This is a genomic window from Chloroflexota bacterium (genome assembly GCA_034717495.1).
Classification (GTDB): Bacteria; Chloroflexota; Anaerolineae; order JAAEKA01; family JAAEKA01; genus JAYELL01.
This window is the reverse complement of record JAYELL010000025.1, coordinates 1-57,671: the sequence shown is the minus strand read 5'-3', so window position 1 is coordinate 57,671 and position 57,671 is coordinate 1. Positions and strand designations below refer to the sequence as shown.

Genomic DNA, 57,671 nt, shown 5'->3' with positions numbered 1-57,671 from the left:
TTACCGAAACCGCGCTTTTTCTTCCCCAACAAGAGTACGCCAGGGTTTCCTTCCTGCAGAAGTAAACAGAGGGTCGCTTCCTGCATGAGCCTAGAACACGTCCACGAGTTCGGCGCCCATTCCGAATCTCAGCCGAGCGATCAAAAGAGAAACGAAAAAAAAGCCGATGGTCACCAGCACGATCCAATCCAGAGGCTGCATCTTCACGTCTTGCCACACGGTGCGGGGGCGTCCACTGCCCACACCGCGGGCTGCCAGCGCCATTCCCAGGGTATCGCTGGTACGTAATATGCTGATAATGAGGGCTGTCAACACCGGGATCATGCCCCGAAAACGCCCAATCAGGTCCCCGCGATCTACCTGCCAGCCGCGTGCAGCCTGAGCGGCCTGGATCTGGGTGATGGTTGCGGAGAAGGAGGGAATGAATCGTAGAGCGGTTGCCAGTGTCAGTGCCCACTCGAAAGGCAGCCCGAGTCGACGCAACCCGGCCACCAGGTCATTTTGACGGGTCGTAAAGAGGATGAGATAAAAGAGAAACGAGGTGCCCACGATGCGCATGGCTGTGGTGACACCCATCAGGATACCTGTTCTGGTTGCGGTGAGTGGGCCTATGGAAAACAGCGCAGGGTCGCCAGTTCTGGCGAAAAAGGGCCACAGCAGCACGACGACGACGATCAGCCTGAGCAATTGTCGCCACGCCCGAACGATGTCATGGAAAGGCACATGCGAGCTCAGCAACATCAATTGAACGATCACCAGCAGCCCTGCCAACAACCACACATTGTTGATCACGACGAATAGCACCGAACCAAAGAGCAGAATAGCGATCTTGGTGCGAGGATCCAGGCGATGAAGCCAGCCTTCCGGATGCGTGTATAGGTCAAAGAGCATAATGATTGACAACAGGGGTTAACCCTGGACAAGAGCCTCTGAATAGGATCGCCGTTGCTGCATAAACTGATCCACCGTCAGAATCGGGTGGGGAAACCCCAGGGGAGCGAGTTGCCTGGAAAGACGCGTGATGGGTGGTGGACGAAGGCCGTAGCGAGCCAACTCCCCCGTCCTGGCCAGGACCGAAGCCACCGATCCATCCATCACAACCTCTCCTCGATTGAGAACAACCAGCCGCTCGGCGACCTCAGCCACGATGCTTAAATCGTGGCTTATTAACACGATGGTATAACCGTCCTCATGGAGCGACTGCAGATGCTGTTTCAATACGCCTGTATAGCGGCCGTCAAGACCGACAAAGGGCTCGTCCAACACCCAGATAGATGGCTGCATGACCCATACGGAGGCTGTCGTAACCAGCTTGCGCATGCCATAGTTGAGGATCGCCGGGGGTGTTTCAGCGACTGCTTCCAGGCCAAAGTCCGAAAGTGCCTGGTCGACCCGTGATTCCAGAGCATCGCCCGAAAAGCCCAGGTTGCTGGCGCCGAACGCTATCTCCTCCCGTACCGTCGCAGCAAAGATCTGGTGATCGGGATTCTGAAACACATAGCCCACATCCCTGGCAAGATCACCGACATGCCTCCCCTCGGTGGGCAAGCCATTGACGCTGACCGTTCCCGATTGGGGACGAAGCAGGCCATTCAAGTGGCGCGCAAGGGTACTCTTTCCACTGCCATTAGGCCCCACGATTGCCACAAACTGTCCAGCCGGCACTTGAAGCGCGACTCCGTCAAGTGCACGAGGGCCGTCTTCGTAACTGAATACGAGCTCGCGAATGTCTATTGCACCGGACCGAAGCTCGGGCGAGGCATCGGCCTTTTCCCCACAATCGACGGCTGGCATGGTCACCGGCCCTGTGTCAGATGACTGCTGCGGCAGCCGATCAAAAGCAGCCTGGGCGGTAAGAAAGTCCACCTGCTCACCGGCCTGCCTCAGTCGATCTGCCAGCTCGGCAATCTGCGGAACGGCAATCCCCAGTTCCTTCAGAGAGGCTACGTCTCGAAAGATGACGTGGGGCGTACCATCCATGGCGATCTTGCCATCAGCCAGAACGACAACGCGATCGGCCCAGCGAGCAACAAATTCAGCGTTTTTTTCCAAGGCCACCTGCGTCATGCCGGTCAGTTCTGCCAGCAGCCTGGCAACCTGACGACGCCCCTGAGGGTCCAATCCGGCCATGGGCTCGTCCAGTACCAGGACGGAGGGTTCCATGGCCAGTACGGCAGCAATGGCTAGACGTTTCTTTTCGCCTCCAGACAGTTGCCATGGTGGCCGGTCCTCCAAACCGGTCAGCCCGGTACGGTCAAGGATCCATGCCACCCTCTCTCTAATTTCGACAGGTGCCAGGGCCAGGCCCTCCAGACCAAAGGCAACTTCCTGGTCCACAGCCATAGTGAACAACTGCCGTTCCGGTTCCTGGAAAATCAGTCCCACGTGGGTGCTCAATTCAGCGGCCGACATCAGGCGAGCATCCAGCCCGTCGATAGAAACAGAACCTTGCAGTTTTCCGCCTGTCATGGCAGGGGCCAGGCCGGTCAGAATGAGCGCCAGGGTGGTCTTGCCAGCGCCGATAGCGCTCATCACAGCTATACGCTGGCCCTTGGGAACAGAAAGGGACAGCCCCCGCAAAAGATTGGAGGGGGGTGTGTCGGATGAATAGGAGGGATAGGCGAAGCTTACGTCGTCCAGAACGATGGCGGACATCAAGGCCGTTTATTCCTGCGGTGGGTCGGTATAACGAGACAGAGGAGGATAGGCCCGCCGAACAAAGAAAGAAAGGGGAATGGCGATGATGCCGCCTATTACATTCTGAAGCAGATTGAAGGGTAATTCAGTAACTGCCTGAGGTGGACCCCCCCAGATCAAAAAGAAATACTCGCCCAGAAAATAAACACCCGCCATAACTACGGTGCCACCAATCAAACCGATGATCATCCGTTGAAACAAAGAGCCAAGAGTCCGCCTCACCAGCCATCCGGCCACCAGGCCCTGTAAGCCATGGGCAAGAAAGGTCAGGGGAGCAAAACTGGGATAACCCGCCGAGAGATCGGCAATGGCGCCGCCAACGCCGCCTGCTACGAAGCCAATCCATGGACCAAAAGTGAATGCCGCGAAATAGACGGCGGTATCGGAAAAATTGAAGAACCCTTGTCCGATCGGCACGATCAGGAAACGGGTTACAACGGCTACCAAGGCAATCATCAGCGCCGCCAACGCAATATCGCGAGGAGAAGCGCGATCGGACATATCTACTCGTTCACTCCTTGTCCACGGATCGTTCAATGTATTTCAAGGCAACAATACACCAAGCAGGCCAATCCTCCGCAACCATACCTGCGATTTCATTATACTCTCAGCAGTTCACCCTGTCCAACAGAGAGACTCATGTTTGCTGCCTCAGTCGATACAGCCGGGAATCAAAAACCGGGCGAATGGGTTCCCTGGAACGCACGCGCCCGGTTCAAACAGGGGGTGTGTGATGAATTCAGTCGCCGATTGGCAGGCGAGCCATCAACATTGGCTCTGGGACCGCGCCCTCGATGTGCGTGTCCTCATTGACGATGGTTCGAGGTACACCCATCACATTGTATTTGTTTGACAGGTGGGGGAATTCGGTCGCTTCCACCATATCTGCAGTCACCTTCGGGCTGGCAAAAGCCAGTTGATGCGCCAGCACTACCGCCCGGGGGCAATAGGGGCAGGTCGGCGTCACAAATACCTGGAGGTGCAATGGCTCTTCCAGAGTTGCCAACTTGTCCAGGGTTGCCTGGCTTAACTCGACGTCGCCACCGCCCACCAACTTGATGGCCTCCAGAAGACTCACAAACTCATAGCCGCTGGGAATGCCGAAGAAGCGAATGCCGAAGTCGATGTCGCCATCCTCACCAGTCCCCAACGCCAAGACCGCCGGTATCTTGTCCACGCCATATTGATCGGCCAATTCCTTGTCCTCGACGAAGTCGTAGACCTCGACGGTGATCAGTGAAGAGAGTCCCGCCAGTTCCTCCAGAATCTCCCGTGTCTCCCGGCAGTAGGAACACTCAAACTCCTGGGTAAACATGACCAGTTTTATCGGTTGGCTCAGCGCCTCATCAAATTGCTCTTTGACGGCAGCGGCGTCTTGTTCTGTTAACAATGCCATTGTTCACTCCTATTTCCTGTATTCCTGCATAATGCAATAATCGGTGTTCTTTTTTGTTTCAACCTGGGCAGCCAGACTCTTGTCTGCCCTCGGCACTTCTTGGATGCATGAGCTACCGCCTGGGTTACGGATCGGTCAACGGAGAAAGCAAACCGCGCTGGATGCAGGCCTCAATCGGTCTACATCCAGCGCGGAAGGCTGGCTTCTAACTCAATTGGATCAGCGATTTAACGGCGCTAGATCAAATTGCGTAACGAAGCGAGTTCCTCTTCGATTTCTTCCATGTGCAGTTCAAGACGGCGGATCGCCTCCTTGAGTGCCTTGACCTGAGACTTCAGGCTTTCGACATCTGCTGCTACCGGAGAAGCGCTTGTTTCCTTACTCACGGGTGCCTCCAAAATGCAAACTTTTCAGAACAGGATTGACCTGTTCCGCTGCGAGATTATATCTCTTTGGCAAAGTAAAGGCAAAATGTGTAGAAAAGAAAGAGGGGCGGCGGTCCGTCCCAAACCACCGCCCCGCAAGGAGGAAGGAAGGAGCATCATTCGTCTTACCGAACGACTTAACCATATTCTAGTGCGCCAACCTTAATGAAGCATTAAGGCAAGGTTAGTACTTTCTAACTACCCGAATTCCGCTCCATCGTCGCTGAAACCCGATCTAGCGTCGCCGGGGGGCTGTTGACAGCAAATATTGAAGTATGATATACGTTTAGAATACGTAGTAGCCGCTTGATCAGTGTCTTGACCTACAAGCCCAATTCCCCTTGCGAAGAAGAGGATTTCTACCATACGTTCCTCCTGGGCATCGAGCGTGAATCCAGCAGGCAAGGGTATGATGGGTTGCCCTAAACCCGGTACCGAGCTCAAAACCGACGGAAAATCCATACCAATGAAAGAACAACAAACAGACATTCTGATTGTAGGCGCCGGTTTGGGCGGTGTGGGCGCAGCGCTGGCTGCCCTGCGCCTGGGTAAAAAAGTCATCATGACCGAAGAAACCGATTGGATGGGCGGCCAATTGACGGCCCAGGCCGTACCGCCGGATGAACATCCCTGGATCGAGACCACCGGCTGCACGGCCAGCTATCGCCAACTCCGGTACAAGATTCGTAATTATTACCGGCGAAACTACCCGCTCACACCTGCGGCCCGCGCCGATGTGAATCTCAATCCGGGCCTGGGCGGCGTCAGCCCCTTGTGTCACGAACCACGCGTAGCTCTGGCCGCGCTGGAGGAGATGCTGGCCCCCTACCGCTCTGGCCGGCAAATAGAGGTGCTCTTGCGCCATCGACCCATTTTTGCCGAGACCGACGGTGACCGGATGTTGTCCGTTACCCTGTTGAACAAAGAGAACGGTCAGAAAACCGTCATCCACGCCCCCTACATCCTCGACGCCACCGCGATGCAAACCAGTCACGAATCCAAGGCATCGCGCACTGCTGCCTGCAATCTGCCCTCTGCCACCAGGCGACGCGAGGCCTCAATGTGAGGATACATGACCGCGTCTTGCTCCAGAAAGGGTACCTCCTGGCGAATCAGATCGTAAGCCACCAGGGTACCGCGTCCCAATGTTGCATCAGGCAACGCCTCGCGTCGAAAATCGATACCCTGGGCGGCTGCCATCAGTTCGATGGCCAACATGGTCTCTACGTTGCGAAGCACCCGTCGCGCCTGGCGGGCCGCAATCGGCCCATTGCTGACGTGGTCCTCCCAGTTGGCACTGGTAGGGATCGTATCAGCGCTGGCAGGATGGGAAAGCGATTTGTTCTCCGAAGCCAGAGCAGCTGCTGTGTATTGGACCAACATGAAGCCGCTGTTCAACCCTCCTTCGGCTGTCAGAAAATCGGGAAGAACGTGTCGATTGCTGGCCCCGTCGGTCAATCGACACAATCGCCGCTCCGACATATTGCCCAACTCCGTCAGCGCGAGGGCCAGATAGTCGAAGGCAATAGCGAGGGGCTCGCCATGGAAATTGCCTCCGCTTATGACATCCACTTGACCGCTCTGCTCGTCGACGAAGATCAGTGGGTTGTCCGTGGCGGCGTTGAGTTCGATCTCTACCACCCAGCGCGCGTATTTGATTGCATCGTGACACGCGCCGTGCACCTGGGGGATACACCGTAAGGTATAGGCATCCTGCGGCTCCCGGGAAACGTTCGCTTGCGGTCCCGCCACGTCCACGGCGACATCGCGTACAAAGGTCGATCCCCCCAACAGGCGCCGCAGATGAGCCGCACACTCCCCGGCTCTGGGATGGGGACGCACAGCCTGAAGCCGCGGATCATACGCGGTCGCTGTGCCGTGCAAGGCCTCCAGGCTCAGGCAGCCTGCGATGTCGGCGATGCTGGCGGCGTTCTCCGCCTCAACTACTGCCAGGGACCCCAGAGCGGCCATCAAGGTTGTACCATTGGTCAATGCAAGTCCCTCCTTGGGCTGCAAGGATACTGGTGCCAACCCGGTAACCGCCAGGGCAGTTGCCCCGGGCATGATCTCTCCCTGATACTCCGCTTCCCCTAATCCTATCATCACCAGGGCCATGTGGGCCAGGGGCGCCAGGTCTCCGCTGGCTCCCAGAGAACCTTGTCGGGGGATCACTGGGTGAACCCCTTGCTCCAACATGCGCAGCAAAAGATCGATCAGATCCTGCCGGCAACCGGAATAGCCTTTTGCCAGGGTATTGGCGCGAATCAGCATCATGGCCCGCACCTCTTGCCGTTCCAGAGGATCCCCGACTCCGACCGCATGGCTCATCACGATGTTGCGCTGAAGCTGTGCTGCTTGCTCGGGATCGATGAACCGGTCACAGAATGCGCCAAATCCGGTGGTAATCCCATAGACCACCTGACGGCGCTGCACGAAATCCTCCACGGCCTCTCGGGATCGAGCCACTCTCTTTCGCGCATCTGCCGTCAGATCAAGCTTGACCGTGTTTGGTGGCGCTGCTGCCACTGCCACGACATCTTCTATCGTCAAGTGTTGGCCATCCAATAGGTATGTCACCATTGACAAGTCTCCTCGAATTAGTGGGGAATGGCAAACCAGTGGTTCAGCGAATCAGTTTAGCCACAGACCTGCCTTTTCCCAAGGACCGCCACTGTTGCGGTTGGTTGGATTATACCATGAAGTCGACCAGGTCCCTCTAATTTCCTCTAGGAAGCTGGAAGTACAAAGCAGCAATTCTCAATATGACGAATCTGGGGGCTGGAGTCTAGCCTGTGCGTAGCCCCCATTCTTTGGGTCAGGCGGTTTGTCAGCTGAGTTTGTGCAAGATCAACCCGGCTAACCCAGAAAAGTGGGGACTTCGTACAGCCTCGACTCCCCTGCATATTGAGAATTGCTGAGTACTTTTGAGTACATAAAAGGAGGGAACTTGCCGTGCACGTCACCGTGGGCTACAATGTTTGCAACTCAGCACAAGTTGTTCAGTTACCCTTTTCGCTTTATTAGTAGAGGAGAGCTCCTGTGGAAATCCTCAAGGAACGCATTCGGCGCGACGGCGTCAATTTGGGGAACGGCATCCTGAAAGTTGACAGCTTCATCAACCACCAGGTGGATCCCACCCTGATGTTGGCTGTGGGTGGAGCGCTTGCAGCCCGCTTTGCTCACCTTCAACCCAACAAGGTGTTCACCGCGGAGATTAGCGGCATTGCGCCTGCGCTAACCACAGCCCTGGCCCTGGGAGTACCGGTCGTCTACGCGCGCAAGACAAAACCGATCACCATGCACCCCAATGCCATAGTCGAAACCGCACCCAGCCACACCAAAGGCCGGGAGGTAACATTAACCGTCTCGCCAGAGTTCCTCGGACCTGGAGACCGTGTGCTGGTGATCGACGACTTCCTGGCTACCGGTAAAACCATCGAAGCTATGGCTCGCCTGGTTTTAACCGCTGGTGCAACCATGGTTGGAATCGGCGCTGTCATCGAAAAGTCCTTCGAAAGCGGCAGGAACGACCTTGGCCACTGGCAAGTGCCCATCGAATCCCTGGCCATTATCAGCAATATGGACAACGGCAGGATCGTTTTTCAGGATTAAGATTGCACGAGTCCCCAAGAGCTCTGGAGTAAATGGCAGTTCTATCATGCCCCACGACACCATTATCGTGCTCGATTTCGGCTCTCAATACGCCCAGCTGATCGCCCGGCGGGTGCGAGAGCAGAACGTCTTTTCAGAACTGGTTTATTGGGATGAACCCGCTGAAGAGGTGTTGGCTAACAGGACCATCAAGGGTTTCATTCTCAGCGGTGGCCCGGCCAGTGTCTACGAGCCTGGCGCGCCAGCCCTGCCCTCCTATGTTCTCGAGTCGGGCCTGCCGGTTTTGGGCATCTGTTACGGCATGCAACTTCTGGCTCACAACCTGGGTGGCCGCGTGGCTCCGGCTGCCGCCCGTGAGTACGGGCCGGCCGATATAGAGTTGCTGCAGCCGGACAATGCGCTGTTTGCCAGGATTGGCGAGCGGACCGAGCGGGAGGGCAGTTCGACTGCAACCGCACAATCCCATGCCCCGGTCGCCAATCCCATGTCTGTCTGGATGAGCCACGGCGATCGACTCGAGGCCTTGCCGCCGGGCTGGCAGGTCCTGGCTACCTCGCAAAATTCACCCTGCGCAGCCATAGGAGACCAGGAAAGCAGCTGTTACGGCTTGCAATTCCATCCTGAAGTAACCCACACGCCCCAAGGATCCGAGATGTTGCGCGCCTTCGCGGTGGATATCTGTGGCGCCATCCCCGATTGGACTGCCAGCAATTTCATCGAGGAAAGCGTGCTGTGTATTCGCGAACGGGTTGGAGGGCAGCATGTGATCTGTGGTCTATCGGGCGGGGTCGACTCGTCGGTGGTGGCGGCCCTGCTTCATGAAGCGATCGGCGATCAATTGACATGCTTTTTCGTGGACCATGGGTTGCTGCGCCTTGGCGAAGCGCAGCAAGTGATCGACACATTCGAACGAAACATGCAGATGCAATTAGTCGCGGTCAATGCCATTGAGGCCTTTCTCGCGGACCTGGCCGAAGTCAGCGATCCTGAGCAGAAGCGGCGCCAGATTGGCCATCGTTTTATCCGTGTTTTTGAGGAAGAAGCAGCCCGTATTGCGTTAGATTGGTCCAGGGACGGCAAACACTCCGGAGAGACTATCGGATTCCTGGCCCAGGGCACGCTGTACCCCGATGTGATCGAGAGCGCCAGCGGCGGCAAAGAACGGGCCGCACGTACCATCAAGACCCATCACAACGTAGGGGGATTGCCAGAGGATATGGCTTTCACCCTGATCGAGCCTCTTCGGCTCCTGTTCAAGGACGAGGTTCGTGCAGTCGGCGAAGCCCTGGGCCTACCGGAGGAGATTGTCTGGCGACACCCATTCCCTGGTCCGGGATTGGCCATACGTATCCTGGGAGAAGTCACCTGGGAACGGCTGGAGACCCTGCGCCAGGCCGACGCCATTCTGCTGGAAGAACTGCGGGAGGCTGGCTTATATAGAAAGACTGCCCAGGTTTTTGCCGTCTTGTTGCCGGTCAAGAGCGTAGGCGTCATGGGAGACAATCGCACTTACGCTGATGTGGTAGCCCTTCGGGCGGTGACAACAGATGATTTCATGACCGCCGATTGGGCGCGGCTTCCTCATGCCCTGCTCGCTCGCATCAGCAACCGCATCGTCAATGAGGTAGCAGGGATAAACCGGGTGGTATACGACATCACCAGCAAGCCGCCTGGAACTATCGAGTGGGAGTGATGCGCAATCTACTGCTGCTCCTTCTCGTGATCCTTGTGGCCGTGGCTGTTTTGCTGGGCCCCAGTGCCCTCGCGTATTACAACAGCCAGGGACCACTGCCCGGGGGGATTTCACTGGCAGGTCTCGATCCCTCGGGCCAGGACCTGGAGGAGATCGCCGGCAATTTGCACGAGACCTTCATGCAGCCGGTTGCCGTCTATTACGATGGTGAACGCATTATCCTCTATCCAGAGGACATCGGCTTCCAACCAGACGTCAACGCGATGATCGCCGAAGCGGTGCCCTTTGGAGAGGGATTGGGATTCTGGCGTCCATTTCCCAGCCAGTTGATGGACCACCCTCCCGACCCACTCGATATCCCGTTGAAATACACGTTGGACGAAGAGAAGCTGGGTGCCTGGTTCTACGAGGTGGCTCAGGATTTCGACCAGGAGCCGCGTCCTCCCTCCGGGGTGGCCCTGGTGCCGGGCACCCCATATACATCCACCTTCATGTTCCAGGCAGGGAAACCGGGTTTGGAACTGGAACCGAACCTGTCGATGCCAGGTCTATTGGACGCGCTGGAGGATCCAGTGCAGCGTGAGGCACATCTCGTATTGGTGGAGATTCCGCCACCACCGCCCACTATCAAGGAGCTGGAGCGCCTTCTGGCCAATCGCGCCGATCAGTTCCCCGGTCTGGTGAGTATCTTCGTGCGCCAGGTGGGGGGAGATGAGGAGGTCAGCGTCGATCCCGATATTGCCTTCGCCGGCATGAGTACCATGAAGGTACCGATCATGGCGGAACTCTACCGCAGCGTGCTGGGAAAGGGGCCTGGCGTGGAGACCACCAAGCTACTGACCAGCACCATGGGCCTGAGCGGCAATTTTACAGCCAATCTGCTGTTGCGATTGATCGGGGGGGGCAATATCGGTGATGAATGGAGTGGCGCGGATCGGGTCACCGCTACCCTGCGTAACCTGGGTCTGGAGAACAGTTTCATGGCCACACCCTACGACAAAGACTCCTTGCCCAAAACTTACTCTACTCCTGCCAATAGCCGCACCGATGTTTCCACGGCGCCCGACAAACACATGCAGACTACGGCCAAAGACAGTGCCTTGTTGCTCGAGTGGCTTGTTCAGTGTAGTGAAGGTGGGGGGACTTTGCTGGCAATCTATCCAGATCAATTGACTGCGGACGAGTGCAGCCAGATGCTGGAATTCATGGACTTGAACAAAAAGGACATTCTACTGGAAACAGGTCTTCCACCCGATGTAAGGATGGTCCACAAGCACGGTTTTGTAGAGGACAGCCACAGTGATGCAGCCATCGTCTGGAGTCCGGCAGGTCCTTATGTCGTCGCCGTCTTTATCCACAAATTCGGTTGGGTCGAGTGGGACCTGAGCAGCAGCATCATGGCTGACGTCAGCAAAGCTGCCTGGGACTACTTCACGCTGGTGGCAAATGGGGGCGAGCCACCCAAAGTGGAAAGCTCTCCCGAAGAGGAAACAGTTGAGCCTGTCGAGTTTCCTGCTGCACCTGAAACAAGCTGACCTGACCTCACTGACGTATCCAGGATCTGTCTCGCAAACCGTACGTTTATCCGGGCGGGGGCGAGGTGCAACACTGTTGAAAATACAAACCGCACCCGAGAGTCGACTCTCGGGTGCGGTTGATTCGATTTTGTCCCGTTGACGCACCGGGGGTCAGTTCATAGCTCTAAGAGGGGAACCACCCTGACAGAGTCTTCGAACAACGGTAGTTCTGGGTCTTCCACGGATCTGTTGAGCAGTCAAGTGCCCAGGTCGTATCGCTGTCTGCCGGTTGGCAATTGCCCCAGATGGTGATCTTTGGCTCCATCTGAATGGAACCCTGATTGGGTGAATCCCATGCACCGTCTGAAACATAACACTGCGATTGGTGTGAGCCGCTCTGAATGCAGGGTGTATAGTCACCAAATTGCGTCTGCACGCTTGGCGCCGACGCTGGTGGATAGGGACAGGAGGAGGATGGCGGAGGAGGTGTTGGGCCCTTGATCAGCTCCCAGTTTATCGTGATATAGGCGTTCCCGGTGTACTCCCGGAAATCCACCTGAACGTGGTGGGTTCCCTGGGTCATGGTAACGTCGATCATCTGGTTTTTGCCGGACTGACCTTTACCTCGCGTGTCCAGATAGACCGCGTTGTCGATCATCAGCAAAACCTCATCGTCAGCCAATGCCGAGAAACGATAGACGCCGCTGTAGAAGTAGGCATCGGAAGTGCCCCGCATCGTCCAGTTGTCGGCCGGCATGTTGGGCCCAGGTACCCCTGCACCCCAATTCAGGTTCAGGTAGGGAATAACCTGGGTGAAGACCGGATTGCCTGCCCAGTCCAGATTGGGGTAGTAGTCGGCGCGCCACTGGTTTCCGCTCTGGGCCCCCACGTCCGTAGTTGCCAGGGGGATCACCGCCAGGAGCGCCACGATTATCAGTATCAGAAAGAAGCGTTTCATCATTCAGGCTCCTTGTTTAACCATAGTTGAGTTAGTCATCGAAAGCTCCCAGCTTACTCGCCGGCCGGTTCCAGGACATCGACGTCCGCGTCAGGAATTCCGGCGATCGTCAATTGGCCTGTGACCGGGGTCTCCGGATCGATTCGCCCGACGAAGATGGCGTACAGGCCCTCAGGGGGTTGTTCGAGCACCACGTAGGGATTGAGGTTTTCCCCGGCAACTGCGTCGTCGTTGCAGACCACAGCGCCGCCAGGCTGGACCAAAACCAGGGTCGCATCCTGATTACCCTCGAAGTACACGGCAAAAGGATCGGTACCCGACCAGTCAAAGACGTAGTCAGGGATTTCCCCGATATGTCCGTTACAGATCGCACCTTCGATGTCGAACTCAAAGGCAGCAACATCGCCCTCGGCGGTGATATCCACCTGCTTCGGCTCGCTGCCAGAGGTCAGCTTCTCGATGTCGCCTTGCCGGGCTTCGATCATGGCCAGCAACTCTTCCGCAGCCTTGCGCCCTTCAGGCGTCTGCAAAACCTCGGGGATGGCTTCACGGCTGACCAGCCCGTCCAGGGTGAAGGTTCCGATGTTCACATCGGGTCGCGTCGTAATCACCAACACACCGGGAATCAACTGATTCTCGTGGTAACTACCGACCCAGATGTTATAGATACCCTTCTCAGGATTCGCCATCTCGACGACCGGATCCAGAAGCAGGGCATTGGCATCGTCATTGCAGACGAAGCTGCCGTCCGGCTTCTGAATGATCAAGGTCGGGTCATGATCGCTGTAGAAGAAGACCTCGATGAAGTCGGTTTCACCTTCCCAATCAACGCTGACAATTGGATCCTTATGCACGAAGCCGGTGCAGCCATCCACATAGGTGCTGGCATCCAGCTCACCGCCACCGTTGACACTGACGAAGAAGGGATCCAGCGGGAAGCCTGCTTCCAGATCAAGTATCAGGAATGCACGCTTCGCGCCTTCGATCTGCTCGTGGTAGTCCCCTTGTCTGCTGAGCGGCAGGCCGGCCGAGCCGTAAAGCTCCGCGTCATAGTCAACCGCCCGCAAGTTATCCCCGTCTGTTTCGAAGGTGATCACATCGGGATCGTTAAGGGCACGATCATCTATGGCAAGCAATGTGAGAGTCACTGTGCCATCGTCGTTAGCCTGCCAGGTGCCCGTCTCAACAATCGGTGGCTCATCATTGAGGTAATCGATGATCAGCGTAGCGCTGCCATCATCCATCAAATCGAGCTCAACCACGCGGCCCCGGCTGTCGGCCGACGGCAGCAGGGCGTGATAGGTGTCCACTACCTCCGGTGTTGGCTCTGCCACGGGAACTGCTGGTGCAATCACTTCAGTATCAGGTGCAACTTCCGCTGTCTCGCCTGAAGCCCGATAGATTGCAACCCGCGTGCCATCCTGGTCTAGCAGAGTCAGCTCGATTCCCTCGATCTGGTAGCTGGCAGCTCGCTCCAGGGCAGCCAGATAGCCTGCTTCCGTTTCCATCACATCCTGCGGCTCCGCACACATCTTGCGTGTGGTGGCCGCCGGACCGATCTCGATGCTATCATCCTTGGTGCGGTAGCGTGCTGTATAATTGTTGCAACCGGCAAACCCGGTCATGTTTCCATCTTCACCGAATTCGGCCGTGATCAACTCGGTTGTCAGGCTGGACAACAGGGCATTGCCGGTGTTGAAGGAGATCAATTGCCAGGGGGTGCCTGTCAGAGACAGGGGCTGATCAGCCGCGAAGGTGAGAACGACGTCACCGTCGGTGTTGGAAATTTCCAACTGTTCACCATCGACCGCATAGGTCGCCGAACTGGCCAGTGCATCCAGGAAATCCTTCTCCTGGGTCATGATGAGCCCAGGACAAGCCCTCATGGTGACCCCTCCGAGTTCAACAGTCAGGTTGCTCCCATCAAGAACGTAAGTTCCGAAATAGCGGTTGCATCCGGTGTCCCCGGCAACTTGACCTTCCAGGAATTCAGCGGTAACGCGCGTATTTGGCAAGACGGACACCGTCTCTCCATCAACGTTGGCGTAGGATTGAAGCACCCAAAGGGTGCCTTCATGGCTGCCAGCGGACTCGCCGGTGCCAACGGCGGCATCGACAGGTGTTTTCTCGACCATCTCCACCAGGGTGAACTTCAGGCTGGAGGCATCGGCCGGTGGGTTCTCCACCTGCTGGACGTTGACCAACAGTTGGTATTCGTAGCCTTCCTCGTAGTCGAAGCCCTCGATCTGATCATAGAAATACTGGTAGTCGTCTTCAGGATTCTGTTTGACGAGCATGCACTTCTGGGGCGATGCGCCCACACAATCAACCAGGGTTGGTCCGACGTACAGGACGATAGTCTCGCCACTGCTCTGAGCAGCGGCCGCTTCATGTTCGACGATTGTTTCGGCACTTGCGGTGGCACAGGCAGCCAACACACTTACCACCAACAAGGTGGCTATGAGAATTGGCAGACCTGGCTTCTTGAACATATTCATAAGATACCGCATCCTCCTTTCTGGAATGGGGTGTTCTTTTGAAGAACGTGCAGAGATTCTAACATCAAAGGTCATTATCACCAAACCAGGAGAAGCATGACACAGCTCTGCCATGCGGTCTCTTCGGTGATTTCTGATGTTGTCCGGGTACAGGGTTCATCTCAGTTTCAGACGCAACATACTCTATGCTTGTTCCCTGTTCATCGAGTGGTCAGCTTAGCGTTGCCAGGCCGTATGCCATTCGACAGGTAAAACGCTTTGCATCAGTTCTGGCAATATGTTATAGTGGGGCTCACATGACGCACGCCGGCGAAACATCCCCCTCTAATTTCAGAACACACCTGGCTGTGGAATGGCGCGCCCTGGCCTTCTTGATGGGTTGTGCAGCCTTGGCGGTCCCGTTGCTGTTTCCAGGTCGCATTCCCGGTGCTGTCCTCGTTGCCGCGCTGGCGGGGCTTGCGACGCTGTTTGCCTGGCGGGCCTTGAGCAGCGGCACCCTGGTACCGAGAACCCCTGTCGACTGGCCCAATCTACTTTTTCTGCTCCTGTTGCCGCTGGGAGTCTGGGCCAGCGCCGATCCAATGACCAGTTGGCCAGCGGTGTACAAGATCATCGCCGGGTGGGCAATCTTGTACGGCCTGGCTGGGTTGGCCGGCAGCGCCTGGATGCGGTATCTGCCGGGGGTGTTCCTGACAGGTTCGCTTGTCCTGGCCTTGCTCATGGTGGCAGGCACACGCTGGTTTCCCGGGAAAGGGCTTCTGCCATCAATCCTCTATGACTTCCTGCCCACCAGGTTTCTGCCATGGCAATCGGAAGGGACCCATCCCAACCTGACCGGGGGCGCTATGGTAATTCTGTTGCCGCCGGCAGTCGCACTGGCAGCATGGTCCAGGACTCGTTGGCTGCGCATCCTTGCCATCATCGCCGTGATTCTGGTGGCATTGGTCTTGATGCTTACCCAGTCAAGAGGCGCCTGGGTTGCTGCGGTTGTGGCACTGTTGCTGATGCCGTTGCTGCGATACCGGCGCTGGTGGATGGTCGTGGTCATCGCCGGTATCGTCGGAGGTGTGATCCTTCTGCTAACCAGGCCTGGATGGCTGGTCTCCAACCTCTTCGAACCTGTACAGACAACAGGCACGTCGCTTGATACCTTGCCCAGCCGCATTGAACTGTGGATCCGATCCCTGGCGATTGTCAGGGACTTCGGCCTTTCGGGCGTGGGACCTGGTATGTTCGAACGGGTCGTCATGGTACTTTATCCTCCTTTCTTCAACGAGTTCACCGGGGAGTTCATTCACGCCCACAACATCTTCCTGTTGACAGCTGCTGAACTGGGGATTCCGGGATTGATCGCACAACTTGCCATGTTTCTGGCTCTGGCGGCCGGTCTTGTTGTTGCATCAAAAAGCTGGCAGAGTCGGGAGCAAAAGGACTCAGCGACCGCTGATCTGACCGCGCTGGCCATTGGTTTGTTTGGCAGTCTGATCGCCTATGCCAGCCATGGACTGACCGATGCACCCCTGGTGGCCCAGCGGGGGTATGCCTTGAGCTTCGCCGTGTTTGGCGCAGCAGCAGCAGTCTCGACCCACCTGCTCACGCGACCTTGTTTGGACGAGAGCAGTGGGGCATCAACATCATCATCCGGCGACAGCGATTCTCGTGAAGACCCAGAGCAAACCTCCTAACCTTTTCATCTATCTGTTGATTCTGCTGACCCTTGGGGCATTTCTGCTTCGACTGCTGGCACTGGGAAGCAAATCGCTGGTTCCCGACGAGGGTAGCAGCTACTTCTTCTCTCAACTTCCCCTCCAGAGGCTCATCTGGCAACTCTGCGACCCTCATCCTCCCGGGTACTACCTCATGCTGCGCGCAGTGACAACGCTGGGCACCAGTGAATGGTGGCTTCGTTTCCCGTCAGCGCTGTTGGGAGCGCTTGCCGTGCCCTTGACCTGGACGCTGGCGAGAGAAGTTATCCCAGCTTCACTGGATAGCCGGTGGAGAGAGTGGGCGGCTATCGCCACTGCCGCCCTGATTGCCGTGGCTCCCCTTCACGTGTGGTACAGTCAAGAGGCTCGTCCATACGCGCTTCTGACTACGCTGGCCCTGGGCATGGTGCTGGCCGGATTACGCTGGTGGAAACACCCGAGATTGGTCAGCGCCTTCATTTACCTGATCCTTGGATGGTCAGCGCTTTTCGTGGAGTATGGGGCCCTGGTCATTTGGGGTGGCCTGAACCTGATTCTCGCCAGCGGTTGGCCCTGGAGAGAACAGGAGAAGAACCAACCACACAACAGGGGGTTGCGGTGGGCGCTGTTGCAGGCAGCATTGTTGCTGCCCTTCGTGGGCTGGTGGCTGATCTCACCTCAACGGCAGGTTCTGAGAAGGTTCTCCTACCAGGCCGATTTTCTGGCGGTCCGGGCACAGGCACTGGGGGTATCTTTGACGCCGGAGCTGGCCCGACCATTACTTTCCTTCACCTTGCTGGCAGCTATCTGCCTGGCGTTTGTCCTGGCTTTCATCCTGGCGAGGTATCCTCGGTCCCGCGATGGGTTGCGAAGTCTACCGGCCGGGGTCATCCTGCTTGTTCTGTTCGCAGGGTTGGCAATCCTGGGCGTGCTGCCAGCGCTCTTCACTATCAAGAGGCATCTCGTCATCCTGCTTCCCTTCGCGGCGGTGGCCGCCGCGTGGGTAATCGTACGTGACAGGCCGTCATTCAGCCAACACCGAAACAGGTGGGGAATTCTCGCGACAGGCCTGTTTGCTATATTATTGACGCTAAGCCTGATGACTATTCTGACGGCGCCCAAACCTCCCTGGAACCAGGTTGCTGCCGCGCTGGCGAGAGAAACCCGGCCGGATGATTCGCTCTGGGTCGACGAATTGGATGCACCGGTATTCAACTATTACTGGCAACAGGCTCTGAGTTGGCATCCTCTCTTCGCCAACAACCTGGAAGCCCTCAATCAGATTCCCGCAGGCCAACGGGCCTGGGTCGTCGGTACGGTCTCCCCCTATCGGGACCTGAACGCAACCCTGCCGGCAGAGTTCGCCGCTTCCCGGAAGATAGCCGCTGAGTTACAGTGGCCCGGTATCGCCGGTCGAGCCTATGACCATACCACAACTCGCCAGCCTGTTTCGGAACCAACCCAGGCGCACCGATGGGGGCTTTCTCTTCCCTCCCCTATCGACACCAGTTGTACCATCGAAGGGGAACAAGCACCCTGATCCGGTTCCTTTGTGCTAGCGCCCACCCTGTGCTAAAATTCGGGTCGCCAGTGGGTCAAAACAGTTCCAGCATATCAGGAGATACCACTCTGAACTCATCTGAACTCGCACGAAAGATCATCGAATTGGCTGAAGAAAAGCAGGCATCGGCCATCACGTTGCTCGACCTGCGTGAGATTTCGGTGCTGGCCGACTACTTTGTGATCTGTACGTCGGATAGTACCCGCCAGACCAAAGCGATACTCGATTCGATCGCATCGGATCTCAAAAAAGAGGATATTCTTCCTCTCAGGCCACCGGAAGGCAAGCCCGATGCCGGCTGGACGCTACTCGATTACGGGGACGTCGTCGTACACGTCTTTAACGAATCCACCCGTCAATTCTATGACCTCGAGCAGCTCTGGAAGGACGCACAGGTGGTCTTGAAGATCCAGTAGGGCCTGATCAGGCCGGGAATCAGGTATCACTCATAGATCCAGGGATCGATGGCTCGCTCGAAACTCACCAGTTCATTCTCGCCGAACCATAATGCCAGTTCCTGCGCTGCGGTCTCAGCACCATCAGATCCGTGAACGAGATTGAATCCGATATCCATGCCGAAATCTGCCCGAATGGTGCCCGGCTCAGCCTGACCCGGCGAGGTCGTTCCCAGAGTCTTGCGGGTCACCGCGATAGCGTTGCTGCCCTCCAGAGCCATCACGACCACAGGACCCGAAGTAATGAACTGGATCAGGCCGGCAAAAAAGGGCTTGCCCTCATGCACGGCATAATGTGTGTGCGCCAACTCATTGCTGACCTGCAACAGCTTCATACCGGCAATTCGCAGGCCGCGTCTTTCCAATCGCGTGATAATTTCACCGATCAAGCCTCGCTGTACACCATCAGGTTTGATGATCACCAGGGTTCGTTCCACGTTTTTCTCCTTAAATCTCTGAATGTTATGGGTTGTGAAGTCCATTTTAACATGAGGTCACCCACGCAGCCAAGATCAGCAAGTGGTTGTAGATGGCAGGATCACCGCAGCCCATGGACATGGCGCACCTGCATCACTACCTCATGATGCTCCCGGTCAGGCCATGGGCACGGCCCCAGGGGATCACTGATTTCCTGGGACCCGTCACTCAACAGACGCAACGTATTGAGCACGGCATGGGCCAACACTTCCAGATGATAGCCACCTTCCAGAGAAAAAACAATCCGTCCATTGTTTAACTCATCTGCCATCTCGATCAAGCGGCCCACCAGATCGGCATAGCCTGTCAGGGTAAGTTGCATGCTCGCCAACGGATCATTCCAGTGTGCATCATAGCCGGCGGAGACCAGGATCAAATCGGGTCGAAACCGATGAGCCAGGGGCAACAATATCTGCGCGAACGCACTTTGATACCCCTCGTCGCCCACGCCGGCGGAGAAGGGAACATTCACCGTCGCGCCAGTGCCCTGCCCGAGGCCGGTCTGGTTCCAGTCTCCTGAGCCGGGATAATAGGGATACTGGTGGGTGCTGAAGAACATCACGCTGCCATCCTGGTAGAAGGCATCCTGGGTGCCGTTCCCATGGTGAACGTCGAAGTCCACGATCAAGACTCGCTCCACGCCATGCTCTTCCTGTGCGGCCCGAGCAGCCACAGCCACATTGTTGTACAAACAGAAACCCATGGCGTGATCGGGGGTAGCGTGATGACCCGGAGGACGCACCAGGGCAAATCCATTGCGAGCTGTGCCGCTGAGCACCGCGTTGACCAGATTGCATAGGCCGCCGCAAGCTAACCTGGCGGCCTCTTCAGAATCGGATCCAACGTAGGTGTCCGGGTCCAGGTGGGTGCCCCGTTCTGCAGCCTGTCTTACCCGGGAAAGATGGCGTTTCGTGTGGATTCTCAGCAAGCGCTCGTCGCTCACAGGTGTAGAGGGTATCTCCAACATATTCTGCAAAACACCATCTTGTTGCAGCAGATCCCAGGTTCCCCGCAGGCGCTCCCGGTTTTCAGGATGCCCCGTCATATGATGCCGCAGGTTGAAGGGGTCATAACAATAGGCTGCCGGCAGATTACCTTGCTCTTGCACCATCGCATCTTGCCTTTCAGATTGGCCTTGCTCGCTCATCTTTTCCCTCGGTTCAGTGTGGACAAGTCTCTTTCGCACCAGATAATGATCTTCTTAGCATAAAGGCTGGGTGAGTTCAGACTCACCCAGCCTTTTGCATCCTATCACGCCCGAATGGCGTCGTTAGGTCATTGGTTCAACCTCTCTCTTGCTGGTGCGAATGGCCAAAACAATAGACACCAGCAGAGCGATGACAACCAAAGCACTGCCAAGACTGAAGCCCTCCTGCGCCACCACGATGGGTGCAATGATCAAGCTAACCAGGTTGATCACCTTGATCATCGGGTTAAGCGCGGGACCTGCGGTGTCTTTCAGCGGGTCACCAACCGTGTCGCCGACCACGCTGGCCTTGTGCCGCTCCGAGCCCTTGCCCAGATCGTTGGCTGGATCGGTAGGCTCGTCCTCGATAAGTTTTTTGGCATTATCCCAGGCGCCGCCAGCATCGGACATAAAGACCGCCAGCAACTGACCGGAAAGGATCACACCTGCCAGGAAGCCACCAAGGGCCTCCACGTTGAGCGCCAGACCGACCAGGATTGGCGTGCCGACCGCCAGCCAGGCCAACGGGGCAAGTTCTTTCTGGGCAGCCAAAGTGGTAATGGCAACTGGCCGCTCATAGTCCGGCTTGACCGTGCCTTCCAAAATCCCGGGGATCTGGAATTGACGGCGAACTTCCTGCACGATCTGGCTGGCTGCCCGGGTGACTGCCTTGATCGAAAGGGAGGAGAAGAGCCATGGTACTGAACCACCGATCAGCAACCCGACGAAGACCTTTGGATCGGAAACGCGAATCCCATGAAGAAGGGCCGTCGGATCGATCCGGCCGACATCGGTGATGAAGGCGCCGAACAGCGCAACGGCTGCGATGACTGCGGAACCAATCGCGATTCCCTTGGTGATCGCTTTGGTCGTGTTGCCAACCGCATCGAGATCTGCCATGATCTGGCGGGCATCATCCTCAAGGCCGGCCATTTCGCCGATGCCATTGGCGTTGTCGGCAATGGGACCGAAGGAGTCCATTGCGACGTTGTTGCCTGTCAGTGTCAGCATGCCGATGCCCGTCAAAGCCACACCATAGAGCACAAATACGAACTGCTCAGCCGGATTCTGGCCAACGCCCGAGTAGAGGATGATGGAAGCAGCGATCGCCGCTGCGATAGTCAGAGTAGCCCACACCGTAGCTTCCATTCCCAGGCTGAGGCCAGAAAGAATCGTGGTAGCTGAACCGGTGTCGGTAGAATTATAGACCTCCTGCACAGGGGCGCCATGGGTCCCGGTAAAGTATTCAGTGACACGGTCAATGGCAATTGCCAAAGCAACACCGACAGCGGTTGCCAGGAAAGGCCGCCACCAACCGCCAGGCACTGTGTCCAAATACAGGAAGGCGATGATGCCGAACAGGACAACTGATATGGCCGCAGAGGTGAGAAATCCCTTGAAGATTGCTCCCATGGCGTCGCCCGGTTTTCCCGGTTCCGTTCGCACCATATAAGTGCCAACAATGGATGCCAAAACCCCGACGCCTCGAACCAATAGTGGATAGATCATCCAGGCATTATGGCCGGTGAGGGCTCGCAAAGCCAGGCCCAGAATCAGGGCGGAAACAATGGTTACTTCGTAGCTCTCGAAGATATCAGCCGCCATACCAGCGCAGTCGCCAACGTTGTCGCCAACCAGGTCAGCGATGACGGCAGCGTTGCGAGGATCATCTTCGGGCAGATCTTGCTCAACCTTGCCCACCAGGTCGGCGCCGACATCAGCAGCCTTGGTATAGATACCACCACCTACACGCATGAAGAGAGCGATCAGTGTACCGCCAAAACCGAAACCCAGCAGAACGTCGGGTGAGGCAACACCAAAGATGATGAAGATCAAGGTACCTCCGAGCAGGCCAAGGCCATCGGTCAACATGCCTGTGATGGTGCCTGCGCGGTATCCGACCTTGAGAGCGCCGGCGAAGCCAACACGCGCAGCCTGGGCCACGCGCACATTCGCCTGAACAGCCATGCGCATACCGATCTGTCCCACCGTCAAACTAAACAACGCACCCATGACAAAGGCACCGGCGCGCCCAAAGCCAACAATCAGACGAATCTGGTCATCTGACATTGCCTTGAACCGCTCCATAGCTTCGTGGCTGGGCGGGACAATGTAGACACTGAGGAACAGCGCAATAGTGAGTAAAGCGATAAAGGGAATGATCGATCGCAGCTGGCGGCTGAGATAAGCATCCGCACCAGTGCGGATCGCATTCCAGACCTCCATCATTTCGGCTGTGCCCTTGGGTTCTGCCAGTACCTGCCTGCGCAGGAACAAAGCATAGAGGAGCCCAATAATGGCGATGCCGAACACGACCCAGACGGCGATGAGCTCAAACTGAGTTAGGCCCATTTGATACATAGGACTTGCTTCATACCTCCCTGAAAGAGATTATAGCGTCCAGCTCATTTGGCTGGATACGCCGGCGAATCCTGCTATTGCCATCACCAGTCGATAAAGGTAATTGGCAAAACAGGAAAATGGACAGTTGTTAAACAAAAAGAAGCCGCTGCTTTGGGACGCAAGTCAGAGGCTCCTTGAGGCGTAGTGAATAACGCTATGAAATAAACCAGAATCGACATCACTCATGAGCCATGAGCGCCACCTGGTGACGCCCGAACAGCTTGCGGATTATAGCGCAAGACCCACACAGGAGTCAAACGAGGGAACGACTAATTGACATCTCCGAAAATCACAGGCATAATAGCCGTGTTCTTCCGATTATCCCCATTGTCATCACGAACTATGTGCTGACTTCCAGCGGAATGACTCATTACTTCACGTTCGCAGATGGGGCTGCGTCGAAGATACAATTCTGTCCGCATTCGGTTCAGCGAACTACAACATTGCCTCGCCCATGAGTAAGACTGGCGTCAAACGCACTGGGGATCACCGGGACACCCTCGGCACGCCCATCCTGGTGACAAACGAAAATGACCTGCACTCCTTTATGGCTGTTGCCAGGCGTGCGCCCATCTTGAGCGTGGACACCGAATCCAACAGCTTGTACGCTTATTACCATCAAATCTGCCTTATCCAGGTCTCTTTCCCAGGTGCGGACTATCTGATAGACCCACTGGCGGTCGATATACTGCCACTGAATGAGCTGTTCAGCTCTCCTCAGTACCAAAAGATATTTCATGCCGCCGAAAACGACATCCTGGGATTGAAGCGAGACTTCGATTTCGAGTTCGCCAATATCTTTGATACCATGATGGCAGCGCGAATCCTGGGATGGCCTCGAGCAAGCCTGGCAGCAATCCTGCAAGAGCGCTACGGCATCAAGACCAACAAGCGGTTGCAGCGCGCCAATTGGGGTCGCCGCCCGATTCCGGCAGACCTTCTGGCCTATGCCCAGTTGGATACCCATTACTTATTATCCCTTCGCAATGAGCAGGAACAGGAACTTCGGGCAATAGGTCGTTGGGAGGAGGCTCTGGAAACCTTTGAGCGCCTACCTGGCCTGGAATGGTCCGAAAAACCCTTCAACCCCGATGCCTTCTGGAAGATCAATGGCGCAAGAGAGCTTTCTCATCGAGAGCGAGCGATTTTGAAAGAGGTATTCCTCTACCGCGAACAGCGGGCGCAGCAGCTGGATCGTCCCCCATTCAAAGTGCTGAACCAACGGGTTCTGCTGACTATTAGCCAGAATCAACCCGCCAACATGAATCAGCTTCGGGATACGCATGGCCTCAGTGCGCAGCAGCTGCGAAGGCACGGCAAGGGTATCGTGCAAGCGGTAGAGCGAGGCCAAAGGGCCCCTTTTCCGGAGCAACCTCGTCGCCGCACAAACAACAAAGATCGCCCAACTCCTGAAGCGTTGAGCCGTTACGAGGCGTTGCGGGGCTGGCGCAAGAAACGGGCCCAACAACGAGGGGTGGATTCCGATATCGTTTTTACCAACGATACGCTCATGACAATCGCACGCCTCTGCCCCGCGACGATGGATGAGTTGGCAAATTCCGAAATCCTGGGCCCGTGGAAGCTCCAGGAATATGGCGCTGAAATTCTTGACATCATCGCCTCTGCGTAATCGAAGACAAAGATTCGTTTCTGGAAGGGTACTCATGCAACTTACTTTTTGGGGCGCAGCCCGAACAGTCACCGGCTCCATGCACTTGCTGGAGGTCAACGGCCAGCGTATTCTTCTCGATTGCGGCCTGTTCCAGGGTCGACGAAGTCTTACCTACGAAAGAAACTTGAACTTTCCCTTCGAACCAGAATCTATTGATGCCGTCATCCTTTCTCATGCCCACATTGACCATTCAGGCAATCTGCCAAATCTGATCAAGTTAGGCTACACAGGCCCGGTCTGGTGCACCTCTGCAACGCGGGACCTCTGCGCATCTATGCTCCTGGATAGTGGCTACATCCAGGAAAAGGACATCGAGTATGTGAACCGCAAACGCGCCCGAAAAGGCGAACCGCCCGTCGAGCCGCTCTATACGCGCCAGGACGCCTTAAATTCCCTGAAAAGTTTTTTTTCACTCGGTTATGAGCGCCAGTTTCCTGTCGTTCCAGGAGTGACTGCCCATTTTCTCGACGCCGGACACATACTGGGATCCGCCATCACGGTACTCGATATCACCGAAAACGGAACCACGCGACGGCTGGTCTTTTCCGGTGACTTAGGACGGCCAAAGTCTATTATCCTGAGAGAACCTCAGATCATCAACGAAGCCGACTTCCTGATCATGGAATCGACCTATGGCAATCGTCAGCATGAGAGTAAGAGTGAGGCAATGGCCATTCTCAGGCGGGTGATCTCAAAGACCTACAAACGGCGGGGCAAGGTCATTGTGCCTGCATTTGCCGTGGGGCGCACACAACAATTGGTTTTTGCCCTCCACCTGCTTTCCGATACCCAGAAGATTCCAAAAATCGATATCTACGTGGATAGCCCTCTGGCAGTCAATGTCACCGAGACCTTCCGGCTCCATCCCGAATATTACAACCCGAAGATCCAGGAGTTTATGCTGAACGATCGCCATCGGGACCCGTTCGGTTTTGAGCAATTAACCTATGTACGCCATGTGGGAGACTCGAAAAAACTCAACTTCCTGCGCGATTCAGCCGTTATCATCAGTGCCTCTGGCATGTGTGAAGCAGGTCGGATTCTCCACCATCTGAAAAACAACATAGAGGATGCGGATAACACCATACTTTTCTCCGGTTTCCAGGCAGAGCATACCCTGGGGCGCCGTATCCTTGACGGCCATCCGCGAGTGCGTATCTTCGGCGAGGAATACGATGTCCGCGCCAAAGTGGAGAAGATCGATGGGTACAGCGCCCATGCCGATAGCGATGAACTGATAGCGTGGGTGAGTAACATAGACAAGGATCGGCTTCAGAATATCTTCCTGGTTCACGGCGAGCAAGATGCTGGCTATGCCCTGAGCGGCATGCTCTATAAAGAGGGTTATCGCGACATCGAGTTTCCTGAACGCGGCCAGAGTTTCGAACTGTAACACGCCTCGATCCCAGTGAATCTATGATAGTTTGCAAACATAAAAGTTTATAAACTATCTTAAGTTTGACAACTTAGCAAAACCTGGTATAATTGAGGGCAGCATCAATTGGAAACCATTAGTTAAGACAAACAAGGAGCTGTCAAAATGGCACACGAACTTCCCGCGCTTCCCTATGCTTTCGATGCCCTGGAGCCTTACATCGACGCCAGGACCATGGAGATTCACCACGACAAGCATCACGCCGGCTATACCAACAAGTTGAATGCCGCTATCGAGGGCAGCAAATTCGAGAATCTGCCCGTCCCCTCGTTGCTGGCGCAGCTGGACGACCTTCCCGAGGATATCCGCACCGCAGTGCGCAACAACGGCGGTGGGTATGTGAACCATAGCCTCTTCTGGGAAATTATGGGCCCCAATGCTGGTGGCGCTCCCAGTGGCCAATTGGCTGCTGCCATCGATGACGCCTTCGGCAGTTTCGCCGAATTCCAGGCCAGGTTCAGTGCTGCTGCTGGCACCCGCTTTGGTAGCGGTTGGGCCTGGCTGGTTGTCAAGCCCGATGGTAGCCTGGACGCATACAGCACGCCCAACCAGGATAGCCCCTTCATGCAGGGAGACATCCCTATTCTGGGCATCGATGTATGGGAACATGCTTACTACCTGAACTACCAGAATCGCCGTCCTGATTACGTGAGCTCCTGGTGGAACGTCGTCAACTGGGACGCGGTTACAGGGAAATACGCCGCTGCTCGCGGGTAAGAGCAAGAGCCATGGTTTTGCCTGTCAGGCGCGATTCCTGACCACAAAATAGAAATCCAAAACGACGAGAGTGTCAATGGGACACTCTCGTTTTTCATGCACAGCTTCGTTTTTTGACGAATCACCAAAATTCACTCTTGCCTGCCATTCCTCTCTGTGCTATACTGGGGTTGAGCCACTACCAATCGCTGATTCCACCATACCCCAGTGGCTCCATATCCCAATCGATCAGCAACGTCCGCCACATCGCACTGTAGCCCGTGGGTCCATTGACCGTGGATTGCGTGGCGGATTGTTGATGCCTCAACCCGATTGCGGGCGGTTTTTCAAACGAGCGCGTCCTTTTTACCCTGCTTGCGTCTATTTGGATAGCAAGTTGGTTAACATATTCGGTTAACATTAGTTATTGAACTGGTTTTTCATAGGGATGATGGCAGCGTACCATGAACAAGCCCCTTGGTAAACGACAGACAAAAAAGCGACAGCGCAAAGAGATGCTGTATAGTGTGGCGATGGATCTTTTCCGTCGTCAAGGCTTTGAGGAAACACGGGTAGAGGATATCACCCAGGCAGCCGGCGTGGCCAAAGGCACATTCTTCAACTATTTCCCCTCGAAGGAAGATGTCCTGCTTTACATCGGGGAACGACATATGTCGCGACTGGGCGCGGCCCTGGCTAATGGCTCAGGAGCCTCGCTTTCACAGGAACGCAGCATGGTAGCTGCGCTCAAGTTCCTCATGCGGGCATTGGCCGACAGCCTGGAAGAGGACAAGGACCTGGTCAAATTGGCTGTTAACAAGGCGATGAAGATTGCGCATTTGGCGCCCTCAACAGGAAGTGGACGCTTCAGCTTTCAGGGCCTGGTAGCCATCCTCATCAGCCGGGGACAACGCACCGGTGAATTCCATCCAGCGATCGACCCGGAATTGGTCGCTCAAATGCTGGAGGGCTTGTATTACCAACAACTTGTGCTCTGGTGCCAGGAGGATTTCAACTTTGAGCTGGGTGACCGCCTGGAGCAGGTAATCGACCTTCTGTTAATAGGCATCGGCAGCAGCAACGGTAGCTCAGTGGCTATCGCAGCATAAGTCAAATTCCCTTGACGGCAAAATAGCCCCGAGTGCTCAGTCAGGCACTTGGGGCTATTGGTTTTCCAGGTCCCGGGTTGATCCCGTTGCCTACTGGACCGGAGGTGGCAGGGGTGTTGGCAGAGCCAACGGTGTCGAAAGATTGAATAGATCGCCTGGAAGGATATAGTCGCCGCCACCTGTGACCAGGGGGAATTGCCCGTTCCAGCCCAGGATCGCCTGCCAGTTTATCACCTCCCCAGTCAGGCTTTCGGCAATGAGACGATTGGCTTCCGCCTGGGCCTGGGCTTTGATAAGCGTGGCCCCGGCATCGGCCTCAGCCTTGACCTTGATCGACTCGGCTTCACCCTGGGCAATACCGATTCGCTCCAGCTTTTGGCGTTCTGCCTCACCCTGGGCTTGGGTGATGGTTCGATCCTTCTCGAACTCGGCCTGTTTGGCCAGGTTCTCCTTGGTTACAATGTTCTCAGCCTCGATCTGCTTCAGTTCGACCGCGTTCTTATATTCGTCTGTGAACTGAATGGACCGTAGGCCGAAAAACACAAGCTCGATGCCCTCCGCGGCGAAATTTCCCTTCAGCCGCTCGCCGATGGCCTCTTCTGCACGCTCGACATTGCCAGAGTACAGGTCCCTTGCGGGGTATTGTTTGAGAATGTTGCGGACTCGGACGCGGCTGTCAGCCTTGATCACCTTCTCAACCAGCTCGGATTCGGTACCCAGGTTCCGGATGATCTGGGCAGCCTGATTCGGGTCAATGCGGAAGCGCACCGTGTACCTGGCGAGGATCTGCTGTCCGTCAGAAGTGGCCGTGTCAACCTCATAATCGGTGTAGTCGGCTCTTGACGAACTCGGATCTTCACTGGTTTCGTAGATGATCTCCTGGGTACGGTAGGTGACCGTATCCTGGATAAAGGGGAGTTTCCAGTTCAACCCGGGCTTGAAGACATCCACAACCTCACCGAATTGTTTGACCACTGCCACCGATCCTGCTTCCACCTGAGTGAAAGAGTCCAAAATCGCAGCCAGGCCAAAGACAAGCACCGCCACGAGGATGCCGGCGATAATGGCCGCTCCCAGGTTCATGTTCCCATTTCGGCTGCCAACTACCGCTATGAGAACGGCCAACAGACCTCCCAACAGAACAGCAGCCGTGATTACCGTTATTAACGAACCCATGATTACCTTTCCCTTTCGATTAGCTTAGCTCTGCAGCAGGCCTGGTGCCAACCGCATCATTACCCATATGATACCACACTTGCGCATCCCATTCTAGACAGCACGCTGGCATGGCGCTGACAACCTCCTGTCAGTAAATCCATGCAACGAAAAAAGAACGCCGCCTTTCGACGACGTCTCTTTTCCAGTTAGGTTTCGAACCTGCCTGCCGGACCCGCATCAATCAGGGATGATGATCTCCTGGCCTCGCTGGATCAAGTCAGGATTAGTGATCTGGTTGGCCGCCATCAGATCCTGCAATGTGACGCCATATTGAATAGCGATGGCGTACAAGGATTCTCCGGGCAGCACCACGTGGAGGTTCAAGGCAGATCGCGGGATTGCTGTCGGCACAACACCCGGGATCTCCAGGTTCTGTCCACGGAAGATCGTGAAATTAGGACCGCCAATGTCGTTGGCGGATGCAACATCTCGCCAATCCACGGCGAACTGCTCGGCGATGCTACTCAATGTGTCTCCGGAAGCCACAGTGTAGACGAAGACCTCAGCCCCCGCACCGGCCTGCCCTGAGGAATCGCCTGAGTTACCCAACCCGGGCACAATCAGAACCTGGCCGCTGTGAATTGTGTGATCTGCTAAGTTGTTGAGTCGGCGAATGGTCTCGATATCTGTGTCCTGGGCCAGGGCAATGGAGAAAAGCGTATCCCCTCCCTGCACCAGATACTCGAATGTTGGCCCACTATCGATGATAGTACCAACCGCGCCCACGGGCGTATTGGTTGGCAGAGGGATGGGGGTGTTGACCACCGGCGTGATCTCGGATTCGAGACCTGTCACAGGCTCAACCACCGGCTGACTGCCGTCGACGGACACTGTTGTTACGACCGTTTCCGGCAACGGTGTTCCTTTTTCGACGATCGGTGTATTGGTCGTTTCCGGCAGAGGGGAAACCGTCCATCCTTCCTCCTCCACCTCCGGTCGATCCCGCTGGCACGCCGCAAGCAATGAAGCGATGATGAGAAGCAGCGCGAGGATGACGGCCAAACGGCGCATGTTACAGTTCATAAGTGTACTCCTGCCCCGACAGGTAAACGGTGACATTCTTCCAATGTTATGTCTCGATATTACCACAACTGGCGCGCGCCGTCAAGCAAAAACAAGGCGTTTTCACAACAATGCCAAAATTCATCAATGCCAACGATCAGCATCCATGTTCCGATGATCGAACATTGGCGACCAAAGAGGCAATGATAATCCGACCTTGTGTACGTCAGCCAGGAGGTAAACCTGGTGTCGTTTTAGAAGGGGATCTCTTCTTCGTCTATGGTGGGCGCCTCCTGATCACCGGCCATTTGACCGGGAACCTGGCCTACCATGTCACGCCCGCCGAGGAACCGGACGTTTCGGGCCGTCAGTTCCAGGCTTGCGCGCGCCTCGCCATCCTGCGAGGTCCAGGCAGAAGCCTCGATGTCGCCCTCGACAAGCACCAGCCGGCCCTTGGACAGATACTGGTTGCACAGTTCGGCCAGCTTGCGCCAGGCGGTCACCCGGAACCACGTGGTCTTTTCCTGTTGCTCACCGTCCTGTCCGGTCCATCGGCGGTTGGTAGCAACGGTGAAGCTGCAAACGGCTGCGCCGCTGGGCGTGTACCTCAATTCGGGATCGCGCCCCAAGTGTCCTACGATCGTTGTTTTGCTGTATACCACAGGTGCCTCCTTGTCCCAAGCAATGCCGGGAAATACAGAATATCAGGGAATCGCCAGTGTGGCGGAATGACCGAAATGCAACAGGTTACCGGGGAAGCGTAGCAGGTGGGCAGTGAAGAGTTGCGGAAACCGCCCAAAGAGGGGATCCGCAACGGCCTTTTTCGTGCGTGTCTTCCCAGGTTTTCGTGCGTGAATGGTGCAGACCGCTGCGACTGTATCGTTGCCAGAAGTATAGCGCAGGATGCGGTTTCTGTCAAATCAAAAGAACGTATGTTCCGTGGTTGGACCACCAGCCTGTAGCTGTCCTATACTTACGCTGTCAATTCGGACAGCTCCAGCCAGCGCTCCATGGCACGGTCCAGTTTGGCATCGATTTCCTGCAAACGCTCAGCCAGTGTCTGCAGGCGAGCGTAATCGTCGCCACTGGCATTGATCTGGGACTGGAGCGTTTCTTTTTCCCCTTCCATTTCCTCGATACTGACCTCGAGCGCTTCCAACTCTCGTTCTTCTTTCCAGCTCAGTTTTTGAGGTCGGGGTGCGCCAGTGTGCGCCCTTGCATCTCTTGTCGTAGATACTGATCCGGACGCACGGCCGTGGGCCCTTTCCTGGGTTTGCCGGATATTTTCTTCTCGCATCTGGCGGTAGAGGCTGAAGGGGGTCGGGTAGCGCCCGCTGACCCTCCCGCCTGCTTCGAAGTTGACCAGATAGTCCACTGTTCGATCCAGGAAGTAGCGGTCATGGCTTGCGACGATCAGACAACCCTTGAAGTGATCCAGGAATTCCTCCAAAACGGTCAAGGTCTGGATGTCAAGATCATTGCTCGGCTCGTCCAGCAACAGGACATTTGGTTGGTGAATCAGTGTTCGAAGCAGGTATAGCCGGCGCCGTTCCCCACCACTCAGAGCAGCGATTCTTGCCCACTGCTGTGGCCTGGGAAAGAGAAACCACTCCAGCATTTGCGCTGCCTCCACCCGCTGTCCGTTGTCCGTGAGGATAAGCGACGCCTGTTCCTGGACAAAGTCGATGACACGCATGGATTCGTCCAGGTCTAGATTGCGCTGGTCGTAGTAGCCCAGCTGGACTGTCTTTCCCCAATCCAGCTCACCGCTGTCCGGTTTGCGAGTACCGGCCAGAATGTCCAGGAAGGTGCTCTTTCCAGCGCCGTTGGGCCCGATGATCCCGATCCGGTCGCCCGGTTCCAACTCAAAGTCCAGTCCGTTGATCACAGTGTGGTCGCCATAGGATTTTTTCAGACCTCGGGCCGAAAGCACCTTTTTCCCCAGACGTCGGCTGGCGAGAATCATTGACACTCGTCCCTGCCCGCCATCATGATGTATTTTCTGGAGCTCATCCAGCCGTTGTTTGCGGGCCTTCTGCTTGCCGCTGCGGGCCATGGGACTGCGGTGCAACCACGCCAATTCCTGCCTTAACAATCGTCGCCGGTTTTCTTCGCTCTCCGCCAGGCGACGGTGCCGGGCCTCTCGCTGTTCCAGGTAGCGGGTATAGTTGCCTGGATAGCTGATCAACTGACGGCGGTCCAGTTCCACGATGCGATTGACGATCCGGTCCAGAAAATAACGATCGTGGGTCACCATGAGCAGGGCACTGTTCAGGGAGAGAAGATGTTGTTCCAACCAATCGATGGTATCGGCATCGATGTGGTTTGTCGGCTCGTCCAGGATCAACAGGTCGCCCGGGTCAAGCAATGCGCGCGCCAGGGCCACACGCTTGTGCTGGCCACCGCTTAGCGTTCCAATTTGGCTGGAAAAACTACCTACGCCCAGACGGGTCAGGATAGCCTTGGCGTCCGCTTCAGCCTTCCATCCATCGGAGCGGTCCATCTCCGCATTCACGGCAAGCAGCCTCCGGTGCAGTTCTGGATCCTCAGGCCTCTCCTCCAGCGCCAGGTTCATTGCCTGAAAATCGCGGAGCAATCTCATACGGGGCGCGTCACTCTGGAAGAGCGACTCCAGGATGCCAAGGTTGTCGTCAAGCCTGGGTTCCTGAGGCAAGTAGCGAATGCGAACGCCGCCCCACGCGGTGACGGTTCCCCTATCCGGCGACTCCAGTCCGGCGATGATGCGTAGCAGAGTTGTCTTTCCGCTGCCGTTGACACCGATCAAGCCGATACGATCCCCCCGGTTGATCAGCAGGTTGATGTTATCCAGCAACAGGCGTTCGCTGTATTGATGACGGATATTTTCCAGGGTAATCAGGTTCATGATGAGATCAACGCTCGCCGGCAATGGGCGATGTGAGCATAACATGACTGATGGGGGAGGGCAAATGGCCGTGTCACGTTTGTGTCACCGTAGAATCGTCACTCCCGCGTCTGCGGCGGGAGTGACGATTTGGATTGGTTGGAATCTTGGAAGAACATCTGTGTTGCAGTATACTTGAGTCCACGAAGATGCAACAGTTTGCCAAAAGGATTCAATATTGTGACCGAAAATACCTACCTGCCTTCCGGCGATCAGTCAGATCCCCAACCACCGCCTCAGAAGCGCGGCTCGGTTTTGCCCTGGGTTTTGCTGGCCCTGGTGCTGATTCCTGCACTGGCGTGCGGTTTTTTCACTGTTGCCACCGTGGGCAGCGCGAACCAGGCTTCCAATCTTCTACAGGACCTGCTGAATGGCGGCGAACTGGTAGTTCGCTCCGATCGCACGGGGGAAGTGATCATGCAGATTCAGGACCTGGGACGCCTGGAAACGGCCAGTTACACGGTCGAGAAAGTCATCGAGGGCGGGGTTGGTCAGGAAAACACACTGCTTGATCTGCTTCTTGGGGATCGGCTTCTTCTGATCGCCCACGGACAGGTTATCGCCGGTGTGGACCTGGCCGAACTGACTGCCCAGGACATAAGAATCAGTGACGACCGTCTGGAAATCACCGTGCAGTTGCCAGCCAGCCGTATCCTGACTCATCGCCTGGACAACGAAAAAAGCTACGTTTACGATCGACAACAGGGCTTTTTGACCAAAGGTGATCCCCATTTGGAGACAGAAGTGAGGCGGGTTGCTGAACGACGCCTTCTGGAGGCCGCCTGTAATGGGGGGATTCTTGCCAAGGCCGAAGAAAACGCTCAACGGCAACTCAAAATCCTGTTGCAGGCTATGGAGTTCGACAACGTTGAATTCGTGGCGCCACGACCGGTCGGCAACACCGGTTGCGAATGAAACAAAAAAAAATCAGTCTACGAACAGGGGAACCAACTCAAAGGTGTCCACATCCACCGGCCCCATGTCGGTGAGCTTCAGGTGGGGAATCACTTCAAGTGCCATGAAACTCATAGCCATGAAGGGGTCGTGCAGGGTTGAGCCCAGGTGGTGCGCGGCCTGCAAAACCTTGTCGAAATCCTGTCGCACGAGTTCGATGGGCTGATCTGCCATCAGCCCGGCAACGGGCAGGGCCAGATGGCTGACGACCTTCTCTCCTTCAGCCACGGCCAATCCACCGCCCATGGCCGCGACCATCCTGGCGGCTGTCATCATGCTGGTATCGTCTGCACCGACCACAACCAGATTATGGTGATCATGGGCAACGGAAGATGCCAAAGCGCCTCGCTTCAGTCCCAGATTTTTGATGAAGCCCTTGCCAACGTTTCCAGTTCCATGGTGGCGTTCGATCACAGCTATCTTCAGTATGTCTCGTTCCACATCGGCCACGGCGTAACCCTGATCCCGCTTGATCTCCATGATCAGGTGCTCTGTAACCAGTTGATCTGCGATGGTTCCGATGACCCGGGCGTGGCTGCCGGTGGCAGGTATGGAGAAATCTACCCTGTCCCAGGCAATAGCCATGCCCCGAGGAAGGCTGGTGGCCTGCGTTGATGGCTGATCGATCACCATGGCTCCATCGCGGGCGACCAGGCTGCCAGCGGAAAAGACCATCCGCGCTTCAGGAGCTTTCAGGTCGTCGAAGACAATCAGATCAGCTCTGCGTCCCGGCGCCACGGCGCCACGATCCCACAGGCGGAACCATTCACTGGCGTTCAATGTTGCCATCTGAATGGCGGTGATCGGATTCAGTCCATATTCGATAGCGCTGCGGACCATGTAGTCGATACCGCCCTGATCCAGAAGGTCGGTCGGCTGGCGATCATCGGTGCAAAAGCAGCAGCGCCTGCTATTTCGCTCATCGACCAGAGGTAACAGGGTTTCGAGATTGTGGGCGTTGGTTGCTTCTCGAATCAGGATATACATCCCCCGGCTCAATTTGAGTGCTGCCTCCTCGACGGTGGTGCACTCGTGGTCGGAGCCGATTCCAGCAGCCACGTAGGCGTTGAGGTTCCTGCCAAGAAGGCCCGGGCAGTGACCATCGATCACGCTACCTCCAAAACCTTCGATTTTTGCCAGCACGGCGGGGTCCCCGCTCAGAACGCCGGGATAGTTCATCACCTCGGCTAATCCAAGCACCTCTGGGTTCTCGAGCAAGGGCAGGATATCCGGCGCTTCCAGCACAGCGCCGGCTGTTTCCATTGCAGTAGCTGGCACACAGGATGGTACGTTGGTCAAAATACTCAAAGGGGTATTTCGAGCGGCATCAAGCATGTATTGGATGCCCGCCATGCCATGCACGTTGGCAATTTCGTGGGGATCGGTGACCACTGTGGTCGTGCCACGGGGCAAGACAGCGCGGGCAAACCAGGGAATGGTAGTCATGGAACTCTCGATGTGCACATGGGCATCGATGAGCCCTGGTGCCACGAAAGAGCCATCCAGATCGATAGCCTGTTTGGCTTCGTAATCGAGGCCCACACCCAGGATCAGGTTGTCCCCTATGGCAATATCGGTGAGTTCAATTTGGCCTGAGAATACGTTGACGAGCCGAGCGTTCCGCAGGATCAGGTCGGCCGGCTTTTCGCCACGAGCGATTTGAATTCTGTCTGCAAGTTGCATGGTTGTTGGATTGTACCACCGAACGTCTGGCCCGTCCATAAATTCGCCGGAGCAAATGATCTCTCGCGTGGCCTTCGGGATCACTCAACATTGACAGCATCTTCCACGTACGGTATAGTACTTTTGTTGTGCCGTAGCACGGCAAATCAAAGGTATCGAAAGCGTCGGTTTGCGTTGCATGTGGCCAGCACAAACTGGTTACAGCGACCTCTTTGCATCAACTGCACTTCTGAGGAGGAGAGATATGCGATCGAAGGTCCGTTTTTCGACGATTCTTGTGGCGCTTCTGCTGATTGCCCTGGCGGTTTCCGCCTGTGGCACCTCAAGCCCCAGAGATGAGGCACCCGCCCCCACTGAACCCCCCACTGCTGAAGAACCTGCTGAACCAACAGAACCAGAACCCGGTGCTGCCGATAAAGATCTATCGGCAGCGTTTGTGTATGTGGCGCCGATAGGTGATTTGGGATGGACATATGCCCATGATCTGGGGCGATTGATGATGGAGGAGGAGTTGGGGATAGAGACAGCCTTCATCGAGAGTGTTCCAGAGGGGCCGGATGCGGAGCGAGTGATACGCGATTTTGCGGAGAAGGGGTATGACCTGGTTTTCACGACATCGTTCGGGTACATGGATCCGACGATAGCAGTGGCTGGGGAGTATCCGGAGAAGCAGTTTGTACACATATCGGGGTTCAAGACGGCACCGAATTCGAGTACGGTGTTTGGACGGATGTACCAGCCGCGGTATTTGAGTGGGTTGGTAGCAGGCAGCATGACGGAGAGCGACGTGATCGGCTTCGTGGCAGCCTTTCCGATACCGGAGGTGGTTCGGGGGATCAACGCCTTCACGTTGGGAGTGAAGGAAGCGAATCCGGACGCCGAGGTACGGGTGGTGTGGACGAACACGTGGTTTGGGCCGCCGGAGGAGAAGGAAGCGGCGGAGGCGTTGTTGGATCAGGGTGCTGATGTGATAGCCCAGCATCAGGATACGACGGAGCCGCAGAAGGCAGCCAAGAATCGTGGCGTGTACAGCATAGGCTACGACAGTGATATGGCGGAATTTGTGGGAGACACGGTGTTGACCAGTCCTGTGTGGAACTGGGGGCCGAAGTATGTGGAGATAGCCGAGCAGTTTGCGGCTGGCACGTACGATGGGTCTGAGCAGTACTGGGGAGGCCTGGATGACAACGTGGTCGCCCTGGCGGAGATGAGCCCGTTGGTGCCGGACGAGGTGAAGGTGCTGGTGGCGGAGAAGGAACAGGCGATCGTCGATGGCAGCATGGACGTGTTCTGTGGACCGCTGGTGGCCGCCAATGGGGTTGAAGTATTGCCCGAGGGCAAGTGCATGACCGACGGCGAGATGTTGGGCATGGACTTTTTCCTGGATGGTGTAAGGGGTGAGGCGCCCGGCGACGGTGCGGCCCTGGAGGGTCAGGATGCACCTGCAGGTGCTGTTGCAATGCCAGCGCTCGATCTATCGGCAGCGTTTGTGTATGTGGCGCCGATAGGTGATTTGGGGTGGACGTATGCCCATGATCTGGGGCGATTGATGATGGAGGAGGAGTTGGGGATAGAGACAGCCTTCATCGAGAGTGTTCCAGAGGGGCCGGATGCGGAGCGAGTGATACGCGATTTTGCGGAGAAGGGGTATGACCTGGTTTTCACGACATCGTTCGGGTACATGGATCCGACGATAGCAGTGGCTGGGGAGTATCCGGAGAAGCAGTTTGTACACATATCGGGGTTCAAGACGGCACCGAATTCGAGTACGGTGTTTGGACGGATGTACCAGCCGCGGTATTTGAGTGGGTTGGTAGCAGGCAGCATGACGGAGAGCGACGTGATCGGCTTCGTGGCAGCCTTTCCGATACCGGAGGTGGTTCGGGGGATCAACGCCTTCACGTTGGGAGTGAAGGAAGCGAATCCGGACGCCGAGGTACGGGTGGTGTGGACGAACACGTGGTTTGGGCCGCCGGAGGAGAAGGAAGCGGCGGAGGCGTTGTTGGATCAGGGTGCTGATGTGATAGCCCAGCATCAGGATACGACGGAGCCGCAGAAGGCAGCCAAGAATCGTGGCGTGTACAGCATAGGCTACGACAGTGATATGGCGGAATTTGTGGGAGACACGGTGTTGACCAGTCCTGTGTGGAACTGGGGGCCGAAGTATGTGGAGATAGCCGAGCAGTTTGCGGCTGGCACGTACGATGGGTCTGAGCAGTACTGGGGAGGCCTGGATGACAACGTGGTCGCCCTGGCGGAGATGAGCCCGTTGGTGCCGGACGAGGTGAAGGTGCTGGTGGCGGAGAAGGAACAGGCGATCGTCGATGGCAGCATGGACGTGTTCTGTGGACCGCTGGTGGCCGCCAATGGGGTTGAAGTATTGCCCGAGGGCAAGTGCATGACCGACGGCGAGATGTTGGGCATGGACTTTTTCCTGGATGGTGTAAGGGGTGAGGCGCCCGGCGACGGTGCGGCCCTGGAGGGTCAGGATGCACCGAAAGGCATGATGGATGCCGGCGCAACGGGCGAGCTGCCCAGCGCCGCCTTTGTATATGTTGGACCTGTCAATGACTTCGGTTGGACCTACGCCCACGACCAGGGACGTCAGGCCATTGAAGCCATGGGTGTCGAAACTGCCTACGCCGAACTGGTCGGTGAAGGACCCGATGCTGCACGCGTCATTCGCGACTTTGCTGAAAAGGGCTACGACATCGTCTTTGCCACCAGCTTTGGATACATGGACTCAGTGATCGAGGTGGCCGGGGAGTATCCGGATACCGTCTTTGAGCATGCTACCGGATACAAGACCGCCGACAACGTCGGGATTTACGACGGACGAGGTTACCAGGGTTGGTACCTGGCGGGCATTGTGGCTGGAAGCACGACTGAAAGCAATAAGCTGGGTTACATCGCGCCCTACCCCATCCCTGAGGTTGTGCGCAATATGAATGCCTTTGCCCTTGGTGCACGTTCTGTCAACCCCGATGCTGAGGTGAATCCCATCTGGATCTTCGACTGGGTGAATCCCCCCAAGGAGCGAGAGGCAGCTGAGGCTTTGGCCGATCTGGGCATCGATGTTATCGCCCGCGAGAGCGACTCAACCGAGGCGGATAAGCTGGCCCAGGAAAAGGGTATCTATGTTGTCGGATACAATGCCGATGCCACACGGGATCAAGCGGCTGACGCCTTTCTGACCGCACCGATCTGGCACTGGGATACCTATTACATGCAGGTGGTCCAGGATGTGGCCGACGGCAGTTGGACCAGCGAACCGGTGTGGTGGGGGCTGAAGGAAGGCCTGATGAGTCTGGCACCTATCGCCGACTTTGTGCCGGAGGATGTGAAGGCACTTGTCGAGGCGGAGCAGAAGCGAATCCTCTCCGGTGACTTCGACGTGTTTGAAGGCCCAATCAACGACAACCAGGGCAGTGAGCGGGTGGCCGCCGGCGCCAGTATGACCGACGGGGAGAAGCTGAGCTTCGACTGGTTGGTCGAGGGCGTTATCGGCGATATACCGCAGTAATTGCCAGTGAGACGAGTAGGGGCGGGAGTACCTCGCCCCTGCTTTTTTGTACTTCCGTCTTGTGCTGCCGGGAGAGATTCCCGGTAGCACAACTTTTCCTCGACACGGTGCAGGATGCCTATGACTACGATTCCCCCTGCCGTGCAGATGCTGGGCATTAGCAAACAGTTCCCCGGCGTGCTTGCCAACGACTCCGTTGACCTGGAAATAAGAGCCGGTGAGATTCACGCCTTGCTGGGCGAGAATGGTGCGGGAAAGTCCACGCTGATGAATATTCTGACCGGGTTATACCGGCCGGATGCCGGCGAAGTATGGCTTCATGGTCAGCGGGTTGACCTGCGATCACCCAAGGATGCGATTGCTCTGGGTGTGGGCATGGTGCATCAGCACTTCAAACTCGTTCAAACCCAGACAGTTGCCGAAAACATCATCCTTGGCTTGAAGGACCCCCTCTTTCGTCTTGATCCTGAAGGAACCGCTCAGGAGATTCGGGACCTTAGCAAACACTATGGTCTTGAGGTAGATCCAAATGCCTACATCTGGCAGCTGAGCGTTGGCGAACAACAGAGGGTGGAGATTCTTAAAATGCTCTACCGGAATGCCGATGTGCTCATTCTGGATGAGCCAACGGCTGTGCTTACGCCGCAGGAATCGGAAGAATTGGGATATACCCTGCGTCGCATGGTAGCAGAACCGGCCACCATGGACCATGCTGGCAACAAGGCAGTCGTTTTTATCTCCCACAAGCTCGATGAGGTAACTCGTTTCGCCGACCGGGTGACGGTGCTTCGAGGCGGTGTGGTAGAAGCCACGGTGGACACGGCGGAGGTGGATAAGGCCGAATTGGCTCGACTGATGGTCGGCCGAAGCGTGTTGTTCCATATTGAAAAACCGCCTTACGAGGAGGATGTCACTGAAGAAGTCAGGCAAGAAGTTCTCTTCGCCGCACGCGATTTGCAGGCCCAGAACGACAAGGGACTGCAGGCTCTCAATGGAGTCTCGCTGGAAATGCATGCCGGCGAGATCGTGGGCATTGCCGGAGTGTCCGGCAATGGTCAGCGCGAATTGGCGGAGGTGCTTACTGGATTGCGCAAAGCTACCGGCGGCCAGGTTCTGGTGCGGCCAGGAGGCCGGGGTGGTGAACTGGACGATGTGACCAACTTCACCCCTTTCCAGATCATCAACACCGGTTTGAGCCATGTTCCAGGTGACCGCCTGGGCGTCGGGCTGGTGGGTAATCTGTCCGTTAGCGATAACCTCATTTTGAAGGATTATCGCAATTCACCCCTGTCCCGGGGACCTTTTCTCGATCGGACCTCGATCGGGCTATTTGTCGATCGTTTGATCGACGCATTTCAAATCGCGACTCCCAGCGCAGAACAGCCGGTGCGATTGTTATCCGGGGGCAATCTGCAAAAGTGCATTCTGGCCCGCGAGATAACCGCCAGTAGCGGGTTGCTTGTGGCCGTTCACCCGACGCGGGGACTGGATGTGGGCGCGACCGAGAGTGTGCAGATGACCTTGCTGGATGAACGCGCCAGGGGAGCTGCCATCTTGCTCATCTCAGAGGATCTTGATGAATTGCTGTCGATCTGCGACCGAATTGCCGTGATGTTCGAAGGCCGGTTCATGGGTATCATGCCTGCCGAAGATGCCAATCGGGAGGAACTGGGCTTGATGATGGCCGGGGAAGGCATCTAATGGCCGATTGTGAATTGGTGAATTGCGAATTGCAAATTGCAAATGGTGATCGAAGCATATTGTAGGAGAATAGGCCAATGGCCCTAAAATTGGAACGGCGAATGGAGCCTTCCCGCACGGCCAACATCGTAGTGCCGATCGTATCGGTTGTGTTGGGTCTGTTGGCCGGCGCTGTTTTGCTGGCCCTGGTTGGCGTCAATCCTCTGGAAACCTACAAGGCCATGGCAGAGGGCGCGCTTGGAAGTACTTACGCGATCAGTGAAACACTTGTACGGGCAATTCCACTGATGCTCACCGGTCTGGCGGTGTCCATTGCCTTCCGCATGTTGTTCTGGAATATTGGCGCCGAGGGTCAGTTGGCTATGGGGGCCTTTGCCGCTGCCGGTGTCGCACTCTTTTTGCCCGGCGTGGTTCCGGATATCTCCGCCTGGCTTCTATTACCGGCCATGTTTGTCGCAGCCTTTGCTGCTGGCGCCATGTGGGGATTGATCCCCGCGGCGCTAAAGGGTTTCTGGGGGGTAAATGAAATCATCACGACGCTGATGCTCAACTATGTGGCTATCCTCTGGATCCAGTATCTCTATTTCGGACCGTGGAAAGACCCCCAGGGCTTCGGCTTTCCGGGCACGGCACCTTTTCCTGAGGCAGCTTATTTGCCCCGCTTCAAGGACTCGTTTCCCGGCCTGGCTGAAACTGTCAATACAGGCCGTATGCATTGGGGCCTCCTGATCGCTATCCTGGCTGCTGTTTTCATCTGGATCGTGCTCGGTCGCACCCGATGGGGCTACGAAATCCGCGTTATCGGCGAGAACCCCAACGCAGCCCGCTATGCAGGCATCAATCTCTTACGCAATTTCCTTCTGGTCATGATACTCAGTGGTGGCCTGGCGGGCCTGGCGGGCCTCAGCCAGGTGGCCGGTATATCCCATCGGCTCCAGCAGGGAATCGTGGTGGGTGATGGTTATACGGCCATCATTGTGGCCTGGCTGGCGGGGCTGAATCCCTTTGGCGTGCTGATTGTGGCGTTTCTGCTTGCTGCTCTGTTCGTCGGCGGTGATCAGATCCAGATCACGATGGGCCTTCCTGCGGCTGTAGCAGGCGTGCTACAGGGGACCATTCTGTTTTTTGTCCTTGGCGGTGCTTTTTTCAAGCAGTATCGCATTCGCTGGACCCATGGCTCCTCCCAGGTAGATGCCCAGGCAGAGGCAGGTGTTTGATCCTGACCTTATCGTTGAACGTCTTCAGTATTACCAGCAGGTGAACTCATAATGGATGCAGTTTTTCTGGTCTCCTTCCTGGTCGTTGCAATTCAAGCTGGTACCTCCCTGGTCTATGCGTCGATCGGTGAGATCTTCGCCGAGCGTTCAGGTATCCTGAATCTGGGTGTCGAAGGTATGATGATAATGGGAGCCGTAATTGGTTTTGCGGTATCCTATCATACCGATAATGCCTGGCTGGGTGTACTCGCTGCCATGACAGTTGGCGGTCTTATGGCACTCATTCATGCTGTATTGACCATATCCCTGCGAGCTGATCAGGTAGTATCGGGTTTGACGCTAACCATCTTTGGCGTCGGCCTGGCGAGCTTTTTGGGTCAGAAATTGGGTCCGGAGGGAAAACCACTGGTTGGCCTGGTGGGTCCTCGCTTCGTGAAAGTGCCGATTCCTTTTCTGTCCGACCTCCCGGTGGTTGGTAATGCCCTCTTCAACCAGGATCTACTGGTCTATATGATGTTTCTGCTGGTACCTTTGTCCTCCTATTGGCTTTACAAAACGAGACCAGGGCTTCATTTGAGGGCCGTTGGCGAAAATCCAGCTACAGCTGATGCTCTTGGGATAAGCGTGTACCGTACCCGCTACATCTATACGATCTTGGGCGGTGTTCTGGCGGGTATGGGTGGTGCGCATCTCAGCCTGGCTTATACACCAGGTTGGACTGAAAACCTGACCGGAGGGCGCGGCTGGATTGCGATCGCCCTGGTCATCTTTGCTACCTGGGATCCCTTCCGGGCGTTCCTGGGCGCCTTGCTCTTCGGCGGAATCAACGCCATTCAGTTTCGTCTTCAGGCAATGGGTACAACCATTCCTGCACCCTTTCTTGCCATGTTGCCATATATCTTCACCATCGTCGTGCTGACAATCGTCACGGTGTACGAAAATATCAGCAAGCGCTTGGGTGCCCCGGCCGCCCTGGGAATCCCCTATGTCCGTGGAGAGCGAACTGGTTAGTGAGAATCGGCGAGTGGCAAACAATATGATTCCCCGCAGTGGATCACCAGCCTGGTGGAATCTGCGTTATCATAAGCGGGAGACTCCGTGGGACGGCGGGATTGTGCCCCCTGAATTACACGAAATAGTCGATAGTGGGTATCTCCCATCCTCGGGGATTGCCCTGGATATGGGCTGCGGCACCGGTACAAATGCCAATTTCCTGGCGCGACGAGGTTTCTTGACCGTTGGTGTCGACGTGGCCTGGCTGGCGCTACAGGAAGCCCGACAGAAATCGCTATCTGAAGGTCTACCCACGTTGTATTGCCTGGGGGATGTTGCAGATCTCAGCTTTCTCAATCTGCAGGCCAACTTCGTTTTGGATATTGGCTGTTTCCACAGTCTGCCCTCGGCGGTTCGGGATGGTTACATGGCATCCCTGGCCGGTCACATGGTGTCGGGCGGGTACTATCTGGTCTACGGATTTGATCGGGCGGTCAATGTGGAGGGAGAGTCACTTGGATTGCTGGATGGAGAAGTGGCCGCGCGCTTCGGATCAGCATTTCGTTTGCAGTGGCGTCGACCGAGCACCGAAGGGGACCGAACAGTGGCCTGGTATCTGCTGGAACGGGAGTGATGGCAAGTGGCCCTTCGCGTAGCCCTCATACCAACACTGGCAATCGTCCCGGTTCCACAGTCACTTCCATTCGATGGACGTCATCCCAGAGAGTTTCGCCATCGGCCTGAAGGATCAAAGGCGCCTCTGACTCGACAACCAACCTGGTTGTACGTGTCATGAGGACAGCCGGCTCTCCCAGGTGATCACCGGACATGGCCTTGGGTAGCAGGCGCAGGATCTGTATCGTCGATATCGCGTCGACGATAACCAGGTCCAGGATGCCATCATCTGGTTGCGCTTCGGGGGTTATCAGGAATCCACCGCCCATCCGGTGGGTATTGCCAACGGCAATCATGAGGATAGCTTTGTTCTCGATGATTCCGTCGTCCATTTCGATGTTGACGGTTGGTAACTTATAGGAGCCCAGGGTGCGCAAGATGGCTGCCAGGTACAGGAGCTGACCCGTCAGGATACTCTTTTTTCCGGCCTCCATGCTAACCACCGAAATAAAGCCCACCCCCGTCTGGGAGCTGAAATAGCGGCCATTGACACAACCCACGTCGAGAAGGCGTTTCTGCCCATGCACCAGGGTCTGCGCCGCCTCATCCAGGTCACTCGAGATACCCAACGCAGCGGCAAAGTCATTGCCGCTGCCGATGGGTATTATGCCCAGGGTGCTGATCGCGCCCTCATTGGCCGCCAGCATCAGGCCATTGACCGTTTCGTGAACCGTGCCATCCCCACCGGCTGCCACGATCAATTCCCGACCGGCAAGCGCTCCCCGACGGGCCAGTTCTATGGCGTGGCCGGGCTCCTCGGAAATTACCGGATCGTAAGGCAGGTCGACCGACTGGAGAGCAGCCTGAACGTGCGCGACCCGTTTGTGAGCACGTCCGCGGGCTGCGTGGGGGTTGATGATGACCAGGGCTTTTTGAGTTGATGGGTTCAATTGGTTTTTCCGTACTGAGAAATTGTGAATAGGGGAACGGGCGAATCGCGCTCCCTATTATGTTACACGATCCGTGGCACTCGTGCCAATATTTCCGACACAACCTCGTAGTTTATCGTTCCCAGGCGCTGGGCCACTTGATCAACTGTGATCTCCGCATGGTCCTGGCGACCGATCAAGACTACCTCGTCCCCTTGCCGGACTCCGCGAATGTGGGTCACGTCGAGCATGGTTTGATCCATCGTAACCTTGCCGATTATCGGTGCAGGTTGTCCCCGAACCAGTACATGGCCCCAGTGGCGTGGCGCTCGACGAAAACCATCGGCGTATCCAACAGGAATAACGGCGACCTTGGTCCAGTCCGAGGTGATAAAGGTGTTTCCGTAACTGATCGGTGAGTCTGATGGCAGTTCTTTGACCTGGGCGACCTGGGTTTTCCAGCCGAGAGCAGATCGAAAGCTGTCTGGCAGGGTTATCCCGGGCGACGGTGGCAAACCATACAGAGCCATGCCAAGCCGGACCAGGTTGAAATGACTGGCGGGCTGGGTTAACATGGCCGACGAATTGGCAGCATGGATCAGTGGAAATTCGATTCCCTCCTGACCAAGGTCAGCGAGGATTTTCTGGAATGTTGCCAGTTGCATGGCAGTGTGCTGCTCATGATCGGGATCTGTGCTGTCAGCCACCGAAAAATGGGTGAAGATGCCCTCGATGATCAAGCCTGACAGCGATCGAATCTGTTTCAGGAAAGGCACTGTCCTTTCGGGCAGTAATCCGAGCCGGCCCATGCCGGTGTCTACCTTCACATGGACTCGAGCTGGACGATTCAGATCGGCTGCTGCCTGATTGAGCGCCCGGGCTACATCGTGATCGTAGATGGTTGCTGTCACACCATGTCGCAGTGTATCCCTGGCTTGCCAGGCAGGGGTGTAACCCAACACCAGAATGGGGGCATCGATAGCTGCCCGTCGCAGGGTCACTGCCTCAGCCAGGCAAGCGACAGCCAGCATGCGCGCGCCATTGTTGAGAGCAGTTCGAGCAATACTGGCGGCGCCATGTCCGTAGCCATCCGCCTTCAACACGGCACAGATACCTACCTCTGGCCCGACCATCGCGCGTGACGCGCGAACGTTGCCTGCGATGGCCTCAAGGTCGATCTCTACCCAGGTAGGCCGATCCTGGACGAGTGGCTGAACCTGCTTCCACCCGGCTGACTGGCGCACCAGGAGGCTTCCGGCCCGTGCTGGTTCATCCATGAGGCCAGCTACAATGCGTTCCATCCGAGCGGGCCGATCACCCTTGACGAGGATCACGGGTGGCCGATCCCCTAAGGATACGTCGGCCTTAACCAAAAGACCTTCAAGAAAACGCAATATATCCTCGTCGGTGTAAGCTCTGAAAACACGCGCCACAGGCATGCCCGCTTCCATGGCGCCTTCTGCTATGTTCTGGGCGCGTTCCCCTTTCACGACGAGCCAATCGGCGACCCTGGCTACATGTCTGCCCAGGTCGCTGTGGGCTGAAGCCTCCAGGGCACCCAGATCCCACATATCTCCCAGGACGGCCACTCGTAGCCTGTCTTCGAAGAGCGACAGGGCGGCCATGGCCGCCCTGGTGGCGGCTGGGCTGGCATTTACCGTATCGTCCAGCAGCAGGGCGCCATGCAGGCCCTTTAGAGGACGCAGCCGTCCAGGCAGCGGTTCGATATCGGCAAGGGTCGACACCATGGTTTCCAAAGGGATGCCAAACCACCAGCCCACAGCCATGGCGGAGAGGATCAGAGGGATATGATGAGCCCCGAGTAATTGGGATCGTACCCGTACGGCTGCGATATCCAGGCCGGGGAAGCGGGAGAGGGTGAACTTGATGCCATGGGAAGTGATGGTCACATCGGTTGCGCGCAAATCGGCGTTTTCGGCCGTGCCGACGGTTATGATCCTTGCCCGGGTTCTGTCAGCCAGCGCCACAACGGTTGGATCATCGGCATTGAGTATGGCCAGCCCTGCAGAGGGCAAGACCTCGAGTAGTCGTCCCTTTTCGTTGGCGATGGCATCCAGGGAACCGAATGTGGCAAGATGCACTGGACTGACGGAGGTCACCACACCGACCTGAGGCTGGGTCAGGGTGGCCAGGTCGCGAATCTCGTCAAAGCTATCAGCTGCCAATTCCAAAACCGCTAAACGATGATGCGGCTCCAGATCGCCAGCGGCGATGGACAAGCCGTAGCGCCCGTTGATACTTCCCCGGTTGCGGAAGACCGGGTGATCTCCCTGGGCCAAAACCGTAGCAATCAGTTCTTTGGTCGTGGTCTTTCCAGTGGATCCGGTGATGCCAACCGTTGTCAGGTCAGGACGCTGCAATACGTGACGGGCGTAGGCTGTCAGAGCTGCCCTTGTGTCGGGCACGATGATACACGTGACCCTGTCCTCTTCCAGGTTGACGGGGTGCTGCACGAGAACAGCGCCGGCTCCCCCGCTAACGGCCTCGGCGATGTAGTCGTGCCCATCCCCCTTTTCAGTCTTGATTGCCACAAACATGGGGGGAATCGCGACTGCCGAGCCGACATCTTTTCCTCGTTTGGACAGCAGGCGGGAGTCGTACGAAAAAGAGGAAAAGCGTTGCGAAAAGGCCTTGCCATGAAGCCGGCCGCCAGTGGCCGCCAGGAGTCGATCGAGTTCAATCACTTTGGGGGTACAGTGGTGAATAAGCGGCAGGCAATCGCGCCATCAGTGGGGGCGTTGAATGCCAGGATCTCAATTGTAGCTTGACCGGAAAATCTTGCCATCTGGGTACTCCGATGATTACAGCCATTCAAAGGCCATCTTTGATTTTAGCATACGGCACTGTGAGACGCAAGCATTTTCAAGAGCTTTGCCGGCCGTTTCTGCCTGTGCTATACTTGTACCATGCCTCCTTTGTAGCCGCTGCACCCGCGTTTTGGGCATTTCCCTAACCTGGACAAGCCAGAGGAACGCTGATTACGCAGACCTTCGGCGCAGATAATCGCTGATCTTTTTTGGATTGATCTGCGTCCATCGGCGTTTATCTGCGGTTATGTTTTTTTCTTTTCAGGTCTGCGGTACATCCTTGTTGGGTTCGCTGATAATCTCCTTGCCCAGTGTGCAAGAATCTGACTCAAAAGGTACATTTCCCTTTTCGCGACCGGCACCATCGCCCTGCTCGGTTTCCTTCTTTTGTGGCGCCGACAGGATTTGGCAGTCTTCACGTGGGGGGTGCTGCTTGTCGGATGGAGTTTTCTGTTTCCCGTTATCCTGACAGGGTTGATCGATCAAATGGGATTGGTACTCGTTATGGTCGAGGGCTGGCTTGGTGGACAGTTCGTCTACGATTTCGGGGTCGGTGTAAGCATCTAACTCTTTTTGTTATGTTAATTGTGCGCGAAGTGTTTGACGCGAGCGAATTTGTGTGCTATATTTTGGTAGTGAATTTGGATTTTTCCCCAGATGGGTCTCCATACTTTTCGCGGACCCCTGGTTACCTCTTCCAAGCCACGCAAGTTGACGTCGATGCTGCACTTCGGTGTTCAATTTACGTAAGGACAAGCTGACGGGTGGGCCTCACTCGAATCTGTACTGCTTGTCTCCATCGCTATGGCGCACAACCTTCGTTAATCCTTTGAAGAGGTTCGATTGTTCCGGCAATGGTGCCACGTCGATCTGTTCCCGCATCCCCACTGCCGTTGCCCTTCATTCCCGCCCAACAGGAATTGACGGCAGGACACTGTCAGGTTGTCATCCTGGCAAGCCAGTCGGTGGTTGAAAGGAGGCACCGTAATTCAACAAAGCCCCATCTTGTTTCCCACGTCGAAAGCTGTTCTTTGATTCTGTACCCTATTCAGGAGGAGTAGCAAATGAAACGCCGTATGCTGATTGCGCTTTCCGCGCTCATGGTGTTGGCCATGTTGGTCACAAGCTGTGCTCAAGTACCGGCCGCAGCCCCAGCTCAACAGGAAGTTGTTGAAGTCATGGTCGAAGTGACTCGAATCGTTGAAGTGCCGGCGGAAGGTGGTGAAGCTCCGCCAGCAGCCGTGGCTCAAAAGATGTTGAATATCGTCCAGGATCGCGGAAAGTTGGTCTGTGGTGGCCGTACTGACCTGGTTGGCTTTGGCTACCTGGATTCCGAGGGCAACAATATTGGTTTTGACACCGACCTCTGCCGGGCGGTGGCTACCGCTATCTTCGGCGATCCAACCGCTGCGGAGATCGTGCCCTTGACTGCCGCCGAACGTGGGCCCGCTCTGCAGACTGGTGAGATCGATTTACTGTCCCGAAATGTTACGTGGACCTCCTCCCGAGATGCCCAGTGGGGTAACTTCACAACGGTCATGTTCTATGACGGACAGGGCATGATGGTGCGTGGTGACAGCGGCGCAACAACGTTAGAGGATTTGGACGGTGCAACTGTCTGTGTAACTACCGGTACTACCACGGAGAAAAACCTGGCTGATGCCTTCCGAGAGCGAGGTTTGGAATTCACCGCAGTGACATTCGAGGATACCTCAGCGGTGTATGGTGCCTACGAAGATGGCCGATGCGACGCTGCAACCAGTGACAAGTCTCAGTTGGCGGCCGTGCGAAGTGGTTTCGCCAATCCTGATGATCACATGATCATGGACATCACCATGTCCAAGGAACCCTTGACTCCTGCCGTACCGACCGGTGATAGCCAGTGGTTCGACATTGTTAAGTCAGTGATGTGGGTGCTGATCAACGCAGAGGAACTGGGAGTCACCTCGGCGAATGTTGACGAGATGATGAACAGTGAAAATATCCCTGTACGGCGCATGTTGGGTGTGGAAGGCAGCTTCGGCCAGGAGGACCTGGGGCTTTCGACTGACTTTGCAGTCAACGTGATCAAGGCCGTGGGCAACTATGGCGAGATCTACGATCGCTATATGGGCCCGGACGGTGCTGCCTTCACGTTGCCACGCGGCCAGAATGAACTGTGGAGCAAAGGTGGCTTGATCTATGCGCCGCCGCTTCGCTAACGATATCGCAGTCTAGCACATTTCGTCTCTGTATTCTCACATTTCACAACCTGTCTGATGGTGCAGGAACCGTTCTCATCAGGCAGGTTGTGATGATCTCCCTTTGAACTATGACCACCTCATCCTCATCTGTTCCCCGATTTCTCACGCGAAAGGGCGTACCTCTATGGCGAGACGTGGAGGTTCTCCAGTGGATTGCCCAAATCGTCTCCGCAATAGTAGTCATCGGATTCCTTATCTTTTTCATTCGTAACGTGATCGACGCAGCCGACGCACGGGGATTGGACCTGGGCTTTGGTTGGATGGACGAGGCCTCGGGATTTCCCCTGTCCGAGTCGGTCATTGATTATGATCCCTCCAAGAGTTTCGGATACGCGCTTTGGGTTGGTTTTCTGAACACACTCAAGGTATCGCTGGTTGGCATTGTACTGGCAACTGTCGTCGGTTTGATCGCCGCCCTTAGCCGTCTTTCCTCAAACTGGCTGGTGAGCAAGATCGCCACCGTCTACATCGATACCATCCGCAATATTCCCTTGTTGGTCCAGCTCTTTATCTGGTATTTCGCAGTTTTTCAGGCGTTTCCGTCCGTGCAGGATGCGCTCAGGTTGCCTGGACCGCTGTTTCTGAGCCAGCGGGGGATGTACATGACCTGGGTAAAGCCGACGGCAAGTTTCGTGACCTGGGCACTAATCTTTGTGGCTGGTGTGATCCTGTCCATCATCGTTTACCGCGTACTGTTGCACTATCAGCTCCGCACAGGTCGCAGCACCTATCCCTTTGTGATAGGAACACTGATTTTCGTAGTCTTCCCACTGGTGGGCTGGTTCCTGGTAGGGTCTCCACCCTTGCAAGGTACGGTTCCGGAACTCGGTAAGTTCAATTTCTCTGGAGGACTCAGACTCACTCCTGAATTCGCCGCGCTGCTCGTTGGCCTTGTGATCTATACCGGAGCCTTTATTGCCGAGGTGATACGAGCGGGAATCCTGGCTGTCGAAAAGGGACAGGTGGAGGCAGCCAGATCCCTTGGATTGAGCCAAAGCCAGGTGCTGCGTCTGGTTATTATGCCTCTGGCTATGCGGGTGATCATTCCACCGCTGATCAGTCAGTACCTGAATCTGACCAAAAACTCCAGTCTGGCAATCGTGATCGGCTATGCAGATGTCTTCTTTGTCGGGCGTACTATCATTAATCAGGCTGGCCGTGCGGTCCCAGTCTTCCTCTTGATCATGGCCTGTTACCTGGGGCTCAGTTTGATCACATCGTTCATTATGAATATCTATAATCGGCGAGTGCAGCTGGTGGAGCGATAGCGATGACAAGTGCAAGCGAAACAATCGTACGCCCACCGTCCGGGCCAGGCGCGATCTACTGGCTACGCAAAAACCTGTTCAGCGGTTGGTTCAATACGATTCTTACAGTCATTTCCCTGGTAGCCATCGTTGTGGTTGTGGGCGGGTTGCTCAGGTGGGCTATCACGGTGGCAGACTGGAGTCCGGTTGTTGAGAACCTCAAGCTCTATGCCGTGGGTCCCTTTCCCTCGGAGGAGTTATGGCGGGTATGGCTCATCGTTTACATGGTGTCCCTCCTGATGGGCATCAGCGCCGGCAAGTGGCGCGGCACGGTGTTGACTTTCGCCATGGGCCTGGGCGCTGCCTACCTGATTCTCTCCCTGTTCCCCATGAGCCTTGAGTATTTGCCCCTGAATACACGGCTGCGCCTGGCGGGAAACGTGCTGGTCCTTGCAGCCGGATTCGTCATTGGGCTAAAACTCCCGATCAAGTCCCTGTGGATTGCAATCGCGTTCGGGGCATCTTTTGTACTGACACTCATCCTGTTGGGTGGATTTCGTAACGCGGCTGTTCTGCCCCGCGTGGAGACGGGCCAATGGGGTGGTTTACTGCTAACCTTCCTTCTGGCCGCCGTCGGCATTGTGGCTTCTTTTCCCATAGGTGTTGGGCTGGCTCTGGGCAGGCAAAGTTCGCTACCCGTGGTCAAGGCGCTTTGCGTGCTCTTCATCGAAGCTGTCCGCGGTGTACCGCTGGTTACCATTTTATTCATGGCCTCAATCATTCTACCCCTTTTTCTTCCGGAAGGATTACGAATCGACCGGGTCTTGCGCGCCATGATTGGTATGACTCTGTTCTCCGCTGCTTACATGGCAGAGAATGTGCGTGGTGGCTTGCAGGCTATTCCCTCGGGACAGTATGAGGCGGCCAAAGCGGTTGGCTTGACCGGCATACAGACCACGTCGCTGATCGTGCTTCCGCAAGCACTGCGGGTTGTCATTCCCGCTATTGTCGGCCAGTTTATCGCATTGTTCATGGACACGACCCTGGCGATCATTGTTGGCCTGTTGGAGTTGCTGGCGGTGGGTAAAGCCGTTCTCAACAGCAATCCCCAGTGGTTGCTGCTGGACATGGAAGTCTACCTGTTTATTGCGGCTGTTTTTTGGGTCTTTACGTACAGCATGTCGTTCGCAAGCCGCCGGGTGGAGGTCGCTGTCGGTCTGGGCAAGCGTTAGGCCCTGAACCTATCGATCAATCTGCCGGGACGGTGGAAAAAAGGGCGGCTGATTTTCAAAATGTAGAGAGTGCACTATGCTTGATAAACACCTCGAAACTGCCGATGATATCATCATCTGCCGCGATGTACACAAGTGGTTCGACGACTTTCACGTCCTGCGCGGTATTTCTACCAACATCAAACGCCAGGAGGTGATCGTGGTGTTCGGTCCTTCGGGATCGGGCAAGTCTACCTTCATTCGCACCCTCAATCGCCTGGAGGATCACCAGAAAGGCGACATCATTGTTGATGGCATTGAGTTAACCAACGATGTTCGCAATATCGAGGCCATTCGCAGCGAAGTGGGCATGGTTTTTCAGCAGTTCAACCTTTTTCCTCATTTAAGGGTTATCGACAACGTCACATTGGCGCCTATTTGGGTGCGCAAATGGCCCAAGGAGAAGGCGGAGGAAGTTGCCATCGAACTGTTGGAGCGAGTGGGCATTCCAGAGCAGGCAGAGAAGTATCCGGGTCAGCTTTCCGGAGGCCAGCAGCAGCGGGTAGCAATTGCCCGGGCCCTGGCGATGCAACCGAAAATCATGCTATTTGACGAGCCAACCAGTGCTCTTGATCCTGAGATGATCAAAGAGGTGTTGGACGTAATGAAGGAATTGGCGCTGAGTGGCATGACCATGATCGTGGTTTCTCATGAGATGGGCTTTGCCCGAGAGGTTGCGGATCGCATGTTATTCTTCGATGAGGGCATGATCGTGGAGCAGGGGACCCCCGAGGATATTTTCGACAATCCGCAAGAGGACAGGACCAAACTGTTCTTATCACAGATCCTCTAACCAGGCGACCGCCGCCTGCGGTCTGTCGTCTGTTGTCCGCGGTTTTCTGAAAGCCGTCCGCCAGCTATTCTTTTGTCTCCTCTGGCGTTTTCTCTGATTCTTCCGCTGGTGTTTCCGGAACGGGGGGGCTTCCCGCCAGAACGTAGGCCTGTTCAATGCGTTTCATGGGCACCTTGTTGCCTTTTCGGCAGGTCCAGCAGGTAATCAGGTAGGACTTGGGTTTCTTCTCTTCGACTTCCTGCATGATAAGGGCCAACTCACCATCGTTGAGGTTGATTGGCGCTCGACAAAATGTGCAGGTGATGCTGAGCATGATATCTCTCCTGGCTAAACGGTCCAGATCGGCGATCCGGCAGGCTCACAATACCACTGGCTGTCTCTCTTGACAAGTTCCGGTGCCGGGGAGCCTCGGGGAGAGATGCTCAATCTGGCGATGACCTGGCTGAGGAAAGCGCAACTCCAAGTGGCCCCTTTGTTCCTCTCAGCTCCTACCCGCCGACCGCGCCGACCAACAGCTGTAGGAATCGCTCTCGGCTGGCCTCCAACACTACCTGGGCATTGGCCGGTTGTCCCAATATCCAAAGATGATCGACAACTGTCTGGCCGCGACAGAGATCGCTTTGGGTCTCAACGGCAACGGCCAGGTGTTGGGACCGGGTGGCAACCCGGGGATCCAGGGCGACCGCCATGGCAATGGGATCAGGAAGGTCAAAACCATCGATCTTGGTGACCTCCAGTCCGAACTGTGTGACATTTTTTTGAATAGCAACGCAGAATCTTGCCAATGGTGTACCGACGTTGCGCAATTCGGCCGCTTCTTGTTCGTTGAAGGTAGCGAAAAGACGTGAGATATCCCAACCAACCATGGTGATGGGCAATCCCGAGTCGAAGACAATCCTGGCTGCCTCGGGGTCGACCCAGATATTGTACTCAGCTACGGGGGTCACATTGCCGTATCCCTGGCCAATGCCTCCCATGATGACGCAGCGGTCGACCATGCTGGCAATTGCCGGGTCCTCCAGCAGGGCCAGGGCCAGGTTGGTAAGCGGGCCCAGGGTAACCAGGGTGATCTTGCCGGCGAAACGGCGAATGGTCTCGATGATGATGGGCACGGCGTGGCCTTCGGCGGGTTGCCGGCCACCCAGCGCCAAACCGATGTCACCCATGCCGTCCTGCCCGTGAACGGCCTGAGCGGTTTCCAGGGGACGGAGCAAGGGTCGGGCCATACCAGCATAGACCGGTACCTGTTTCTGGCATAGTTCGACGGTGTAGAGGGCGTTTTGCACGCCCTGTTCCAGGGGTACGTTGCCGGACACGACGGTAACTCCCTCTACCTGGACCTCAGGGTTCTGCAAGGCCATGACCAGCGCAACCGCGTCGTCCGATGCCGTGTCGGTGTCTACCAGAAAGTGACGCATTTTAATAGTCAATTATCAATGATCGATTGTCAAGGGTTATTTCAGCGAAATGATTTCCCAGATACCCTCGCTCAGGTGCATGACGGAGAGACAATCGACGCATTTTGCTTCGTCCTCAGCGGTTTTCTGAGCGGAATGTCCACAGTTTGGGCAGACGACCGCGATGCGTTGCTGGGCTTGCCGAAGCAGTACATGCATAACCTCATCGGGATGGTCCAGGCCCATCTCTTTCTGAAGCGCTTCCACTGCGCGCTGTTCCTCGGGTGTCAGGTGAATCGAGATATCCTGTTCTGTTGACATGATTGAGTCCTCCGGACTTAACAGTGATCAAGGGACCAGCCTGGCCCACGGGATTGGTGAACTGTGCCTGGGCTGAGGATTTTTCAGCTACGAACTATCAACACAAAGCCCTTGCGGTCTACCACAGTGACCGGGTTACCGGCAGGTACCATTTTCGACTTCACTTCCAGTTCAGCGTCCCAGTACTCGCCCTGCAGGAAAACTTTTCCTTTCGGGTCCAGGTCTGTCCGTGTGGTGCCTTGTTGCCCCACAAGACTTTCCATGCCCCAGGAAGGCGTCTTGCGCTGAGCACCGAATGCTTTGGCGACGAGAAAACTAAAAAAGAAGAGGGTCAGGGCAGCGAGACCGATGATAGTTGGCCAGGGTATTTCCACGTTTGTTCCTCTGAAGAGTAAAGCTGCGCCGAAGACAAAGGTTATTACGCCCGCCACGGTCAGCGCGCCGTGAGAGGGTGCCTTAACGTCCAGGAAAAAGAGCAGAAAGCTCAAAAAGATGAAACCAAGTCCCACCCAGTTGGCGTTCAGAACGCCCAGCGCGTAGAGCCCCAACATCAGGGCGATAGCCCCCACGATGCCGGCGAAATAACCTCCCGGCTGAGAGAACTCGCTGATAATTCCCTGAACGCCCAAGACGATGAGCATGATGGCGATACCTGGCACGATGATGGCGTTGAGCAGGGTGTTGAGTATGTTCTCCAGGTTGGTGGTTGGCAGGTCCACGACCGGAGTACCCACCAGATGGAGGGTTTGTGGCTCTCCGTTGACCTCAACTTCGAAGCCATCAAGCTTTTCGATCAGTTCATCTACATCAGCCGCGATAGCATCGATCACATTGAGTGCCAGGGCTTCCTCAGCGGTAGCGGCAGCAGCTTGTTCAACGGCACTTCGAGCCCAGGTGACGGCATCCTCTCCCCTTCGTTTTGCGAGGTTTTCGACATCGGCGCTCAGAATGTTGGTCAGCTTCTTCTGGATCGTCTCGCCCAGATCTTGCCCACTGCCGTCGATGGGACTGGCTGCCCCGATGCTGCTTCCGGGCGTCATGGCAGCAGCGTGACCAGCCAGGGTAATGAAAGTGCCGGCGGACCCCGCATGGGCGCCGGTAGGCCAGACGTACACGATGATCGGTACATTGGCGGCTCGCATCGTCTTGACGATGTCCTGGGTGAGATCGACCTGCCCACCGGGAGTGTCCAACCGCAAGATGAGGGCCGTCGCTCCGTGCTTCTCAGCCTGTTCGATTCCCCGTTCGATATAGGAGACCAGGATAGGGTTCACTGGTCCATCGAAGGTCATGACGAAGATGGCCTCGTCACTCTGCGCCTGGGCCGGCGAAGCCAGAACAAGCAGAACCAGGCTCAACAGGAAAAACCAACGAGCCAATCTCGGTAAAGTGGGGCCTCTCTCTAGCGATACCATCCTGACATGATTATACCGTATTCGGGGATGGCAATCAAGAGAGATAGATTACGGATGTGCATGGGCAAGCCCCGCCCAACGAAAAAGGAGCTTCCGGCCGGAAGCTCCTTTTAGATCGTCTTTAGCCAGTGGTTGGCCTGGCGATGATCCCTACTTGCTGAAACCGTTGTAGGAATTCATCTTGGTGCCACCCCACAGGGTTTCGGACACGGCTACCAGGTCCACATTGCTGCTGATGTAAACGCTGCCCTCCCATGTGCCGCCCAGGTCGATTTGGGCACAATGGTTGCGGGTATTGCGGTTGTAGGACTTCTCGGCGTTGATCGTGTTGTTCAACTCCTGCAACGCCAACGTGCCGTTGCGATTGAAGTAGGAGATGTCCACATCGGTGGCGTTGGTGTTGGTCGGGTTCTGGATGCGGATCAGCGAAAACTGCTGCCAGTCGTTGTTCGGGTCATCCGGGCAGGAGACGCCGTCAGTGTTCTTCTGGTAGACAGCAGGCAGGAATGTCTCGGCACCGGCGTCACCCGCGTTGGCCGCGGAGGTTGCTCCCGCAATCAACGTGCCAGGTCGGATGCTGTAGCTGATAACCGAAACCTTCTTGTTGTTGGTGGTGCTGACGATCACCGAACCGGCCCAGGTGTCGCCAAGATGGGTCGCATACAGGTTGGGGTCAAAATCTCCCCCTCCTTTGGTGTTGGAGCCCAGAGCGGCACCGGCATTGATCGTCTTGCTCACTGTCAGATCGACATTTTGAGTCTGCGAATTGACATAGTCCAGCTTGACATCACAGCTGCTGCTGGACTCGGCGCACTGGACGATGGCAACCGAGAAGCCACGCCAGCCCTGGACCGCATCATAACGGCGCTCGCTGGAGGGGATGTAGTTTTTGACGCTGCCGCTGCTGGCACCATTGTAGGCCAGGCCCCAGTGATTCCAGTGGTTGGTGGCAACCGCGGCGATCTTTTTACCGCCTGTGGTGGTGATCTTGATGGCACCGCCCCAGAAACCATTGCTCGCCCAATAGCCCGTCGTTGATAGATCGGGTACCTTACCACCTGGCATGTGAACGTCATAGGTGGTGGAGCCCCGTGCCTGTAGCGTATCGCTGATCGTGAAGTCGACGTTGCCATCGCGGTTGATATACTTCACATTGTAGCTGGTGCTGGAGTTCTCTGTGTTCTGCACGGAGATGCGGGTGAACTGGAACGAGGCCCGCACGACGAAGGGCAGGTACATTTCCGTGGCACCCTCATCGTAGCCCAGGTAAGCACCTGCCGTGGTGCCGTCCGCGGAACCACCATTGGACCATGTGATCTCGGCAGTGGCTGCCAGCTCGTTATCGCTCTGGATGATCATGGCGCCGTTCCAGCCATCACCCAGGTTGGCGTCGCCGGCCAAAAAGGCGTAGGACCCCCGCGGGTTGACGTTTCTGGGGCGCTCAGTTTCAAGGGTACCACTGTTGTTGTAGTAACGGGCTACCACATTGGCGGCTGGTGCACCAGCGTTTTGATTGGTGTTGGCGACAACCACGTCGGTATTGCCTTCCCCGGGAATTGGATCGGCATATACTGGCAAGGCTGCCATCAGGAGCAAAGCGACTAACCCAAAAAGGCTGATAATGCGGAGTTTCTTCATGCTCTAAACTCTCCTTTTGTAAGCTGTTGGACGTAATAACCTCTTAGCCGGTGCTCCGTCGATAGCAAGTGCACCGGGCCGAGATTCGATACGACGGTGAAGAAACGAGGTCTTATTCCTCATTCTGGTATCAACATTAACACAACATTGGCTCGATTTCAATAGCCCGTTCGGGGTATTGTTGGTGGCTAATGGCCGAAATACCCCGGAATCGGCCGGTTTGACCGCGGAACGGCCCCAAAATACCCTTACCCGAAAGTAGTAGTTGAGGGCGGGGGGACACGG

46 protein-coding genes (1 of these 46 running past the window's edge) are annotated in these 57,671 nt (G+C 56.2%); 22 read left to right on the top strand and 24 right to left on the bottom strand.

Annotated elements, in window-relative coordinates; all coding sequences use genetic code 11:
* The 6 genes from U9R25_05105 to U9R25_05080 all read right to left on the bottom strand — a co-directional run.
* A protein-coding gene (locus U9R25_05105) for an NUDIX domain-containing protein (GenBank protein MEA3335266.1) crosses the window boundary here: on the bottom strand, positions 1–86 show its start. Its footprint begins 439 nt before the window's first position; only the first 86 of its 525 coding nucleotides appear in the window; it begins with the start codon at positions 84–86; the stop codon falls past the left edge of the window.
* Between the two features lie 4 nt (positions 87–90).
* On the bottom strand, positions 91–903 hold the full coding sequence (locus U9R25_05100; protein MEA3335265.1) for an energy-coupling factor transporter transmembrane component T: 813 nt from the start codon (positions 901–903) through the stop codon (positions 91–93).
* A gap of 6 nt (positions 904–909) precedes the next feature.
* Positions 910–2,655 (bottom strand): ABC transporter ATP-binding protein, encoded by a 1,746-nt coding sequence (locus U9R25_05095; protein MEA3335264.1) that lies wholly within the window; start codon positions 2,653–2,655, stop codon positions 910–912.
* Between the two features lie 9 nt (positions 2,656–2,664).
* Complete coding sequence (locus U9R25_05090) at positions 2,665–3,198, bottom strand: ECF transporter S component (protein MEA3335263.1); 534 nt, start codon at positions 3,196–3,198, stop codon at positions 2,665–2,667.
* Between the two features lie 238 nt (positions 3,199–3,436).
* Entirely contained in the window at positions 3,437–4,093 is a 657-nt protein-coding gene (locus tag U9R25_05085; GenBank protein MEA3335262.1) for a thioredoxin family protein, read from the bottom strand.
* 236 nt (positions 4,094–4,329) lie between these two features.
* The gene (locus U9R25_05080) at positions 4,330–4,479 is read right to left on the bottom strand and encodes a hypothetical protein (protein ID MEA3335261.1); all 150 of its coding nucleotides are present in this window, start codon (positions 4,477–4,479) and stop codon (positions 4,330–4,332) included.
* A 505-nt stretch (positions 4,480–4,984) separates the two neighbouring features.
* Here U9R25_05080 and U9R25_05075 point away from each other — a divergent pair.
* The gene (locus tag U9R25_05075; protein MEA3335260.1) at positions 4,985–5,584 is read left to right on the top strand and encodes an FAD-dependent oxidoreductase; all 600 of its coding nucleotides are present in this window, start codon (positions 4,985–4,987) and stop codon (positions 5,582–5,584) included.
* Here the strand turns inward: U9R25_05075 and hutH are convergent.
* Positions 5,509–7,098: a histidine ammonia-lyase gene (gene hutH, locus U9R25_05070; protein MEA3335259.1), complete on the bottom strand. Its 1,590-nt coding sequence runs from the start codon at positions 7,096–7,098 to the stop codon at positions 5,509–5,511. The two genes, U9R25_05075 and hutH, sit on opposite strands and share 76 nt — an antisense overlap.
* Before the next feature lie 459 nt (positions 7,099–7,557).
* On the opposite strand from hutH, the gene xpt reads away from it, so the two are divergent.
* The 3 genes from xpt to U9R25_05055 are packed head-to-tail and all read left to right on the top strand — an operon-like array spanning position 7,558 to position 11,358.
* The gene (gene xpt, locus U9R25_05065) at positions 7,558–8,130 is read left to right on the top strand and encodes a xanthine phosphoribosyltransferase (GenBank protein ID MEA3335258.1); all 573 of its coding nucleotides are present in this window, start codon (positions 7,558–7,560) and stop codon (positions 8,128–8,130) included.
* Between the two features lie 46 nt (positions 8,131–8,176).
* Positions 8,177–9,823, top strand: a complete 1,647-nt coding sequence (gene guaA / locus U9R25_05060; GenBank protein MEA3335257.1) for a glutamine-hydrolyzing GMP synthase — start codon at positions 8,177–8,179, stop codon at positions 9,821–9,823.
* Positions 9,823–11,358 (top strand): serine hydrolase, encoded by a 1,536-nt coding sequence (locus tag U9R25_05055; protein ID MEA3335256.1) that lies wholly within the window; start codon positions 9,823–9,825, stop codon positions 11,356–11,358. The genes guaA and U9R25_05055 overlap by 1 nt, the downstream gene beginning before the upstream one ends.
* A 166-nt stretch (positions 11,359–11,524) precedes the next feature.
* Here U9R25_05055 and U9R25_05050 read toward each other — a convergent pair whose 3' ends face one another.
* Together U9R25_05050 and U9R25_05045 are read right to left on the bottom strand one after the other, a co-directional pair.
* The gene (locus U9R25_05050; GenBank protein MEA3335255.1) at positions 11,525–12,301 is read right to left on the bottom strand and encodes a PA14 domain-containing protein; all 777 of its coding nucleotides are present in this window, start codon (positions 12,299–12,301) and stop codon (positions 11,525–11,527) included.
* 50 nt (positions 12,302–12,351) lie between these two features.
* The gene (locus U9R25_05045; GenBank protein ID MEA3335254.1) at positions 12,352–14,796 is read right to left on the bottom strand and encodes an META domain-containing protein; all 2,445 of its coding nucleotides are present in this window, start codon (positions 14,794–14,796) and stop codon (positions 12,352–12,354) included.
* Positions 14,797–15,092: 296 nt separating this feature from the next.
* On the opposite strand from U9R25_05045, the gene U9R25_05040 reads away from it, so the two are divergent.
* From U9R25_05040 to rsfS, 3 genes are read left to right on the top strand one after another with little or no spacing between them, the layout of a single operon-like run.
* Positions 15,093–16,481, top strand: coding sequence for an O-antigen ligase family protein (locus U9R25_05040; protein MEA3335253.1), 1,389 nt, complete (start codon positions 15,093–15,095; stop codon positions 16,479–16,481).
* Complete coding sequence (locus tag U9R25_05035) at positions 16,456–18,021, top strand: glycosyltransferase family 39 protein (GenBank protein ID MEA3335252.1); 1,566 nt, start codon at positions 16,456–16,458, stop codon at positions 18,019–18,021. Before U9R25_05040 ends, U9R25_05035 begins: the two co-directional genes overlap by 26 nt.
* A 29-nt stretch (positions 18,022–18,050) precedes the next feature.
* The gene (gene rsfS / locus U9R25_05030; protein ID MEA3335251.1) at positions 18,051–18,458 is read left to right on the top strand and encodes a ribosome silencing factor; all 408 of its coding nucleotides are present in this window, start codon (positions 18,051–18,053) and stop codon (positions 18,456–18,458) included.
* Positions 18,459–18,484: 26 nt separating this feature from the next.
* Here the strand turns inward: rsfS and ndk are convergent, their stop codons facing one another.
* The 3 genes from ndk to U9R25_05015 all read right to left on the bottom strand — a co-directional run bounded on the left by ndk (position 18,485) and on the right by U9R25_05015 (position 22,521).
* Positions 18,485–18,934: a nucleoside-diphosphate kinase gene (gene ndk / locus U9R25_05025; GenBank protein MEA3335250.1), complete on the bottom strand. Its 450-nt coding sequence runs from the start codon at positions 18,932–18,934 to the stop codon at positions 18,485–18,487.
* Between the two features lie 101 nt (positions 18,935–19,035).
* A complete protein-coding gene (locus U9R25_05020) occupies positions 19,036–20,121 on the bottom strand; it encodes a histone deacetylase (protein ID MEA3335249.1) in 1,086 nt (361 codons plus the stop codon).
* A 123-nt stretch (positions 20,122–20,244) separates the two neighbouring features.
* Positions 20,245–22,521, bottom strand: coding sequence for a sodium-translocating pyrophosphatase (locus U9R25_05015; protein MEA3335248.1), 2,277 nt, complete (start codon positions 22,519–22,521; stop codon positions 20,245–20,247).
* A gap of 496 nt (positions 22,522–23,017) precedes the next feature.
* Between U9R25_05015 and U9R25_05010 the strand changes: the two genes are divergently transcribed.
* The 4 genes from U9R25_05010 to U9R25_04995 all read left to right on the top strand — a co-directional run bounded on the left by U9R25_05010 (position 23,018) and on the right by U9R25_04995 (position 27,475).
* A complete protein-coding gene (locus U9R25_05010) occupies positions 23,018–24,193 on the top strand; it encodes an HRDC domain-containing protein (protein MEA3335247.1) in 1,176 nt (391 codons plus the stop codon).
* Positions 24,194–24,227: 34 nt separating this feature from the next.
* The gene (locus U9R25_05005; GenBank protein ID MEA3335246.1) at positions 24,228–25,628 is read left to right on the top strand and encodes an MBL fold metallo-hydrolase; all 1,401 of its coding nucleotides are present in this window, start codon (positions 24,228–24,230) and stop codon (positions 25,626–25,628) included.
* Between the two features lie 147 nt (positions 25,629–25,775).
* Complete coding sequence (locus U9R25_05000) at positions 25,776–26,387, top strand: superoxide dismutase (GenBank protein ID MEA3335245.1); 612 nt, start codon at positions 25,776–25,778, stop codon at positions 26,385–26,387.
* A 443-nt stretch (positions 26,388–26,830) separates the two neighbouring features.
* Positions 26,831–27,475, top strand: a complete 645-nt coding sequence (locus U9R25_04995) for a TetR/AcrR family transcriptional regulator (protein MEA3335244.1) — start codon at positions 26,831–26,833, stop codon at positions 27,473–27,475.
* Between the two features lie 90 nt (positions 27,476–27,565).
* Here the strand turns inward: U9R25_04995 and U9R25_04990 are convergent, their stop codons facing one another.
* The 4 genes from U9R25_04990 to U9R25_04975 all read right to left on the bottom strand — a co-directional run bounded on the left by U9R25_04990 (position 27,566) and on the right by U9R25_04975 (position 32,579).
* On the bottom strand, positions 27,566–28,651 hold the full coding sequence (locus U9R25_04990; protein ID MEA3335243.1) for an SPFH domain-containing protein: 1,086 nt from the start codon (positions 28,649–28,651) through the stop codon (positions 27,566–27,568).
* A gap of 219 nt (positions 28,652–28,870) precedes the next feature.
* On the bottom strand, positions 28,871–29,716 hold the full coding sequence (locus U9R25_04985) for a LysM peptidoglycan-binding domain-containing protein (GenBank protein ID MEA3335242.1): 846 nt from the start codon (positions 29,714–29,716) through the stop codon (positions 28,871–28,873).
* A 233-nt stretch (positions 29,717–29,949) separates the two neighbouring features.
* Positions 29,950–30,357 carry a single-stranded DNA-binding protein gene (gene ssb / locus U9R25_04980; protein ID MEA3335241.1) on the bottom strand — a complete coding sequence of 136 codons (408 nt, stop codon included), beginning with the start codon at positions 30,355–30,357 and terminating at the stop codon, positions 29,950–29,952.
* A 311-nt stretch (positions 30,358–30,668) separates the two neighbouring features.
* Positions 30,669–32,579 (bottom strand): ABC-F family ATP-binding cassette domain-containing protein, encoded by a 1,911-nt coding sequence (locus U9R25_04975; GenBank protein ID MEA3335240.1) that lies wholly within the window; start codon positions 32,577–32,579, stop codon positions 30,669–30,671.
* A gap of 219 nt (positions 32,580–32,798) precedes the next feature.
* Here U9R25_04975 and U9R25_04970 point away from each other — a divergent pair, with 219 nt between their 5' ends.
* Positions 32,799–33,533, top strand: coding sequence for a DUF4230 domain-containing protein (locus U9R25_04970; protein MEA3335239.1), 735 nt, complete (start codon positions 32,799–32,801; stop codon positions 33,531–33,533).
* Between the two features lie 12 nt (positions 33,534–33,545).
* Here the strand turns inward: U9R25_04970 and ade are convergent, their stop codons facing one another.
* Positions 33,546–35,255 carry an adenine deaminase gene (ade, locus tag U9R25_04965; protein ID MEA3335238.1) on the bottom strand — a complete coding sequence of 570 codons (1,710 nt, stop codon included), beginning with the start codon at positions 35,253–35,255 and terminating at the stop codon, positions 33,546–33,548.
* 244 nt (positions 35,256–35,499) lie between these two features.
* Between ade and U9R25_04960 the strand changes: the two genes are divergently transcribed.
* The 5 genes from U9R25_04960 to U9R25_04940 all read left to right on the top strand — a co-directional run bounded on the left by U9R25_04960 (position 35,500) and on the right by U9R25_04940 (position 43,323).
* Positions 35,500–38,778 (top strand): BMP family ABC transporter substrate-binding protein, encoded by a 3,279-nt coding sequence (locus U9R25_04960; protein MEA3335237.1) that lies wholly within the window; start codon positions 35,500–35,502, stop codon positions 38,776–38,778.
* A 120-nt stretch (positions 38,779–38,898) separates the two neighbouring features.
* Positions 38,899–40,479, top strand: a complete 1,581-nt coding sequence (locus U9R25_04955; GenBank protein ID MEA3335236.1) for an ABC transporter ATP-binding protein — start codon at positions 38,899–38,901, stop codon at positions 40,477–40,479.
* Between the two features lie 77 nt (positions 40,480–40,556).
* Positions 40,557–41,696 carry an ABC transporter permease gene (locus tag U9R25_04950; GenBank protein ID MEA3335235.1) on the top strand — a complete coding sequence of 380 codons (1,140 nt, stop codon included), beginning with the start codon at positions 40,557–40,559 and terminating at the stop codon, positions 41,694–41,696.
* A 51-nt stretch (positions 41,697–41,747) separates the two neighbouring features.
* Positions 41,748–42,707 carry an ABC transporter permease gene (locus U9R25_04945; GenBank protein ID MEA3335234.1) on the top strand — a complete coding sequence of 320 codons (960 nt, stop codon included), beginning with the start codon at positions 41,748–41,750 and terminating at the stop codon, positions 42,705–42,707.
* Positions 42,682–43,323, top strand: coding sequence for a class I SAM-dependent methyltransferase (locus U9R25_04940; protein ID MEA3335233.1), 642 nt, complete (start codon positions 42,682–42,684; stop codon positions 43,321–43,323). Before U9R25_04945 ends, U9R25_04940 begins: the two co-directional genes overlap by 26 nt.
* A gap of 25 nt (positions 43,324–43,348) precedes the next feature.
* Here the strand turns inward: U9R25_04940 and U9R25_04935 are convergent, their stop codons facing one another.
* Both U9R25_04935 and alr read right to left on the bottom strand, forming a co-directional pair.
* A complete protein-coding gene (locus U9R25_04935) occupies positions 43,349–44,254 on the bottom strand; it encodes a diacylglycerol kinase family protein (protein MEA3335232.1) in 906 nt (301 codons plus the stop codon).
* Positions 44,255–44,316: 62 nt separating this feature from the next.
* Positions 44,317–46,938 carry an alanine racemase gene (gene alr / locus U9R25_04930; GenBank protein ID MEA3335231.1) on the bottom strand — a complete coding sequence of 874 codons (2,622 nt, stop codon included), beginning with the start codon at positions 46,936–46,938 and terminating at the stop codon, positions 44,317–44,319.
* A gap of 528 nt (positions 46,939–47,466) precedes the next feature.
* Here alr and U9R25_04925 point away from each other — a divergent pair.
* The 5 genes from U9R25_04925 (at position 47,467) to U9R25_04905 (ending at position 52,615) form a co-directional block, all read left to right on the top strand.
* Positions 47,467–47,628 (top strand): hypothetical protein, encoded by a 162-nt coding sequence (locus U9R25_04925; protein ID MEA3335230.1) that lies wholly within the window; start codon positions 47,467–47,469, stop codon positions 47,626–47,628.
* 497 nt (positions 47,629–48,125) lie between these two features.
* Positions 48,126–49,262 (top strand): amino acid ABC transporter substrate-binding protein, encoded by a 1,137-nt coding sequence (locus tag U9R25_04920; protein ID MEA3335229.1) that lies wholly within the window; start codon positions 48,126–48,128, stop codon positions 49,260–49,262.
* A 176-nt stretch (positions 49,263–49,438) separates the two neighbouring features.
* Positions 49,439–50,572, top strand: coding sequence for an ABC transporter permease subunit (locus U9R25_04915; GenBank protein ID MEA3335228.1), 1,134 nt, complete (start codon positions 49,439–49,441; stop codon positions 50,570–50,572).
* Positions 50,573–50,574: 2 nt separating this feature from the next.
* Entirely contained in the window at positions 50,575–51,783 is a 1,209-nt protein-coding gene (locus U9R25_04910; protein ID MEA3335227.1) for an amino acid ABC transporter permease, read from the top strand.
* 76 nt (positions 51,784–51,859) lie between these two features.
* Entirely contained in the window at positions 51,860–52,615 is a 756-nt protein-coding gene (locus tag U9R25_04905) for an amino acid ABC transporter ATP-binding protein (protein ID MEA3335226.1), read from the top strand.
* A 64-nt stretch (positions 52,616–52,679) separates the two neighbouring features.
* Here U9R25_04905 and U9R25_04900 read toward each other — a convergent pair whose 3' ends face one another.
* The 5 genes from U9R25_04900 to U9R25_04880 all read right to left on the bottom strand — a co-directional run bounded on the left by U9R25_04900 (position 52,680) and on the right by U9R25_04880 (position 57,386).
* The gene (locus tag U9R25_04900; protein MEA3335225.1) at positions 52,680–52,928 is read right to left on the bottom strand and encodes a hypothetical protein; all 249 of its coding nucleotides are present in this window, start codon (positions 52,926–52,928) and stop codon (positions 52,680–52,682) included.
* 175 nt (positions 52,929–53,103) lie between these two features.
* Positions 53,104–54,045, bottom strand: coding sequence for a nucleoside hydrolase (locus tag U9R25_04895; protein ID MEA3335224.1), 942 nt, complete (start codon positions 54,043–54,045; stop codon positions 53,104–53,106).
* 24 nt (positions 54,046–54,069) lie between these two features.
* Positions 54,070–54,333 carry a hypothetical protein gene (locus U9R25_04890; protein MEA3335223.1) on the bottom strand — a complete coding sequence of 88 codons (264 nt, stop codon included), beginning with the start codon at positions 54,331–54,333 and terminating at the stop codon, positions 54,070–54,072.
* Between the two features lie 83 nt (positions 54,334–54,416).
* Positions 54,417–55,748, bottom strand: coding sequence for a nodulation protein NfeD (locus U9R25_04885; GenBank protein ID MEA3335222.1), 1,332 nt, complete (start codon positions 55,746–55,748; stop codon positions 54,417–54,419).
* A gap of 150 nt (positions 55,749–55,898) precedes the next feature.
* On the bottom strand, positions 55,899–57,386 hold the full coding sequence (locus U9R25_04880) for a hypothetical protein (GenBank protein ID MEA3335221.1): 1,488 nt from the start codon (positions 57,384–57,386) through the stop codon (positions 55,899–55,901).
* Between the last annotated feature and the right edge of the window lie 285 nt (positions 57,387–57,671).

What these genes read in the sequence shown, in the direction of transcription:
- U9R25_05095 (MEA3335264.1), bottom strand. Translation starts at nt 2,655, where the DNA reads ATGTCCGCCATCGTTCTGGACGACGTAAGCTTCGCCTATCCCTCCTAT.
- U9R25_05090 (MEA3335263.1), bottom strand. Translation starts at nt 3,198, where the DNA reads ATGTCCGATCGCGCTTCTCCTCGCGATATTGCGTTGGCGGCGCTGATG.
- U9R25_05085 (MEA3335262.1), bottom strand. Translation starts at nt 4,093, where the DNA reads ATGGCATTGTTAACAGAACAAGACGCCGCTGCCGTCAAAGAGCAATTT.
- U9R25_05075 (MEA3335260.1), top strand. Translation starts at nt 4,985, where the DNA reads ATGAAAGAACAACAAACAGACATTCTGATTGTAGGCGCCGGTTTGGGC.
- hutH (MEA3335259.1), bottom strand. Translation starts at nt 7,098, where the DNA reads ATGGTGACATACCTATTGGATGGCCAACACTTGACGATAGAAGATGTC.
- guaA (MEA3335257.1), top strand. Translation starts at nt 8,177, where the DNA reads ATGCCCCACGACACCATTATCGTGCTCGATTTCGGCTCTCAATACGCC.
- U9R25_05055 (MEA3335256.1), top strand. Translation starts at nt 9,823, where the DNA reads ATGCGCAATCTACTGCTGCTCCTTCTCGTGATCCTTGTGGCCGTGGCT.
- U9R25_05050 (MEA3335255.1), bottom strand. Translation starts at nt 12,301, where the DNA reads ATGATGAAACGCTTCTTTCTGATACTGATAATCGTGGCGCTCCTGGCG.
- U9R25_05045 (MEA3335254.1), bottom strand. Translation starts at nt 14,796, where the DNA reads ATGAATATGTTCAAGAAGCCAGGTCTGCCAATTCTCATAGCCACCTTG.
- U9R25_05040 (MEA3335253.1), top strand. Translation starts at nt 15,093, where the DNA reads ATGACGCACGCCGGCGAAACATCCCCCTCTAATTTCAGAACACACCTG.
- U9R25_05020 (MEA3335249.1), bottom strand. Translation starts at nt 20,121, where the DNA reads ATGAGCGAGCAAGGCCAATCTGAAAGGCAAGATGCGATGGTGCAAGAG.
- U9R25_05015 (MEA3335248.1), bottom strand. Translation starts at nt 22,521, where the DNA reads ATGTATCAAATGGGCCTAACTCAGTTTGAGCTCATCGCCGTCTGGGTC.
- U9R25_05010 (MEA3335247.1), top strand. Translation starts at nt 23,018, where the DNA reads ATGAGTAAGACTGGCGTCAAACGCACTGGGGATCACCGGGACACCCTC.
- U9R25_05005 (MEA3335246.1), top strand. Translation starts at nt 24,228, where the DNA reads ATGCAACTTACTTTTTGGGGCGCAGCCCGAACAGTCACCGGCTCCATG.
- U9R25_05000 (MEA3335245.1), top strand. Translation starts at nt 25,776, where the DNA reads ATGGCACACGAACTTCCCGCGCTTCCCTATGCTTTCGATGCCCTGGAG.
- U9R25_04995 (MEA3335244.1), top strand. Translation starts at nt 26,831, where the DNA reads ATGAACAAGCCCCTTGGTAAACGACAGACAAAAAAGCGACAGCGCAAA.
- U9R25_04990 (MEA3335243.1), bottom strand. Translation starts at nt 28,651, where the DNA reads ATGGGTTCGTTAATAACGGTAATCACGGCTGCTGTTCTGTTGGGAGGT.
- U9R25_04985 (MEA3335242.1), bottom strand. Translation starts at nt 29,716, where the DNA reads ATGAACTGTAACATGCGCCGTTTGGCCGTCATCCTCGCGCTGCTTCTC.
- U9R25_04975 (MEA3335240.1), bottom strand. Translation starts at nt 32,579, where the DNA reads ATGAACCTGATTACCCTGGAAAATATCCGTCATCAATACAGCGAACGC.
- ade (MEA3335238.1), bottom strand. Translation starts at nt 35,255, where the DNA reads ATGCAACTTGCAGACAGAATTCAAATCGCTCGTGGCGAAAAGCCGGCC.
- U9R25_04960 (MEA3335237.1), top strand. Translation starts at nt 35,500, where the DNA reads ATGCGATCGAAGGTCCGTTTTTCGACGATTCTTGTGGCGCTTCTGCTG.
- U9R25_04955 (MEA3335236.1), top strand. Translation starts at nt 38,899, where the DNA reads ATGACTACGATTCCCCCTGCCGTGCAGATGCTGGGCATTAGCAAACAG.
- U9R25_04950 (MEA3335235.1), top strand. Translation starts at nt 40,557, where the DNA reads ATGGCCCTAAAATTGGAACGGCGAATGGAGCCTTCCCGCACGGCCAAC.
- U9R25_04945 (MEA3335234.1), top strand. Translation starts at nt 41,748, where the DNA reads ATGGATGCAGTTTTTCTGGTCTCCTTCCTGGTCGTTGCAATTCAAGCT.
- U9R25_04940 (MEA3335233.1), top strand. Translation starts at nt 42,682, where the DNA reads ATGTCCGTGGAGAGCGAACTGGTTAGTGAGAATCGGCGAGTGGCAAAC.
- U9R25_04920 (MEA3335229.1), top strand. Translation starts at nt 48,126, where the DNA reads ATGAAACGCCGTATGCTGATTGCGCTTTCCGCGCTCATGGTGTTGGCC.
- U9R25_04910 (MEA3335227.1), top strand. Translation starts at nt 50,575, where the DNA reads ATGACAAGTGCAAGCGAAACAATCGTACGCCCACCGTCCGGGCCAGGC.
- U9R25_04905 (MEA3335226.1), top strand. Translation starts at nt 51,860, where the DNA reads ATGCTTGATAAACACCTCGAAACTGCCGATGATATCATCATCTGCCGC.
- U9R25_04900 (MEA3335225.1), bottom strand. Translation starts at nt 52,928, where the DNA reads ATGCTCAGCATCACCTGCACATTTTGTCGAGCGCCAATCAACCTCAAC.
- U9R25_04890 (MEA3335223.1), bottom strand. Translation starts at nt 54,333, where the DNA reads ATGTCAACAGAACAGGATATCTCGATTCACCTGACACCCGAGGAACAG.
- U9R25_04885 (MEA3335222.1), bottom strand. Translation starts at nt 55,748, where the DNA reads ATGGTATCGCTAGAGAGAGGCCCCACTTTACCGAGATTGGCTCGTTGG.
- U9R25_04880 (MEA3335221.1), bottom strand. Translation starts at nt 57,386, where the DNA reads ATGAAGAAACTCCGCATTATCAGCCTTTTTGGGTTAGTCGCTTTGCTC.